A 53137-nucleotide genomic window follows, 5' to 3' on the forward strand; every position below is an offset into this window, starting at 1 on the left:
TACTTTGTCCGCCTCCAATTCCTTAGCCGTCAGAAAGATGATCGGACACGAAAGATGAGGACGAATGTAGGAACACAGCTCAAAACCATTAACAGGCTCCATCATCACATCCAACAGAATCAAGTCATATCCGACAAAATGCGTCAGCTCTAGCTCTTCTATCCGATCAAGCGTCGTCACATCATATGCATCGAGCTCTAGGATGTTTCTCACCAGCTTCAAAATGCTCTGGTCATCATCAATCACCAAAATACGATACTGTCTCATGATTTCCATTATAGCATACCTCTAGCGAACATCTCGTTTCAAGGTTAAGAATATAGCAGAGCTCCAAACTAAAGCTAACCAGAACAGCTGTATTCCCAACCCTGATAGATCTATTGACTGCTGAAGCCCTTCATACTCAAAAAGATTTAGCGTAGCCAGATCAGGCAGGTATTTTGCTTCCTTGATAAAAGTTGCCAATAAACGACTGAGACCAATCAAGAGAGGAAAGAGCACCGACACCGGCACAATCCAAGATTGAAATAGCAAAGCGAGACCGGCAGCTAAAAAAGCCAGAAAAATATTGCTGAGAAGACCAAAAGAGCTGTAATAGAGGAATTTCCCCAGTAAGGACCAGCTAAAGTCCAGGTCAAATCGAGCCAGCATAACAAAGAAACAGCTACTTATAATGACACTATAGAGAACCAAGAGCAGCAAGACTAGAAAAAGGATTTTCCCAGCCAACCAAGCCTTTCTATTTGATACGGTTAGAAAATTCGTTCGCATCCCTGACTTGACAAACTCCTGGGCAAAATAGAGCGAAGTAAAGATGACGATGACAGGCTGCGCCAGATAGAGGGCATGCAAAGCCTCGCTCAGAGCCTTCGTCTGGCCAACTGCTGTCTGACTGTAGTCAAGATTCATTAGAAAAAATGGAACAGCTACCAGAGCCACCAAGGCTGCACCAAGAGCGAGATAGTGAGAACGGAACTTAATCCATTCACTTTTAAGCAGAGCTATTATCATCAGTATCGCCCTCCTAAATCCGTCTTCAAAAAGCGCAGAGAAGTCATGCCGCCGATGACTAGTAACCATGCACCAAGTATCAACAGTCCTTGTGAGGGATTGTTGGCGTATTGGGAAGTCGGCGTTGCAGCAAACAACTCTCCTGCTGGCTGTGGCAGATAAGCTCCCCAACTCGTGTGAGCTGCCAGGTAGTTTCCCAGATTATAGATCTGTGGCACGAGAAAAAGCAGAGGAACTAGCATGGTCCGAGCCAACAAACCTAACAAAAACGAAAGGATTCCCAATAAGGTCAGAGATAAGATTTTCCACAAAATCAGACTCCAAGCTGCCTGATTGAGTAGAATCGGATCAAGTCCTTCCTTTCCTAAAGCCAGATGCATGACCATATAACTAAAGTAGATCGATAAGAAGCTAACGACAAGAGAAAAGCAAGCTAGGGTCATGAGTTTCCCCACAAGCAACTTCAGGCGGTTATTACAGGTCAAAAGGCTGGTTCTCAAGCTATGAGACTGAAATTCCATAGCCCCCAAAATTCCAGCTAAGATAACCAAAACCATGCCCGCCATAGAAGCCCCATTGAGGCCTAGATATTCCAACGGGTCAATGGCTTCTGCCAGACCGGGAACCGTCTCAGGGGTGGCATCCAAGCCAATAGATAAATACTGTCTGCCCTCCAGCCAAGATACGGCAGGCACCAATAGCAGCATGAAGGCCACACTCACTCTGAAAGCCTTGGTTGAGCAAATTTTCAACCATTCTGAATGCAATAAGGACATCGTTTCTTTCATTTTAAACCTCCTCTGTCAAATCAAAGAAGAGATCTTCTAGACTGTCTGAATCTTGCAGCACCTCTTCCAATCGTCCCTGCTCAATAATTCGCCCATGATGAATCAAGACTACATCATCTGTCACCATTTGCACCTCTGACAGGATGTGGGAGGATAGAAGTACCGTTTTCCCTAAATCAGCCTGCTGACGGATGAACTTTCTAAACCACTTGATCCCACTTGGATCCAGTCCATTGGTCGGCTCATCTAATATAAGAAACTGAGGATCACCCAGCAAAGCTGCGGCCAGACCCAGCCGCTGACCTTCCCCCAGAGACAGGCTTGACAAGAGGTCCTTCCTCTTATGAGCAATTCCTGTCATCTCCAAAACCTCATCAATCCGAGACTTGGGAATAGCATTACTCGCTGCAATAATCCTCAAGTGGTCATAAACCTTTCGATTTGGCAAACCGCCAATGCCGTCAAAGGCTGCACCTACCGTTCTGAGCGGATAAGTCATTGACTGATAGGTTTGCCCATCAAAAGTCGCCGTCCCTGCTGTCGCCCGATCTAACCCCAACAAAATCCTCAAGGTCGAACTTTTCCCTGCACCATTTGGACCCAGAAAAGCTGTAATCCGACCGCTTCTAGCTGTAAAAGAAATATCTTCCAAAATCTGCTTACTGCCATGCTTTTTGCAGACTCCTTCTATTTTCACCATATGTTCCATACTGAACTCCTTTATCTTTATTTTCTCCAGTATACCCAATCTAGTTCAGAATTAGTTCAGAGATCGAGCAAAAATTCTAAAAGTTGATCCCACCTTTCAAAAGTCGCTCTAGCTTCATTAGAAAGAACTCAGTTTTTCTTTTCCTTTACCCCATTCTTTCTTTATAATCCTGAGGGTTTTGTATGGAGACTTTGTTATAACGCTAGTCTCAAAAAGTCATTTATTAAACTCCATCAAGAGCAGGCTTTATGATATAATGAAAGAAGAAAACTGAAAGGAACGACTATGTCAAAAGAAGTTATTGTTGAAAGTTTTGAACTTGACCACACCATTGTCAAAGCACCCTATGTTCGCTTGATTGGGGAAGAAACTGGACCAAAGGGAGATGTCATCTCCAATTTTGATATTCGTTTGGTGCAACCAAATGAAGACTCTATCCCTACCGCTGGCCTTCACACTATCGAGCACCTCTTGGCCAAACTCATCCGTACCCGCATTGACGGCATGATTGACTGTTCACCATTTGGTTGCCGGACAGGCTTCCACATGATTATGTGGGGACGTCACACCAGCGCTGAGATTGCAGCTGTTATCAAGGATTCGCTCAAGGAAATTGCTGAAACCACTACTTGGGAAGATGTCCCTGGAACAACCATCGAATCTTGCGGAAACTACAAGGACCACAGCCTCTTTTCTGCTAAAGAATGGGCGAAACTCATCCTGGAACAAGGAATTTCAGATGATGCCTTTGAGCGTCATGTCATCTAAACAAATAAAGGAACCAGCTTATTAGCTAGTTCCTTATTTTTTTCTCAAAATCTTAAGTTAGGCTTTTTCACGAATGACCAAGACACCATCTTCCATATCTGCTTCCAGATGTTTAGCATCTAGATGATCCAAGTGGAAGTCCGTCACCTTATCACGAATTTGTTGTTCCACCACGCGACGGAGTGGACGAACACCCATGACTTCGTCATAGCCTTCTTCTGTGATAAAGTCCTTAGCTGCTTGGCTGACTTCCAAATCAATGTCTTTCTTAGCCAAGGTTTGGTTGACTTCAGCCAACATCAAGTCCACAATCTTAGAAAGATCTTCCTTATTCAAGTGTGAGAACTCGATAACTGCATTAAAGCGGTTCAGGAATTCTGGACGGAAGAATGGTTTCAAGCGATCCATCAATTCTGGTTTATCCGCATCTTCTGTCAAGTTGGCTTCATAACCAAATCCAGCATTTGATGTTGCGATAATGACAGTGTTTTTAAAGTTCACGGTATTTCCTTGGCCATCTGTCAAACGACCATCATCTAGGACTTGGAGGAGAAGAGTAATTACTTGAGGATCTGCCTTTTCAATTTCGTCCAAGAGAATGATAGAGTAAGGATTGCGACGAACTCGTTCTGTCAAGGTATTGCTGTTGTCATCATATCCTACATAACCGGCTGTTGTACCGATTAGCTTAGATACAGCTGTGCGGTCACTGTATTCAGACATATCCAAACGAATGATAGCATCCTTGGTTCCAAACATATCGAGCGCCAATTGCTTAGCAAGCTCCGTCTTCCCGACACCAGTAGGACCTACGAAGAGGAAGCTACCGATTGGGCGATTGCCTTCATCAAAACCAGCACGGTTACGACGAATAGCACGAGCCACTGCTTCTACTGCCTTATCTTGACCGATTACCTTGTGTTCCAAGCGATGAGCCATATCTTTCAAACGTTCGATGTCTGACGCTCCCATTTGTGACACTGGGATACCTGTCATTCGTTCCACAGATTCAGCCACATCATTGACAGTGGCAGTTACTTTCATGTCTTCTGTATGGTTTTCGACTTTTTTCTCTAATTCAGCAATACGTGTCTTGGCATTGAGAGCTGCTTCAAAATCTTCCGCCTCAACTGCTTTTTCTTGCTTGTCTTTTTCTGCCTCAATTTCACGTTCAACAGCATGCACATCTGTTACAGGATGTTGAGCTGCCAAGTGAGCTGCCGTTACATCGACAAGGTCGATAGCCTTATCTGGCAAGCTGCGTTGTGGAATGTATTGGATAGAATAATCCACTGCTGCTTTCAAGACTTCGTCTGGCAAGATAACATTGTGATGTTGTTGATAGAGGTCACGAATTCCTTGAAGGATTTTAAAGGTATCCTCTGCTGAAGGAGCATTGACCTTCACTTCGTTGAAACGACGAGCAAGAGCTGCATTTTTCAAGATGGTGTTACGGTATTCGTCTTGAGTCGTTGCCCCAATCACTGTCAACTCACCACGAGAGAGAGCTGGCTTGAGAATGTCCGCAAGCCCTTTAGATCCACTGTCTCCACCAGTGCTACCAGCGCCAAGGATTTGGTGAATTTCATCAAAGAAGAGGATAATATTGCCTGCTTCTTTCACTTCGTTGACTAGGTTTTGAACGTTTTCTTCAAAGCTACCACGGTATTGAGTACCAGCCTCAAGACCTGAAATATCAATGGAAATGATTTCCTTGTTTTTAATAGCAGCTGGAACGTCTCCATTCACAATTGCTTGTGCTAGACCTTCGACAACGGCTGTCTTACCAACACCTGCATCTCCAACCAGAACTGGATTGTTCTTGGTACGACGTGAGAGGATTTCAGATGTTTCTTGAATTTCCTTGTTTCGCCCGATAACAGGATCCAACTTGCCCTCGCGAGCTTCCGCTGTCAAGTTACGACCTAGTTCAGCAAGGACACCGTCTTGTTTCATACCTGAAGCATGTTGTTGCATTTGCGCATCAGATTCTGCACTTCCTGGCAATTGCCCAGTTGCACGATAATGAGCAAATTCCTCAGGTGTCACTTCGCGTCCATTAATCAAGTAGCGACGGTTTTCAGAACTATATCCTCGCATACCACCCATCAATTGGTTAAATAAATCATCCATGTTGTTAAAGTTATTAAAGTTGTTGTTCATATTCTTTACCTCATTTATTGTTAATTAATTGCGATCTCTGATATTGACTATCTTTGACCTTTGTTTTAAAAATTTTAGACTAGCTAACTAGCTACCCTACGTATAATTTCTGGTTTTTCTTTTTTAAATAAGCCTTCTATCATCTTCTTTTCAAAATCTGTTAGATTTAACATAGGCCTCACCCCTTTCTAGGGTATCTATCGTACATTTTCAAGAAATAGAATCATTGAAAATGAAGTTTTCTAAGGAATTCATTTTCCTTATGTTTCTACTATATCACATTAGTCAGTAAAAGTCAACACTTTTTGACCAAATTTGACTATTTTTTAAAAAATTTTTGAGGTCTTGAATAGATAATGTAAGTGCACAAAAAAGCCAGTCATATCGACTGGCTTTCTTTCTATTCTAATTGAATATTAGCTCAATGCATCATCCATTGAAAGAACTTCGTGGAAGACACGTTGTGTCAATTCAGTTTTTTGTTCTGGTGTGAGGTATTTAGTGTTTACACAGTATCCAGAGATACGAACGATAACATCTTCACCTGACATGATCTTTTCGTAAACATCGTTCAAGTCCATAACGTTCAAGTTAACGTGTTGTCCACCGTTTTCGAAGTAACCATCAAGGATTGTTACCAAGTTATCCACTTGTTCGTCACGAGTCTTACCAAGAGCACGAGGTGAAACTTGAGTTGTCAATGAAATACCGTCAGCTGCGTAACTAAAGTCAAGGCTAGCAAGTGAGTTCAAGTTTTGCAACCATCCACCTTTAGCTTTGTTAGATGGGTTAGCACCTGGTGAGAAGAATTCAAGTTTAGACAAGTTTACAGAACCATCTTCGTTGAGGTATACACCTTTGTGGACTGGTGAATTACCAGTTTGTTTAGAGTAAGCAACGTTAGATGTGATTGTCAAAAGTGATACTGTAGCTTCTGCGTCTTTGTATAGTTTGTGGCTACGTAGACGAGTTGTGTAAGCTTCGATCAACCATTCTGCCAATTCGTTTGAACGAGGGTCATCTTCACCCCAACGTGGGTATTCACCGATTGTTTCATAATCGTAGATGTAGCCATTTTCATCACGGATTGGTTTAACTGTAGCGTACTTGATAGCTGACAATGTATCAACAGTGTTAGCAAATCCACAGATACCGAATCCCATGTTAGCACGTTGTTTAGTTGGCAAGAAGGCCATTTGAACAGCTTCGTAGTTGTACTTGTCAGTCATGTAGTGGATGATATTCAAAGCATCTACGTAAGTGTCAGTCAACCAGTCAAGAGATTTTTCAAAGTTCGCTTTAACTGATTCGAATTCAAGAACCTCGTCACGAATAGGATCGATGTCAAATACTTTGTAGTCTTTGTGAACATCGTCATAACCACCATTCAAACCAGTGAGAAGAGCTTTAAGAACGTTTACACGAGCACCGAAGTACTGGATGTTGTGGCGTTGATCTTCGTTTTCTGGGTCAAGCGGTGACACACAGCATGAGATACAGCTCATTTCACCATATCCATCTTTAGCCATTGTTGTTACACCTTCGTATTGGATAGAAGAGTGTTTGTGGCTCATATGCATACAGTAGCGACGGAAGTTGTATGGCAATTTGTCAGTCCAAAGAACTGTCAAGTTTGGCTCTGGAGAGTTACCGATATTGTCAAGAGTGTTCAAGAAACGGTAGTCCATCTTAGTAACACGGTGACGACCGTCATTACCCATACCAGCCATAGAAGTTGTGATGAAGGTTGGGTCACCTGAGTACAATTGGTCATAAGCTTTTGTACGAGCAAATTTAACTGTACGAAGTTTCATAACGAAATCATCAACGAATTCTTGGATTTCTGATTCAGTAAATGTACCACGAGCAAGGTCACGTTCTGCAAAGATATCAAGTACGATTGGCACACGTCCTAGAGATGTTGCAGCACCGTTGATAACACGGCAGACAGCCATGAAAGCGATGTTAACCCATTGGATTGCTTCTTTCGTGTTCATCGCTGGTTTGCGGACATCAACTCCGTAAAGGTCTCCCAAGCGAACAACTTGTTGCAATGCTTGGTATTGAAGGTTTACTTCTTCACGAAGACGGATTGTTTCTTCATCAATTTCTTTAATTGCATTCCAATCGTTTACTTTTTCTTGCATCAAGTAGTCTGCACCGTAAAGAGCAAGACGTGCGTAAACACCAATGATACGCCCACGTGAGTAGGCATCTGGAAGACCAGTTACAGTGTGAGCATGACGAGCGCGACGGATGTTTGAAGTGTAGGCACGAAAGATACCATCGTTAACTGTTGTTACGTATTTAGTAAAGATTTCGTGAACAGCTGGATCTGGTTCGTATCCATTTTCTTTCAAAGTAGTTTCAGCCATACGGATACCACCTTTTGGCATGAAGTTCAATTTGAAGAGTTCATCGTTTTGGATACCAAAGATCAATTCGTTTTCTTTGTCGATAAATCCAGCAGGAATATCAGCAATAGATGTTGGACGAGTGTCCATTGGGAAACGAGTTTCTTCGTAGTGTGCTTTTGTTTCTTCTACGATTTTTTTGATGTGAAGTGAACGTTCTGTTGGTCCAGCAAGGAAACTTTCATCTCCATCGTAAGGTGTGTAGTTGGCTTGAACGAAGCGAGAGATACTTGCTTTTTCTTTCCAATCTACGCCTTTGAAGCCTTCCCAAGCTTTATCAAAAATATCTTGTGCTTCAACAACTGTCTTAACAACCATGTTAATGTCCTCATTTTTCTTTCTAGTAACAGTCATCTGTTACATTCATGAGACCAGTATACCATACAGTAACCGATTTCAACAAGCGAAAAAAGGCTTTTTTATCACTTTCTTTTCTAATACAGTCTGTTTATCGGCGCAATCTGTATTATATATTTGAAAGAATGAGTACTCTTTTCCATTTTTTCAGAAAAAAAGGTATAATGAATAAAAAATGACATTAGAAAGGAAGCAAAATGCTCATATTTCCATTGATTAATGATTTGTCCAGAAAAATCATCCATATCGACATGGATGCCTTTTTTGCTGCGGTGGAAATAAGAGACAATCCTAAGTTAAAAGGAAAACCTGTCATCATTGGGAGCGATCCCAGACAAACAGGCGGACGGGGAGTTGTGTCTACTTGTAGCTACGAGGCACGAGCCTTTGGCATTCACTCTGCCATGAGTTCTAAAGAAGCTTATGAGCGTTGTCCTCAAGCCGTCTTTATCTCGGGAAATTATGAAAAATACAAAACTGTGGGACTTGAGATCCGAGCTATTTTTAAACGTTACACCGACCTGATTGAACCTATGAGTATTGACGAAGCCTACTTGGATGTGACGGAAAATAAACTCGGTATCAAGTCAGCTGTCAAAATAGCTCGTCTCATTCAACAAGATATCTGGCAGGAGCTGCACCTTACCGCTTCAGCCGGTGTGTCTTATAACAAATTCTTAGCTAAAATGGCCAGCGATTATCAAAAGCCACATGGTTTGACAGTTATCCTCCCTGACCAAGCCCAAGAATTTCTCAAACAAATGGATATTGCTAAATTTCATGGAGTGGGCAAGAAAACAGTGGAAAGGCTTCATGAAATGGGTATTTATACTGGCGCAGACTTATTAGACGTTTCTGAAGTCACTTTAATCGATCGGTTTGGCAGACTCGGTTTTGACCTTTATCGAAAGGCTCGTGGAATTCACAATTCTCCAGTCAAGTCCAATCGCATTCGTAAGTCCATCGGCAAGGAGAAAACCTATGGTAAGATTCTCCAGGCTGAAGAGGACATCAAAAAAGAGCTGACTCTCCTATCTGAAAAAGTAGCTCACAATCTCAGCAAACAAGACAAAGCTGGAAAAATCATTATCCTAAAGATTCGTTACGCTGACTTCTCCACTCTAACTAGGCGGAAAAGCCTCTCACAAGCAACACAGGACGCTAGTCAGATTTCTCAAACCGCCCTTCAACTTTACGAAGAACTAGCTGAAAAAGAGAAAGGCGTTCGTTTACTAGGAATTACAGTGACAGGATTTTAAAAAGCTTGAAGGAAAATTCCCTCAAGCTTTTTCTTATACAAATAAACGCACAAAACTATAGAGCAACAAGACACTACCGAGTACGATACGGTATTTACCAAAGAGTGTAAAGTCGTGCTTCTTCACATAGCTAGTCAAGAAACGAATAGCAACCATGCTGACCGCGAAGGCAACACCCATAGCGACCAAAAGCAAGAATAGTTGACCAAAACTCAAGAGTTGACCTGCTTTAATAAATTTGAAAATCTTTAAAGCACTGGCTCCGAACATAACAGGAATTCCGAGATAGAAGGTAAACTCTGTTACGACAGAGCGGCTTGTACCATTCAACAAACCACCAACGATAGTGGCACCAGAACGGCTTGTACCTGGGAAAAGGGCGAGGACTTGGAAAAGTCCGATGTAAAGAGCTGTTTTATAAGGCAACTTGTCTAGCTCTGTTACTGTTGGTTTAATGGCTTGCGCCTTATTTCTTTTTTCAAGATAGATAAAGGCAACACCGTAGATAATCAACATGATCGCAACTGAAACCATGTTATGGAAGTTGGTATCAAACCAATCATCCAACTTAAAGACCAATAGCAAAGGCAAGGTTGCAACGAGAACTTTTGACCACAATTGCCAAGTTCGACGAACTTCGACCTTATCCTTTGTTGGTTTAAAAGGATTGAGCTTGTTAAAGTAAATCACCATAACGGCTAAAATAGCACCAAGCTGAATGACAACATTAAACATGGACATAAAGGCTTCATTTTGGTCCTTGTATTGGACAAATTCTTCCACCAAGATCAAGTGTCCTGTACTTGAAATGGGCAACCATTCTGTAATTCCTTCAACAATCCCAAAAAAGATTGACTTCAAAATTTCAATAAAATACATACATTACTCCTTTTTCTGTCCTCTATTATAGCATAATTTCGGATGTTGTGATAGATTTTTCTAGAAGGCGCCAATGCTACCACCGCCTCCACCTCCTGAGAATCCTCCACCTGAAGAACCACTTCCAGAAGAGACAGAGTAGGTACTTGCTGTATTTGCAATACTAGCATAGTGACTCATTTGAGCAGTTGAATGATAAAACATACTGTGCCAGCCATAAGCTACGTAAAGATTGATATCTGGGTTCTCAACTTGAATCTGATAAGATTTCATCAAATGACTCACCTTGTCCGCATAACCAAATAAAGTAGCATAGACAAGGAGGCGATTCCAAAGAACAATACTCTCTAATTCTACCTTGTCTAGGTGGGCGATATCGCGAAGCATGTTTTCAAAACTAGTCCAGAGATAGTATGCTTCTAGCCCTTCTTCGTTTAAAACACCATCACGAGTATCAAATCGGGTCGTCCAATAATAGACGGCAGCTAACAGCAAGCCTGCAAATCCAAGGATAAGAAGTGGCAGAGAAAGATACCCGTGAGCATCCAAACTGTACAAGAACCAGCCAAAACCAACGAAAGCAGGTAAAATCGTAAAGACACCTATCGTCAATCTCAGGATTTTTTCTCCATTACTCAGTGAACGATAATAAGCTGGAAGTTGCAAAGAGGATACCCGCTTTCTCACCCCATCCTGCATCTGCTTCAGAGCTTGCTCGAAAGAAGACTTAAGCTTACGTCCTGTTTTCTGAATCCTTTTTTCATCAGCTGCTTTTGCACCTTGGTAAAGACTAGTTGACACTTGGTAATCTGCAAACAAATCTGAAACAAGCACTTCTTCTCTTCCTGAAAAGGCCAAATTAAGGCAATCCTTTTCGAAACTTGCCAATCCTTTTTCTTTTACGACTTTTAAACGAACCTCATCTCCATTTGAGATGATCGAAACATTTCCACGGTCAATCACATCCAACAAGGTTGCCTGAACGAGTTGGTCAAAGGTGAACTTCCCTCCTCCCTTGGTCAAGGGGCTGACTTCCTCTAAAGAAGTGGAGTAAACAGCTTCCGATAAAACCATCGGTTCTAAGTCCATTGGCGGTTCATAGAGACGGTGATTTTTGGCATATTTCTTCGATGGAGAGGTTTTTCTTCTGTAAATGCAGTAGAAAATAACACTAAAGACTAAAGAAAGCGAGAGTAGCAAAGGGATGACCCACGTAACCAGAGCTTTGCTCTGAGCTTTTTCAGCAGTAATGGATTCCTCTATTTTTTCAAATTCTGCTAAACGATTGCCCTTCAATCCCTGATCCAAAGCAGTTTCAAAATCTTTTCTAGGCCAATGGGCATGCAATTCAACCCCACGCTGACGAGGTAGGTTCTGCAAATGAACACGATAATCACCACCTGTCTTCTCTACCTTGCCCTCTGTAAAGAGTTTCCCTGTATGAAAGAAAAGTTTTTCAGCTCTATTAAAGCCCGTTACCCGAAACTCAAAATTTTCGATAGGTTCTGAACTATCCGTCAGGGGCTGCCAATTAAGTTCCGCGATATCATCATATAGAAATAGGAGATTTTTTAGTTGCCATGTGATTACCACTTCAACGGTATCCCCCCTTTGGCCTGGATTATACACTTTTACAGTATAACCTTCCGATTCTTCTATCACTTCACTATTGACATTTTCAATGGCAGCAGCATTTTTCCATACCTGAATCTTCGGACTGGAATCTATTTCAAAGCCCTTTGGCATCTTACCAGCATGGCCAAGTCCTACTAGTTGTCCATTAAAGTCTTCATCAAAATAGTAGACTACTTTCTCCCTAAATTCTGCTGTATTATCTGCATGAATATACAAATCACCTTGATAAGAGCGAATCTTGAAATCAACCGCAAAAACAGAGAGTGGTAAAATACAAAACAAGCTAAATAAAAGCAAGAAAAAAGTCTTTTTCACAACACAATCCCCCTTTTTATCTTTGCTATCATTATATCATTTTTTATAAGTAAAGGCTTACTTGTATTGAAAATCTCACCATTTTTAGATACAATAGAGAGAAGTCATTTTTAGACTAGAAATAGGAGAAAACATGAAAAAATTATGCTTATCTATCCTTGCTAGCCTAGCCCTTACCTTAGGACTAGTTAGCCAAGTCCAAGCCGACGAATATTTACGCATCGGGATGGAGGCAGCTTACGCTCCCTTCAACTGGACCCAAGACGACGATAGTAACGGCGCCGTCAAAATCGACGGTACCAATCAATATGCCAACGGCTATGATGTTCAAATCGCTAAAAAAATTGCCAAAGATCTAGGTAAGGAACCTTTGGTCGTAAAAACAAAGTGGGAAGGACTTGTTCCAGCCCTTACTTCTGGCAAAATCGATATGATCATTGCTGGTATGAGCCCAACCGCTGAACGTAAACAAGAAATTGCCTTTTCAAACAGTTACTATACTAGCGAACCGGTTCTATTAGTAAAAAAGGACTCTGCCTACGCGAATGCCAAATCTTTGGAAGATTTTAGCGGAGCAAAAATCACTTCTCAACAAGGTGTTTACCTTTATGATTTGATTTCTCAAATTCCAGGTGCCAAAAAAGAAACAGCTATGGGCGACTTCGCTCAAATGCGCCAAGCACTTGAAGCAGGTGTCATCGACGCCTATGTTTCAGAACGCCCTGAAGCCCTGACCGCTGAATCTGCCAACTCCAAATTCAAGATGGTCCAGCTTGACAAAGGCTTTGAAACAGGAGAAGAAGACACTGCTATTGCAATTGGTCTTCGCAAGGACGATAGTCGTATCAGTCAAATCAATGCTAGCATCGAAACCATTTCCAAGGACGAACAAGTAGCTCTCATGGATCGGATGATTAAAGAGCAACCAGTGGAGGCGACAACAACGGAGGAAGAAAGCAGCTTCTTTAGTCAAGTCGCTAAGATTCTTTCTGAGAACTGGCAACAACTCTTGCGTGGTGCTGGTATCACACTCTTGATCTCCATTATCGGGACCATCGCAGGGCTCATTATCGGTCTTGCCATTGGTGTCTTCCGTACTGCTCCTCTCTCGGAAAACAAGGCCATCTATGGCTTGCAAAAACTACTTGGCTGGATCCTTAATGTCTATATTGAAATTTTCCGTGGTACGCCTATGATCGTTCAATCGATGGTTATCTACTACGGTACAGCACAAGCCTTTGGAATCAATCTCGATCGTACACTTGCAGCCATCTTCATCGTTTCAATCAACACTGGTGCCTATATGACAGAAATCGTCCGTGGCGGTATCCTAGCAGTTGATAAGGGACAGTTTGAAGCCGCAACTGCTCTTGGTATGACCCATAATCAAACCATGCGCAAGGTTGTCCTCCCTCAGGTCGTTCGCAATATCTTACCTGCTACTGGTAATGAGTTTGTCATCAATATCAAGGATACGTCTGTACTGAATGTTATCTCTGTTGTGGAACTCTACTTCTCTGGAAATACCGTGGCCACCCAAACTTATCAATACTTCCAGACATTTACAATCATCGCCGTGATTTACTTTGTCCTCACCTTCACAGTGACCCGTATTCTCCGCTTCATCGAAAGACGCATGGACATGGATACCTACACTACAGGTGCTAATCAAATGCAAACGGAGGACTTTAAATAATGAATCAACCCATTCTTGAAATTAAACACCTCAAAAAATCCTATGGACAAAACGAAGTCTTAAAAGACATTTCTCTGTCAGTTCACAAAGGAGAGGTTATCTCCATCATCGGGAGCTCAGGAAGCGGAAAATCAACCTTCCTACGTTCGATCAATCTGCTTGAAACACCTACTGAAGGGGAAATTCTCTACCGAGGAGAAAACGTCCTTGCAAAAGGCTATGACCTTACTCACTATCGTGAAAAACTCGGTATGGTTTTTCAATCCTTCAACCTCTTTGAAAACCTTGATGTTCTCGAAAACACTATTGTCGCCCAAACGACTGTCCTCAAAAGAGAACGCTCTGAAGCTGAAAAAATTGCCAAAGAAAATCTTGAAAAAGTTGGCATGGGAGAACGCTACTGGCAAGCCAAACCAAAACAACTCTCTGGTGGCCAGAAGCAACGTGTAGCCATCGCTCGCGCCCTCTCCATGAATCCTGATGCCATCCTCTTTGACGAACCAACATCTGCCCTTGACCCTGAAATGGTAGGTGAAGTCCTCAAAATCATGCAAGACCTAGCTCAAGAAGGCCTGACTATGATCGTCGTCACCCACGAAATGGAGTTCGCCCGCGATGTCTCTCACCGTGTCATCTTTATGGATAAGGGCGTCATCGCTGAAGAAGGCAATCCCGAAGACCTCTTCACCAATCCAAAAGAAGAGCGAACAAAAGAGTTTCTTCAGCGCTATCTCAAATAACAAACAAAGACTGCATAAAATATGTAGTCTTTTTACTAACTCTTTGCAAAACAAAAGGCAGATTCATCTTAAGAATCTGCCTTTAAGCCTAGTTTAATCTTCAAATTTTTCATGATTCTTGTCATAAAAATCAATCAAACCTAGGGCTGTTTCAAATGAAATATTTTTCACTTTTGCACGACCTTGTGCCAAAGCAATAATTGACATTTCACGTGCATTTGTTTCCTTAGAGATACGGTAACCTGTGATTTTCTTATCACGAACCCAGCCAACAACTGATTCTACTTTTTCAAAGTTTGACTTAGCCATGTTCTTCTCCTATTTTATTCTTTACGATAATGAAGTATATCCATTCTTTTAGGATTATCCAAAAAACATCTACTTATTGAAAACAAATAATGAATTGTTATTACTTAGCTTTTAAAGCTGATAATATGCTTGTTCGTATATCTTCAACTCCATCAGGATTTGCTGGTAGGAAGATGGTGTTATTGCCCTTATTGTCGGCGAAATTATTCAAAGTATCCAAATACTGATTTGTTAATAGAATGGACATAATCTGGGCTTCCGTGAGTTCAACATTGGCTCCTTTTAATTCTTGAATAGAATCAGCAAGTCCGTCAACAATAGCCTTACGCTGTTCTGCAATCCCTACACCGTGTAGGCGATCTTTTTCTGCCTCTGCTTCCGCCGCTGTCACGATTTTAATCTTATCTGCTTCTGCAAGTTCTTGCGCAGCGACTCTCTTACGTTGGGCAGCATTGATTTCATTCATTGATTGTTTCACTTCAGCGTCAGGCTCAACCTTCGTAATCAGTGTTTTTACAATGATGTAACCATATGTAGACATTTCTTCTGCTACTTGTTTTTGAACTTCTAATGCGATTTCATCTTTTTTCTCAAATAGTTCATCCAAGGTTAATTTCGGCACAGACGAACGCAAGGCATCTTCAATATAGGATTTGATTTGAGCTTCTGGTCTCATTAGTTTATAGTAAGCATCTGTGACATTGTTCTCATTCACTCGATACTGAGTCGCCACATTCATGGTCACAAATACATTATCTTGTGTTTTTGTTTCCACGACAATCTCACTTTGCAATAGGCGCAATTGCACTCTGGCCGCAATTCTATCAATTCCAAAAGGTGCTCGTACATGAATACCACTATTACTCAACTTTTGGTATTTACCAAAACGCTCGATAATAGCGACAGACTGTTGCCTTACAACATATACAGAGCTGATAATAATCATTGATGCAATCAGCACTAGAAAAAATAGAACAAGTAAAACATGTAAAACCATGGGAATCCCCCCCTTTCGTCACCATCATTATAGCATCATTATAGGAAATTGGCAAATAATATGATAGCAAATTTATTTTAGACTAGCATATTATACAAAGTCTCATTACCATTCAAATTAATATAAGATGGGTCAAACTTTTCCATCCGATGAATCAAGCCAGCATAATCATGCTTATCAGCAAGAGCAATCCCAATCAAGACCGGCCCTGTCCCCTTGCTAGCACGTTTGATATACTCAAAACGAGTGATGTCATCATATGGTCCCAAGATGTCATTTACAAACTCACGAAGAGCCCCTGGACGTTGTGGGAAGTTTACGACAAAATAATGCTTGATGCCATCGTAAATCAAGGCACGTTCTTCCATTTCTGGCATACGGTTAATATCGTTATTTCCCCCAGAAATGATGCAGCAAATTGTCTTGCCTTTGATATAATCTGATAAAACTTCCAAGGCTGCAATGCTGGCCGCTCCAGCAGGTTCGGCGACAATTCCTTGCTTAGAATAAAGATCAATCAAGGTCTCAGAAATCAAGCCTTCATCTACTCCAATAAGAGTTTCAACATTCTGACGAGTTGCTTCATAAGTCAACTGCCCAACTTTCTGCACTGCTATTCCATCAGCAAATTTGTCAATTTCTTTGAGTTTAACTGGTCCTCCAGCTTCAAAGGCTGCCTTCATCGAACGGGCACCATTGGCTTCTACACCAATTACTTCGATAGCGGGATTTGTTTCTTTGATGTAAGTTGAAACCCCTGCAATCAGTCCGCCACCACCTACCGGCACTAGTACTGTATCAAAATCAATAGACTCTTTACGGGCTTCTTCAAGAATTTCATAGGCTACAGTCCCTTGACCAGCTTGAACATGGACATCATCAAAAGGATCGATGAAGGTTCTATTTTCTGAAACGGTGAATTCTTGGGCCGCCTTAGCGGAAGCATCAAAGGTATCCCCAACCAACTTGATGGTAACGAAATCTCCACCAAAGAAACGAACCTGCCCAATCTTTTGTTGAGGCGTTGTGATTGGCATAAAAATTGTCGCAGGAATCTTCATCTCCTTACAAGTGTAAGCGACACCTTGAGCGTGATTTCCCGCAGAGGCACAGACTACACCACGCTCACGTTCATCTTTCGTTAACTGAGAAATGGCATAATAAGCTCCACGAATTTTAAAAGAACGAACTCGTTGCGCATTTTCCTTTTTCAGATAAATCTTAGCTCCATACTTTTCTGATAAATAATGATCATATTCCAGTGGTGTATTCACTACTACACCACTTAAAACTTTGTGGGCTTTCACCACATCTTTTGCACTTAGCATGTCTCCTCCTCAAATACTTTACAAGGTAAAAAGCGAGTTAGGTACCCCCCAACTCGCCTTCTGTTTTTATTCTAAGAATTAGTTATAGATTTTGAAAGCATCGTCGTCGTTTTTACCAACGAATGGCATTGCTTTACGTAGTTCTGCACCAACTTTTTCAATTTCAAGGTTAGCTGCTTGTTCACGGTAAGCAGTCAATTTTGGACGTCCCGCTTTATAGTCATTTACAAAGTCATTTGCAAATGTACCATTTTGGATGTCTGCAAGAACTGCTTTCATGTTTTCTTTAACTTGCTCAGTAATCACACGTGGGCCTGATACATAGTCACCGTACTCAGCAGTATTTGAAATAGATTGACGCATTTTCTTGAATCCACCTTCATAGATCAAGTCAACGATCAATTTCATTTCATGAAGAACTTCAAAGTAAGCCAATTCTGGGGCATAGCCTGCTTCTGTCAAGACTTCAAAACCTGCTTCGATAAGGGCAGTCAAACCACCACAAAGTACAGCTTGTTCACCAAACAAATCTTCTTCAGTTTCTTCTTTATAAGTTGTTTCAAGCAAACCTACACGAGCTGCTCCAACACCTTTACACCAGTCCATAGCAATATTTTTCGCATTTCCTGTAGCGTCTTGGTAGACTGCATAAAGAGCCGGAACACCAAATCCTTCTTCATAAGTACGACGTACCAAGTGTCCTGGCCCTTTAGGAGCACACATGAAGACATCGACATCTGCAGGAACTTTGATAAATTCAAAGTGAATGTTGAAACCATGAGCAAATCCAACTGCATTTCCAGCTTCCAAGTTTGGAGCGATTTCTGCTTCGTACAATTCTTGTTGAATTTCGTCTGGTGCCAAGATCATGATAACGTCAGCCAATTTAGTTGCTTCTGCTACTGTGTAAGTATCAAATCCGTCTTCTTTTGCTTTGTCAAAAGATTTACCTGGACGCACACCGATGATGACATCACGACCTGAATCGCGCAAGTTTTGCGCATGCGCATGTCCTTGTGAACCATAACCGATTACGGCGATTTTTTTACCGTCAAGCGCTGCTACTTTAACATCTTTTTCGTATTCCATTTGAACTGCCATAGTTTTTCTCTCTTTTCTATTATTTATTGCCTCTTAGGCGGTTTTAACAAATTTTAGTTGGATTTTTAGTCGCGGGTAAATCCAGTTGCACCCGTACGAGCGATATTTTTAATACCGTATGGTCGAATCACTCGCAATAAAGCTTCACTCTTTTCAGCATTTCCAGTCATCTGAATAGTGATGGAGCTTGGCGCCACATCAACTACCGTTGCACGGAAAGGTTGGATAATAGCCAAGATTTCTGCACGCTTCTCAGCAGGAGCAGATACCTTCACCAAGATAACTTCTCTTTCCAAGTGTGGCTTATCCGTGATATCTCGAATGCGAATCACATCAATCTGACGATTGAGTTGCTTGATAATTTGCTCTACTTCATCATGAGATGCCACATCAATAATGATGGTAATCCGTGATACATCAGGATTCTCTGTCGCACCAACTGAGATACTCTCAATGTTGACCTGACGACGAGAAAGGACACCTGTAAAGCGATTGAGGACTCCTGAACGATTTTGTAGTTTTGCTGTTAACATTCTACGCATGGAACTTCACCCCCAACATCTCATGATTGCTCTTACCGGCTGGTACCATTGGTAAAACTTGTTCCTTACGAGAAATATCCACCTCGATAAACATCGGCACATCTTCCAGAATGACTTCTAAATCCTTCTCTATCGTCTCTGGATTATCAAATTTATAATTTTTGATGCCGTAAGCCTGTGCCATCAGCTGGAAGTCTGGAAGTGTATCAAAGACTGATTCAGAAGTTCTACCCTCATAGAAGGATTCCTGCCACTGGCGAACCATTCCTAGTGAGTGGTTATTCAACATGACAACCTTAATCGGCACCTTGTAGATGTTTAGGATTGCTAGTTCTTGGTTGGTCATTTGGAAACCACCGTCACCGACAAAAAGGATGACTTCTTTTTCTGGATTGGCAATCTTGGCTCCGATAGCTGCAGGAACTCCAAATCCCATGGTACCCAAACCACCTGAAGTGACTAACTGACGCTCATTTTGGTAAGGATAATACTGAGCCGTCCACATTTGGTGTTGCCCTACGTCTGTGACAACAATGGCATCCCCATTCGTCAACTCACCGATGCGTTCAATAACAGCCTGCGGTTGAACCACACGTTCTTTCTTATCATAAGAACGAACGCGGTTCTTGTCTTTCGTGACTTTTTCAATCCATTTTTCAGTATTGTTATGAACTGTTGGTTCTGCCAATAGCATCTGCAAGGCTTTCTTAGCATCTCCAACTACAGGAATATCTGCACTGATAATCTTACCAATCTCAGCTGGGTCAATGTCAATATGCGCAACCTTGGCATTTTTAGCAAAGGTCTTAGGATTTCCTGTCAAACGGTCATCGAAACGGCAACCAATACTAATCATAAAGTCCGCTTCAGTCATTGCAATGTTAGCTGCGAAAGAACCGTGCATACCTCCCATACCAAGAAAGAGCGGATGGTTTGTCGCAATGGTGCCTTGCCCCAAAAGACTGGTCACCACTGGAATTTGGTAACGTTCAGCAAACTCATTGAGCTCGGCAGCTGCTTCTGCATAACTAACCCCACCACCTGCCAACAAAACAGGTTTCTTGGCTTTTGACAATTGCTTCAAGATTTTCTTGATTTGCATGTCATTCGGATCAAGCGTCGGTTGATAACTTGGTAAATTCACCTCTGGTGAATAGATGAAATCTGTCTCTAGAGCTGATACATCCTTTGGCAAGTCAATTACAACTGGACCTGGACGACCAGTCGTTGCGATATGCACAGCTTCCGTAATGATACGAGGAATGTCAGCCGTTTCACGGACTTGGTAATTGTACTTGGTAATGGGCATGGTAATACCGACAATATCCGCCTCCTGAAAGGCATCCTTCCCAATGCCTGCTCGAGCGACTTGTCCCGTAAAGACCAAGAGGGGAACGCTATCGCTCATGGCATCCGCGATTCCTGTAATGGCATTTGTTGCTCCCGGTCCACTCGTGACGACGGCAACGCCCAACTTTCCAGTTGATTTGGCATAACCTTCAGCTTCATGCAAACAGCCTTGTTCATGGCGACCCAAGATGTGGCGTATGCCTTTGAAATTATAAATCGCATCATATAAAGGCAAGACAGCCCCACCAGGATAACCAAATATGGTATCAATTCCTAAATCACGGAGGGTTTCCAAAACTAGATCCGATCCCGTCTTAGGAGCGTCTAAACTGATTTTTTCCATTGTTCCCCTTTCTCTTCTCTTAAAAATAGCTTGTTACTATCATACCATTTTTTCAAAAATTTTCAAGACAAAAGAAGCAATTTTCTGAATTTTCTATCTAAACGTGTTTTTATGAATGTTTTTCCTATTTTTATAAATATGAATAGGGAATTGAACGATTTTATTATTTCCAAATTTAATTTAGAGTATATTTTTCTAATCTTCTTTGATATAGAACATAAAAAGGAAGCCACCAAGTGACTTCCTTCTAGAGCGAGGACTGATTAGTCTTCACCTTTGTTTTTCTTAATGATTTCTTCTTGTACTGACTTAGGTACATCTTCGTAGTGGTCAAATACCATCATGAAAGTACCACGTCCTTGAGATGCTGAACGAAGAACAGTTGCGTAACCGAACATTTCAGCAAGTGGGACGTAAGCACGAACGATTTGGCTGTTACCATGAGCTTCCATACCGTCAACACGTCCACGACGAGCTGTTACGTGACCCATAACGTCACCAAGGTTTTCTTCAGGAACAGTGATAGTTACAAGCATCATCGGCTCAAGGATAGCTGGTTGTGCAGTCTTAGCAGCTTCTTTCAATGCAAGTGAAGCCGCGATCTTGAAGGCAGTTTCAGATGAGTCGACATCGTGGTATGAACCATCGTAAAGCTTAGCTTTAACGTCAACCATTGGGTAACCTGCAAGAACACCGTTAGCCATAGATTCTACCAAACCTTTTTCAACCGCTGGGATAAATTCACGAGGAACCACACCACCGACGATTGCGTTTTCGAATTCGAATCCTTTTCCTTCTTCGTTTGGAGTAAATTCAATCCAAACATCACCAAATTGACCTTTACCACCAGACTGGCGTTTGAAGAATCCACGTGCTTGAGTAGAAGCGCGGAATGTTTCACGGTAAGATACTTGAGGAGCACCTACGTTCGCTTCAACTTTGAATTCACGACGCATACGGTCAACAAGGACGTCAAGGTGAAGTTCACCCATACCAGAGATAACTGTTTCACCAGTTTCAACGTTTGTTTCAACGCGGAATGTTGGATCTTCTTCAGCCAATTTTTGAAGGGCGATACCCATCTTATCTTGGTCAGCTTTAGATTTTGGCTCAACCATCAATTGGATAACTGGTTCTGGAACGTTGATTGACTCAAGGATGATTTTAGCTTTTTCATCTGTCAATGAGTCACCAGTTGTAGTATCTTTCAAACCAACGGCAGCAGCGATATCACCTGAGTAAACAGTGTCGATTTCTTGACGGCTATTAGCGTGCATTTGAAGGATACGTCCGATACGTTCACGTTTACCTTTAGAAGTGTTCAATACGTATGAACCTGATTGAAGAACACCTGAGTAAACACGGAAGAATGTCAAACGACCTACGAATGGGTCAGTCATGATCTTGAAGGCAAGAGCTGCAAATGGCTCTTCGTCAGATGCAGGACGAGTTTCTTCTTCATCTGTATCTGGGTTGATACCTTTGATCGCTGGGATGTCAAGTGGGCTTGGAAGGTAGTCGATAACCGCATCAAGCATCAATTGAACACCTTTGTTCTTGAAGGCTGATCCACATAATACTGGGAAGAATTCAACATTGATAGTCGCTTTACGGATACCAGCTTTCAATTCTTCGTTAGTGATTTCTTCACCTTCAAGGTATTTCATCATCAATTCTTCGTCAGTTTCAGCAACTGCTTCGATCAGTTTTTCACGGTATTCTTGAGCTTGGTCAAGGTATTCAGCTGGAATATCTTCTTCAAGGATATCTGTACCAAGGTCGTTAGTATAGATTTCAGCTTTCATCTTGATCAAGTCGATGATACCACGGAAGTCATCTTCAGAACCGATTGGCAATTGGATTGGGTGTGCATTTGCTTGAAGACGATCGTGAAGTGTGCTTACAGAGTAAAGGAAATCAGCACCGATTTTGTCCATTTTGTTAGCAAATACGATACGTGGAACTCCGTACTCAGTTGCTTGACGCCAAACTGTTTCAGTTTGAGGCTCAACACCTGATTGTGAGTCAAGAACAGTAACCGCACCGTCCAATACACGAAGAGAACGTTGTACTTCGATTGTGAAGTCCACGTGTCCTGGTGTGTCGATGATGTTTACACGGTGGTTGTTCCATTGAGCTGTTGTCGCAGCAGATGTGATAGTGATACCACGTTCTTGCTCTTGCTCCATCCAGTCCATTTGTGACGCACCTTCGTGAGTTTCACCGATTTTGTGGATTTTACCAGTGTAGTAAAGAATACGCTCAGTAGTTGTTGTTTTACCAGCATCGACGTGAGCCATGATACCGATATTACGAGTTTTTTCAAGTGAAAATTCGCGTGCCATGAGGTTAGTTTCTCCTATTTTTTATTTTACAATCTATTATAACATTATTTAGAAAAAACGGATAGGCAGGACCTACCCGTTCTCAATGTTTATCTTGTTTTTGTTGGTTTCAACTCACGAGCTGGTAAGTTGAATTGAACTCGGGCTAAAAGCTCGGAAAATAGATAAGCTTTCCTAGAATCTTTGATTCTGCGTCAAGCTTCCTAATTTTCAGTCGCTTTTTTAACGCCCTTAGTATCTTATTCTTACCAACGGAAGTGTGCGAAGGCACGGTTAGCTTCAGCCATACGGTGAGTGTCTTCACGTTTCTTAACAGCTGCACCAGTGTTGTTAGCAGCGTCCAAGATTTCTTTTGCAAGACGGTCTTGCATTGTGTGTTCACCACGAAGGCGAGCGATTGTTACCAACCAACGAAGTCCAAGTGTTGTACGGCGTTCTGGACGAACTTCAACTGGGACTTGGTAGTTAGATCCACCAACACGACGTGCACGTACTTCAAGTACAGGCATGATGTTTTCCATAGCTGTTTCAAATACTTCAAGTGCATCGTTGCCAGTAGCTTCTTTGATTTGCTCAAAAGCACCGTAAACGATTGAAGCAGCTGTACCACGTTTACCATCAAGCATAACGCGGTTGATAAGACGAGTAACTAGTTGTGAATTGTAAAGCGGATCTGGCAATACGTCACGTTTTGGAGCTCTATTTTTACGACTCATTTCTCTTTATCCCCTTTCCTTATGCTTTTGGACGTTTAGTACCGTATTTAGAACGGCCTTGTTTACGATCGTTAACACCTGCAGTATCAAGTGCACCACGGACGATATGGTAACGTACCCCTGGAAGGTCTTTTACACGTCCACCACGAAGAAGCACCACGCTGTGCTCTTGCAAGTTGTGTCCGATACCTGGGATGTAGGCAGTAACTTCGATAAGGTTGCTCAAACGTACACGAGCGAATTTACGAAGGGCAGAGTTAGGTTTTTTAGGTGTCATTGTTCCAACACGAGTTGCAACACCACGTTTTTGTGGTGAAGAAACGTTTGTTTGAACTTTTTTATGACTGTTGTAACCAACGTTCAAAGCTGGTGATTTAGATTTTTCTACTTTTGATTTACGCGGTTTGCGAACCAATTGGTTAATTGTAGGCATCTACATTCTCCTGTGTTTTTTTATTTTTGGTGATGATACACTTGGTGACAGCTACCATCTGTGTGTACTTTTGCAACATTTGTCAGCACGTCCCTGTACACTTTTGAGAGACCAAAAGTAAAAAGTACCGTCTATTATTGTAACACATTTTTTCCTTCATTGTCAAGATATTTTTCATTTTTGTATGCGGTAGAATTTTTTAGAACGCCTAAATTCATACATTTTTTAGGAGAACATCACCGAGTTTCAAAAAAAGACTGAACAAATTTCTTGCTCAGTCTTGACATTGATACAGTTATCATGTATCATTAATTAAAGACTGAGTAAGAAGGACGAGTTCTTACTCGGTAAGGCGAGAAGTGTTAGCGCACTTTTCGTCTTTTTTTATTCGATTAATTTAAGTAAATTATAACACATTTTTACATACCGTGCAAGCATTTTATGTTTGATTGTAGCACAAAAAGACCTTTTTTTATAAAGGCTATTGTTATATAACTTTTTGTATACTTTATTATGTACCTCTATTGTTTTCGGAAGTAAGATAATCTTTTACTATCAGGGTAACATTGATATCTAGATGTATTTTCTTTTTCCGTTTTACCCATTCTTTTTTTAATGGTATAAGCAGAAACTTCCTCTAAAGAAATAAATTTTTCATAATCTTCTCTCCAGTTGCCAAAGAATAGTTCCCTCAAAGAATCCTCATAATTCAAAACAATTATTCTACTCATCGTTTCAGCTCCAGCAAGTGTCCAGTACATTCCTCTTTTTTTCATTCTATAAGTGACCTTACGATGCTGACTCTCCATTATCCCAATTCCTGCATGGCTGAATCCTCTTTGTTCTGCTGGTTTAGTGTATTGGAAATTTCTCAATATTTTACTCTTGAACTTCTCAAATAACTCTTGTTCTTCTTCTGTCTCGATATAACTTTCGGTCGTATCTAGGACCATTCTCATCAACTGCTTATCGTGTTGCTTAATCGCCTGGAAAGCTCTCTCTAATAGATCTTCAGAGTAAAATTTTAAATAATTCTTCAACTCCTTATTTACATGGTACTCATCCCAAAAATGTTCGTGTCGTTTAATTCGCAAAACCTTCGCAATTTCTTTGAAAACATAGGGTGTATATCCATGACCTCCATCAGAGTTCGTAATCAATAAAGTCTGATCCGTAACTTCATAATTATTAAATAGATAATCGATTACCTGCTCCCTCACTAAGCGATTGTCAAGACCAATAAATTCCTTTTTGTCCTGGAGTTCAAATCGATTGCTGCCAACTTTCTGGCTTCCCGTATGGACTACAAAATGGGATAAATCGTAATGTTTATTATCCTTCTGTGTGTCACGTGCTTTAACCATCACACCATCACCCTCAATATAAATAACCTGGGCTTTTCTTTTGCTAACTTCATTATTCTCTTCATAATATCGATAGCCATCTCTTTCCTCCAATAACTTCTCACAAATTTTTACAGCTTTTACTACAATTGGCTTTGTGATAGAGATGTGATAAGTCAATTGGATCACCTGAGTTACTTTATCATAGGGCATTAAAGTAGATAATTTAGCCACCTGATACATAAATTCCCAGGAGAAGCGGACGTTCTTCTGAAGTCCTAACTTTTCATCTACTGGAATGACCCAATGATCTCCCTTTTTCCAACGTCTTCTTCTAAAAGTAAACTCACCAAATGTAAAAGCAACGGTTCGCTCCATTGAATGAATACAGGTATAGCCTTTTGCTTTCATGACCGGAATCATCTCCTCATCATACCTAGAAACAAAGTTATAAAATTCTTTTGCATTTTGAAACAGCAATTGATTTTTTAGTTCTCTCTCATCAAAGAAAGCCATTCAGAATCCTCCCTTATTAAAATTACGCTTATTTTAATAAATTTTGACCTGAATGTTCAAATAATCCTTTGTTCTGACAAAAAAAAGAGCCTATCTTTTCAGATAAACTCTTACTTGTCATACCAAGGTTTCTCTTTCTTACTAAAATAGGATTTGCTCATTTCAATAGTAGCTATCCCCATAGGAATCAAAATAATACTCCATAAAACCGTCACAATTCCATCTGCAATAAAGGAAAAACCACCTGTAAAGTGAAGCCCTAAATACAGTAATAATACAACTGGAAAGAAAGCTGGGGCGAATTTTAAAACGGCCAATCCTAAAACGACTATAAACACCATACTAAGACCAAACGTCTTATAGAATACATAGACTGCTATAGCTCCGATAAAAATAAAGAATAGCTGAACAAGTCTTTTAATATCAATGAAAATCATTGTAAATTCCTCCTACTTCATCAGTAATATTTTAAAATCTCATCTAGATCTGATAAGTATTTCATTGCTATATTTCCTTTCTTATGGAACTCTATTTTTTCTTTCGCTCCATCTTTTCCCATTCTCTTATAATCAGATTCTCAAGATAAGATGAAGCTGATTTTTCACCGTGAAACTCTACTAAAGCATCTAACATATCATATCGAACATTATGATGCAGAGAGAAAGGGAAACGTTGCTTTTTATTGTAGCTTTCAGGAGACTTTCTAGCCTCCTGATTTTGTTTCCTAGACGAAGGAATCTTTTCTCTCTTTGGTGTACTTTGGAATGTTTGTTTTACTTGTGCGAATCGATTCTCTGTCATGCTACCTCTCCTTCTAACACACTCAAAATATTTTCATATACGTAGTTTATATTATCATAAAACTTTTGATGTGTCTCTTTTTGGTTAGCTGTCATCTCTTCATGCTGCTCAAAGACACTCTGACTGATCACAAGACTCTTGGCCATGAGCTCTTTCTCCTGGATAGATCCCAGATAAGCCTGATCTTCTTCAACAACTTCTAAAAATTGTTTACAGGTGTCTGTTACATTGTTTCCAAAGTACTTAATTTTATTCCCAATAAGATAAGGTTCTGCTTTAACATAGCTTTTCTTAGTAATGACTTCGATAGCTTCGCTCTTGATGAAGTCTACAAAATTTTTCAAAGATAACCAGGCACGAAAACCATTAAGAGAGGCATCAGAAACAGCTAAGACAATATCTGATACGGCTATAAAATTAGCAGTAACTAGGCTCTCGTCATTATGCGTATCAATTAGAATGACATCAAATTGTGCTTCTAACTCCTCGTAATGTTCGCTAAACCACATAAACAACTGGAGATATTTGTTGTTTCGACTAGCAAGATCTAACTGCTCATCTGTCAAACGCTCATCACCACAAATCAAACTGAGATTTTCTGATATTGGAACTATCTCATACTCTCCAGTCGTAAATATATCATAGACGGTTTTCTCACATTTTACATCAAATGTTCTTGTCAAATTGCATTCCCAAGCTCCATCAATGAGTAGTGTTCTAAGCCCCTTAACACGTGCCAACCAATCCCCTTCATTAAAGGTATCAGTAGTCTTACCACCGCCACCTTTTCCTAAGTTTGTAGTTTGAATCTTCATGATTCCCTCCTTGGATAATTGTATATTTTGTTATATAACTTTTTATATACTTAATTATACCTAAAACTACTTTTCTTGTCAATATAAAAGCACAAAAAGTTATATAACTTTTTGTGCAACTTGTTAGCCGTATGTACCACCTATATTTCCGCCAACATAGGCTTTTAGCTGGATTTGTTGAACCGTAGTATTGAAATTTCCAACGAAATAGCTGTTCTCTTCTCCATTTTTAGTTAGAACAACTAAAAATTGAATAACATCATCTGATTCAGTTGGCATCACTTCCAATTGTTCAGGTTGAAAATCATACTGATTCGTCAGAAGAGCCATCGCAAAGGTTTGAACCATCGCATTCTGTGTCATAGATAAATGATTCTCGATTGTTCCCTTGACATTTGGCAGAAACTTCGTCTTTTTTATATCTGCTACTGCTTCTTCAAAGGCTTTTAACACTTCCTTTTTATCTTCCAGTGTTGCCTCTGCATAGGGACGTTCTAGTTTTAGCTTAGCTGTCCGATAATGCTTCTCATCTGCTGTTTCCTCTTTGGAAGACGGTTCGTTTTGAGAGGTTCCCGAAGAACTCACCTGAGCTGGTTCCTCTATTTTGGTTTGTTGAGATGGTCTGAAACTCGACACAATCCCTATTCCTGCCAAAATCAATAGAACACCTGCTACAATCGATACAACCATATTCTCTTTTATCCAATCAATCATCTTATCTCCTCCTTTTAATTTGAACTTAATTTAGCTTCTCTGTCATCTGGATAAGCAAAAGAGATTACCTGTTCTTGCTGTTGAGATTTAGTCCAAATACGATAATTCCATGTATATGGAGTTTTGAACTGATCCCAACCACTCAGAGGTGTATTTTGCTCTACAAACAAGATGGAGCCATTCTCGAAAACATGACATACAATACCAGTATGACCATATCCTCCGCCTCCTACCTGTGTAGAAAAAATGGCGCCTTTTTTAGGTGTAGTCTTAACTGAGTTTCCAAATATTGCAGCCCACGCTGCCGCCTGATCTTTCCCATCGCCCTGTACGGATCCAGAATGGCCCCATAAGTGATTTCCCATGCTAATTGTAAGATTCACACATTGACCAGCATACTCGTCACTTCCAGGATTATACCATCCTGTAGACTTAGCATAGTCCATGCCTAAGCTCTTAGGATCAATAATGAATGATTTCAAACTATCTGGTAAGTCTTCTGGTTTATACCCCCATGCAGTCGCATCTGAAGGCACAGTTCCCGTTCCATCGGCACTGCTACCTGATTCTCCACATCCACTTTTTTCAGCTGAAGAAGATGCCGCACTATCTGAAGAACCGATATCTTGTGTACTGGAGCCTTCATAAGGTTTCTCACCATGAGCGGCAATAGCTTCCTTATCAAGCCACTGATACTTCGTACCTAGCTTTTGATACATATCAGTTAGTTTGCTCTTATAAGTGCCATCTGTGGCCCATCCACCATCTGCTATAGCAGATAGGCTAGCAATACCATTTGTATTGTTTATAGCCCCTTTATAGAGTGTCTGGTGAGCCATAAACTCAGCTTTCCCTACGATCCCTGCATCGTAGCTAGAGAACCAAGTATAAGCTCCTCCTGTACCGTCTCCGACATTCGCTCCAGGCTTTGTCCCACTTAAATCAACACTATCTTCACCATACGTCGCAAGAGTAACTGGAAAATTACTTTTACTAGAGGTTTTAACACCTCCCATATTGTGAGCTTTCCAGAAGGAAGTACCATTAGGATTCGTAAAATTGAAGCCATTCTCTATCATTGTTTGAGTGATAGAGGCTGAAGGTAGGAAACCTCCTGCCTTCCAAGACAGGATATAGGCTTCCTTATGCTTTTTTACAAAGTCATCGATGGAACCATCAGCTGAAGAAACTGTGGAGTCACCAGTTGAAGATGTTGTTTCTACAGCACCACAATCATTTCTTCCATTATTGGTTACAGCTCCCATTATCCCAACTAACATGGTTATCCCAACATTGATAATTAATAGGAGAGCCACAAAAGGAATGAGGATCTTCAGTTTAAATATTTTTTTCATGGATACCTCGCTTATTTACCACAATCCTAATATTGTTCGCAAAATTCCATAAAAAACTAAAAATACAATAAATCCTATTCCAATCTTCTTGAGACCGTTCAAAAACTCCTTATCTCGTTCTTTTTGTGCTTCCAGGCGTTTTGGATCAGATTCTCCCTCTGAAGCGAAATAATCTCTTTCTTGTTGCATGCGATATTTACGAATCAATACGTATTGATCAAATCTCTGCTTAGTCCTGGCAATCATTCCTAGTTTATTTTTGGCCATTCTGGTTTACCTTCCTTTCTTACTCAATACCGCCATAGCGCTCAACTTCAGGGGCTAACAGCTGTTGGTTAAAGACCAGATTTCCTACCCCTGCAATATTCATGAATAACTGTCCTTTCGCCAGACGAGGCAAAGTCTCTAGTTCAGACTGGTTCATTGATCCAGATAAGGCGTTAGCTAGTAGAGGAACACTGGTTTCGTCCGTCTGAGCAAAAACTCTATATTGCATCAGACCAAAAATCCTCTGGACTGCCGTTACGTACGGATCCTTATGAGTGCCAATCCCCGTCTCAAACAAAATCCCTCGCAGTGAATTAACAGACAATACAACACCAGCAAAGTTTTCGCCCATTGTATCAATCATATCGGCCAGAAGGTTGACACTACTTTCATGCTTAGGATCAATGAGTGTCTGTGCCCCACTAATATTGACAATATAGTGCTGCATATCCATCTCCGTTAAGTCAGGCCGCCTCTTCAGTAGCTGCTTACAACGTTTTCCGTTATTAACAATATCAGCTGAGACAAGTGAAAGAACCGAGAATATTTGAACATTTAACAAATGAGGGGCGTTCTTCAACCCTGAGAAGTCAAATGTTACAACTTGCTCTGAAGAGATATCTTGAAATTCGGTTGTTCCCTCGAAGATTTCTGCGTTTGTTGTCAATAGTTCGTTAAACGTATTGTAAATACGCTTAACAGCCTTGTGTTCGGCTTTATCCGCACTAGTTTGTTCCAGTCGACGTTTGTAGGCATCAACAAACAAAATAAAATCAGACAGAATAGGATACTCCTCCTTCACAATATCCGTCGCTTTCAGTTTTTCTGGATTCAACGAAGGATTTCGAGCCCACAACTCTTCTTCAATATAGAACTCATTCAAGAGAGTTCCAAATGTGATTAAATCGTCTCCTGTCACTTCATTATTCAGGAGTTTATAGATACTCTTCAGTTTCTCGATATGAAGATTGTAAGATTTTTTCTTATCAATTTCAGTTCCTGCTTCATTGGTTACTGTTGGAAATACCTGGAAAATATTGATACGGTTAGACTCACCTGATAAATCAAGAATCAATCCATGTTGTTTTCGTGTCTGATCAAGAAACTGGCCAGTAGCATCAAAGTTACGAATATAATGCCCCTTCGCATAGAGACCGTCTGTGTGTTTCATAAGAAAAGATCGCTGTCCCATCTTTGGATTTCCAGATAGGATCATAAAGGATCGTGTTCTTTTCTCGTCACGTTCTAGAAAATTGAAATTTACCGCTCCATTTGTTGGAGTCCATCCAAGATAGAAGCCTTTCTCATCCTCTAGTTTCGTATGATTAAAGAAATATCCCCCAGCTATTGAGTGAGCTGGAGTCGGTATTCCTCTTCGATGATTGGGCAAATCAATCTGATATTCAGCTGGAATAAATGGGGCATGGTATTCAAAATCTAATTCTCCAGACAGAATAGTGGATTTGAATTTCGACGTTTTGTCTTTGACCTCTTCAACCTTCTTGAATAATTCTTCTTTGGTTGATGCAAACACAAAGACACGAATATACATCCCGTACATAGCTATATTTTGCTTATCAATTTCACGGCTTAGTTTATTCAGATTGTCAATTTCATCTAGTTCTTTCCGATTATTGGTTAGTTTGCTATTGTTTGTAATCCGTGTTGACTTCTCTTCAATAGAGTCCTCAATCTCTTTTTGAAGCTGTCTATTATCCTCCTTGTACAGTGACAGGAAGGAACGTGTCTCAGGAATCAATAACAATTCAGAAAGCCAAAAACGATCCATCCCTTCAGTTGGATACTCATAATAGTGTACGACCGTATGGTGCCCATCTCCACTTATCCAGGAGCGGTCATCCTTTTGAAAATCAATATTTCCTTGCGGTTGAATCTGGCTAATAAAAGCAAGGTCATATCCTTCATTTTTTAGTTGTCTTTGTCTACGTTTTGATAAATCAGGCATCCTATCTCTCCTATACTTTCTCATTCATATTGTTGTATTGCTTTATTATCTGAATTTTCTTCCTGTAGCTGATATCTTGTGGAACAAAATCATTATTTCCATAGGTTTTAGCCTTCCGAACCAATTCGTCCAATTCGGTTGTTGTAGGTGCAAATAGCCACAGTATAAACTCTGTATTATAGACTTCTTGTCGGATGCTTTCTTCAACTTTAATTTGGCTTTGAAGCCAAATTTCACGATCCTTGAGTTGTAAATAACGTCTATCATTTACTGATAACTTAGACATTTCTTGTCGCACTAAATTCAAATGATGGCGCAAGTCAGAAATTTGTGTATCTGTATTTGTTGGTAAAGTTGTCGTCTCCACTTGGATATTCGGTCCAAATCGAGTCAACCAGGTTTCAAAATTTTCAATGGTTCTCATAACCTCGTTATAAGACATCGATCCTAAATCTTTACCTGGTATCTCCATCAGCTGCAAGTAGCCATAATCAACTAACTGGATATAAGCCTGGCTGTTTGGAATGATTGATTTTACATCCAACAACTCAACGCAAGAATGCAAATCAAAATATTCCTGCGTTTGTTTCTTCGTTTCTTGAATACGTCCCAGCGGACGTTTCTCATTTTTTGGGGGTTGAGTTTGTTTAATCGCCATTATGGTTTTCTCCTTCTGATGTAATTTAAGCTGATATAACGTTTTCTTCTTCGTCTGAAGAAAAGAAACATGCTGTGCCAATTCTTTTTGCCACCGTTAGCTGGTAACACCAGATACAAACTCAGAACTGGTGTTAAAAAAATGAATGCGAACATCTGTATCCACTGGCTTTTAGGAAAGATTTTTAAGCCAACGCTCAAAGCGATTACTCCAGTAATTCCTACAAAAGCAATATCTAGGATAAGAAGGCCTATAATCTTAATTTTGGCATAGATATCTCTAGGTACACCGTATTTTTCACCGTACATGAATTTCTCCTTTATATTTGTTTTGATACTCACATTATAATGAATAATCGAAAATATCTTTTAAAGGGACAATAGCATTTTTGCCATTGTCTTTCAGGAAAGAATTATACAAAAAGTTATATACTTTTTTGCACAATAAAAGAAGCCTCAATCTTGAGACTTCTTGACTAAATCAAAGAATGATTCCTCTGAAAGGAAAGTGATGGATTGACCGTCTGATATTCGTCTAAGCGCTGCATCATGCTTTTTAGACCTTTTATCTGGATCAAAAAGATTCAACTGCTTGTGTCCTAAAACCAATATATCTGTCCTAGAAGATATATAATTTTGAACGACAGCTCCTTTACTTTCTAAAAATCGTATGGCTTCTTCTCGAGTTAGAGGACGTAGGCTTCCTGTGATAACAATGTTCTTCCCTGTTAGATCCATAGTTCCGCCTATTCTTCTTCGTCGTCACTCTCAGCGCCAGTGATATGACGTCCTCCCTGCATACGCTGTCCTGCTTGTTGCATTTGTTGGTTCATGTAATTCATTTGATTCATGCTCTGTTGAAATTTTTGTTGAGAAGAATCAGGCTGTGCTGGTGGTGTAGATTCTGAAACTGGTGCATCTGCAGGTGGATTTGGATCTTGAATTGGGGACTCCATTCCTTCAGCTGAAGGAGTTGGATCGACAATAGGTGCATCCGTTGTTCCTGGATCAATTGGAGGCTCAGGAATATCAATTGGTCCAGGTTGCTGATCAATTCCAGGAACAGCATCATTTTTCAGAGCGTTATAGGTCGCATTTTGAGCAGAGGCAGCCTTATCATCCAGCTTATCTAATGCGCTACCAACTGCCCCTTTCGTATTTTGCATGGCTTCAAATGCTTTCCATTCTGCCAAATCAACCATATTGCTTACACCACCTTTGGCCGCATTCATAAAGCCTTGGTCTTTTACAGAGTTCAAAGCACCTTGAATACCACCTCCAGTTCTGGCAAGGCTATTTCCTAGAATCTGGCTTCCTTTTGACAAGGCATCTGGAGCTTTTTTAGCCATATCCATACCAAATTGACCAAGTGCCATACCACCATTAAAGAGACCGCCTGCTCCAGCCGCAAAGGCATTCCCCATCATCATAGCTCCGAGCAGTTGTTGAGCTGTTTCACTATGACCTGTTGAAACTCCAAGCCAGCGCTCGATCATGGCTACTCCTTGCATTGCTGCAAAGAATACTCCAACATAAACAAAGGCAGCTGCGAGACACTGCTCCCACATGTTGAGTCCATCAAAGAATCCGCCAGATAGCTTCGTCACTGCTGAGACAGAAAGGATTGGCAAATCTCTGAAGATCTCAAGGGTTACACGCATAATGATAACTTCAAAGAAGATTCCTGCTAAGGCACCGCCAATCGTTCTTAATAGCTCCTTATATTTCTTTGAGTTTGATAGGGAGCTATAACCAAGAATCGGAGAGATCATTGCCTCAATCAAAATATCAAAAACTGATTTGACGAGCTTGATGATCATGCTAACCAAAAGAACAACAAGGATAATATACTGGAGGAACATCCCTATCCAGTTGACTTTATAGCGCATATAAACTGATTCAAAAGCACTCAATTGATTGATGACTCGGTGTTCTGTAATGCTTTCAACTCCAGTATTATTGGAATTTAACTTATGTAGGAACAAGCCTTTAATCCCTGCTATTTTGTCGTTTTTCTGTATATCATCTAACATTTTTGGATTTGTCGTACCATAGTTTGCCCCAAAATCAATCTTAGTCGCAAAATCTGCCGTATCCCGTTGGTCAGAATTATCCGTGATATTATTGACAGGGGTAGAACCTTCCTGAACGGGCTTGATATAGCCATAATCATCCATTGGAAACAACTCTGTAGAAAAATCCTTGTAGATCAAAACTTTTAAGTCTACCACATTATTTTTCATGGGTTGCAGAGCCAAGGAGGAAGTTGGCTGACTACCAGATGGCGCTTCACTGGAGACTGTCTGGATAGACATGGCATCCTGTGCCACTGCTGTTGAGATGGTGGTCAAAGCTAGTGGTAATACTGCGGTTACAGCTGTTACCAAAAGGAAATTCGTAATGACCCCTTTGTATTTGACTGGTTTTGTAAAAACTCCTGCGACAGCCGACACAACCAAAATCAGAGTAAACAAGGACGTTCCTAATATCTGAAACCAGTAAAAGAACTGGCCTATAATCGTCTTCTGGTCTCCCAGATAACCGAAGAGACCAAAGAGCTTGAACATATTATTAAAAACATGTTCTAAGCTGGAAGTGATTTGATAAAGGGCCTTGGCAATCCCTCCTGGCAAATAGGCTAGAAATGCCATAAATGCAGGAGTCGGTTCTAAATAGTTTCCCCAGTAGGAATAGAACTCCGCTAGCTTTTTTGCATTCTCGCCTGTGATTTCACCATTGAGATCCTTGACCTCGTTCATCAAATCTGAAAAGGTTTGATAGTCCACTAAAGGTACCTTCTTTCTTTTTAAGATACCCCTATCATATTCGATAATGACAAAATCGTTTTTAAAGGGACAATGAAATTCTGACAATAAAAAAAGCCTCAAGTAATTGAGACTTTCTGTAAGTTAATCTGCTGTTCCATTAAAATCATAGAAAGCATTGTCTTCTTTATAGCCACGACGTAGCTCAATGATTCGGATTTTTTTACCCCCCTCGGTCAAGACGACTTGATAATATGCCTCTGCTTCTTCGGGCTTACCTATATCCCTATAATCAACAGCGATTGTAAAGTTGTCCTCTCCTTTCAGTTGACTTTCTAAACTAACAATAGCTCCCCTGAAAGAGGCTGGAATTGATTTTACTTGTTCTTCTGAAAGCACACTGTAGTTAATACTTTCACCGTCGTTATTTGAAATGGTTCGCTTTTCTTTGTCAAATTTTAAGGTAGTTCCTACTCCACCTTTAAAATCAAGACTCTCATAACCATCTTCTTTTGAAAAGCCTGTATAGCTATCTTTCAGCACATTTTTAGCGAGACTTTCAGGTGATTTTTGACCACATGCCCCTAGTAAAATCAAGGCAAATCCTAGTAAAACAATTCTTAAAAAGTGCTTTGCTTTCATCATTTTTTCTCCTAATCATTATTTACCTCATTATAACAAACATCATTTTTTCTTGCAAGTGTTTATATAACTTATTATACATCTTTTTAGATAACTTCATCCGCAAAGAAGTCGTCTCCATCATCATAATAATCATAGTCACCTTGAATAACACTAGCTACAGCTGCCTGAAATAGTTCATCTGTGGAAGTAAATGATTGGGATTGTACCTTTTGTCCTTTACTATGACGGCCTGATAGTTTGGGAGTCTCTCCATTGTTGCTGAGGAGTGGCATGGTCAAACGTTGCCTCCAGTCTATGATGTTGTTGAAGGCTGTACCTGCATCAACTGCGATCTCCTGAAGTTCTAGCTCACGGTGCGCACTTTCGACTGGAATATCCGCAAGAGTCATCGATGTATCAAACTCCTCTTGTAAGAACATGTATTTGTAAGGGAAGCTGTTCTTATCATGTGCGAAGATTGGATCTGTTGTGACCTTACGTCCAACATTATCCCGTCCCTTGACTCCACGTAAGATAACCGCTTCTCCTTCCTGGAGCTTGGCCAATTGTGTTGGTGTCAACAACTCTTGTTTTGGATTCTCGACAGATACATTTGGATTAGCTTCGTCCAAGATATTGCTTGAGCGCCTTCTTCTTGTGATGGTACGTGTACCCAGGTCAGCACTAAATTTCTTATTGGTATCTGAAGATGTTGTTTTAACATAAACCTTCAATGAACAGTTGTCCATAATGGTTCGAGCAACATTTTGGCCGTATTTATCATCCAATTGCTCCAGATTTTGAATCCAAAGATAATAGAGAATGTTTTGTCCCAATCCAATAGATATTTTTGTATCCATGTGAGGAATCGCAGGGATATTTGTAAACTCATCTAAGATATGAAGAATCCGATTAATACATTTACGACCACTTGAGAGAGCAAGCTCATAGTTAGCATTGAATAGCTGATCTAAGAATAACGAAACAATACCATTATACTCTGTTCGGTTTGGCGGTGTTACCAGGTAAATGACTTTCGGTTTATCTGAATAGACCAGTTCAATATCCGACTCCTGAAGAAGATTTTGGGTATCTTCTTTATTCTTAAGGACGGTTATATCGATATGATCTAAAATCGGCTTCTTGCTATACTCATCTAGTTCTAGACTATCTCCGTTTCTTCGATAGACTTTTTCAGCTGAAAATTGAAAGATTTGATCTCGAACAGGGGAATGCCCATTGTTCTTATGATTGAAATCAATCGTTACCGTAAACTGATCTGGAAGTTTAGGCTCAATGGCATAAGTAAGATAGCCTTCCCCGTCAACTAAAGCCGTCGCTTGCTTTATATAATCGACATTCTTTTCGACTTTACCCCACTTCTTCAATCCTGTAATCGTTACTTTAGCAGTTTTGTGCTTGAACTCATTTTTAAGTTGACTATTGGTGCTTGATCTCAACTTGACAGACAATCGACGTGGGAAGCCAACAGACTCTAAATCAATAGAGTTTTTAGAAGTCAGTTTGGCCACGTTGTCTTGCAAGAACAGGTTGATGCCTGTCATCATGCTAGAGTAGACATTCCCTTTAGTCTCATCACCACCAAAGTCTGAAGCACGAAATTCGATATCCGCCATTTGTCTAAATTTCGAGAATTGTTTTTGATTGACTTGTCTCAAATTATCAAAATAGACTGTGATTTTTGACTTCTTCGATACTTGTTGTTCTCTGCTTGGATTCTCAACGATTTCACCAGCACCATCTACAAAGACTTCTTCAGACCCCATTGTCGCCAAGAATTTCGCAACGTTAGGAATCGTAATGGTATCCCAGGCATCGTCTTCACCATTTTGATAAGTTTCATTAGCTCGATCCATCAAAGCCATTGTCAGAGCATTAAATAGGGATATAGAAGACTTACGAAAGTATTCCGCATTCCCCTTCTCTCCACCTTTTTGTTTGGGATAAATGGATTCTGCAACTGCGTTGACATAAGTTTGAGTTTTCTCATAGTAGCCCTTCTTTGCGGCAGCGATGGCTAGAGCTAGCGGATTGAAGGACATAGACCAATCCATATTTTGGAAAGAAAGAACATTGACATCATAGTCACGTTGCCTCATGAGTTTGTAGGAGGCTTGATAATGTTCCCCTTTCGGGTCTGCTAGTACCATCGATGGCTGAAATTCCGCACGACTGTTGATTTCAATTGCTGGAGTAATATGACCTTCACCCTTACCTGAACGAGTCATCCCAATTCCTAACAGATTCGTCGGCTTATCTTCAATATAGTAGTAACCTGAAGGAAAAGCTAACGTGCCTAAAATCCGCTCCGCATTAGTCACGTATCGGCTCATTTTTCTATTTTGCCATAACATTTGAGTTCTCAGTGTTTGTCCTGCTAAATCATGAGTCAGTTCATGAAGTACAGGAGCTCCACCTTCACCTGGATAAGTTAAATCTTTATTGGGGATCTTTTTGTATTGACGACGAATTTCATCAATCGTCACAAATCGGTCATCTCCCTCTTCATTATTGTTATAGTCTCGAAACTGCTCGAAGTTCACCCAGGCAGATTTCCAGGCAAGGACTAGACCCATCAGAAAGAGAGGAAAAGCTAAAATTGGGGCAATCCAAAAGACTTTTACATTCAGTAGACTCTGAAACAAGAGACTATTCAAGTCAAAATTTACGGCCTTACTGGCATCTTTAAACGCCCAAACACTAAAATAGAGAAAGCGGATGGTAGCTCTTAACACAGTGACCAGATAATTGGTCAAGATAAAGGCAATCAAGCTAAAACCTAATCCCATATAAACGAAGCTGCGATAACTTTTAAAATAAAGAATGGGTTTCATTTCTTTATCAAACCGTTTTCGTTCTCGTTTAACAAAAGGAAGGGTGTAGAACATCCTGAAGAAAACATTCCAAAGGATGAGAGAGGCAAGCGCAAATATTTTAGGTATGAATGACTTCATCCCATTGAACAGCCCTCTGGCTGATTGCTTCCATACCTGTCCCCAATCAATCGCTTTGCGACCTTTCCAACCTCTTTTAAAAATCTGCTTCAACCAACTCTTGCTTTTTAGTAACCGCTGATACTGCCTTAAAAAGTAAGGTTGAAAGAGTCTGAAGAGGTAATAACCTGCTACCCCTAGAAAAAGGAAGGTATTGAGCCAACTGGCTCGAATCAGTTGGATAAGGGTATAAAATACTACTTCAAATAACTCAAACAAACGACTACCCCCTTACACCTTCCAAGAACCATTCCATTTTTCGAGTATAGAAGCTCGAAAAGAGAAATATGTGAAACTGTAGCCTTGGAGAGGCTTTCTCATAACGGTTAAAGTAATTTTCTAACCATTTCTCCCCATCCAACTGAAGAACATTCAATCGACTAGATCGACTTTGTTCTAAGTAATTGGTCACCTGAAGAGATTCTGCAATCAATTCATCAGACAGATAATTGTATTTTTGTCTTGCCATTGTTGCACTCCTTTCTTACTATTTCTTAATTCCCCTCTATTCTAAGGGATAATATCAAATTCTTTGTTAAAGGGATAAAAGATATTGTTACACAAAAAGTTATATAACTTTTTGTGTAACAAATGAGCGACAAAAAAAGCACACAAGTGTTCTTGTATGCTTTCAATCCCTTTAGAATGGGGAATCCGCATCCATTGGTTCAGGATAGGGTGTAGGAATAGAACTTGGTATCGGCTGAGAAAATCCCTGTTGTTCCTGCTTACGTCGATTAGATGCCTCCCTATTTTCAAGGAAAGTGATTCCTCCTTGCTGGTTTGGGGAAATAAACTGATACGTCCGACGTTGACCCTGTTCATCGTTATATGGTCGTTGGATAATTTCTCCTTTTAAGAGAATTGGAGAGCCTTTTGATAGACTCTGAGCCATCAATTCTGCTTGTTTTCCATATACTTGCACATGGAAGAAACTAGAAATTGGTTTATTTGTATCATCATTCATACTCGAATCACAAACAAACTCAAATTTGAAACTAGCATGACCATTTTGAGTTTGACCTACTGCATCATTTGGAATGAATGCAACACGTCCAGAAGCGATAAATACTTGCATTTTTTCTCCTTTCAATAAAGACCACAAGAGATTCTTTATTCAACTTGTGGTCATCATTTCATTTTAGTTCGTCGAATTAGTTTTCTTTCGACTTACGAAGCCCAGCTCCTGCAAGACTCAACAATCCCAAAATCATTCCCCAAGTTGGAAGCATGCTTGCTGCTGTTCCTGTGTTTGGTAGTGACGGCTGAGGTTGTGGCTTGCCTGGTTCTTTAGGCTCTGGTTTTGGAGGTTCCGGCGTTGTTGTTGTAACTTTAGCCGTCATCTCTTGTAAATTGACTGTATTGATAAAGGTATTTTCAACCTTACCAGCCTTGATGCGTTCGACTTCTAGATAGAAGTCTGCATCGAACGTGCCTTTTACACCTAAAGAATTTAGGAAATCCTGGTTAATAACATACGACCATTTGCCTTCCTTTTCGTTCCATTTAACGGTCACAATTTTCTTGAGGAAGTTAGGATCCGTATCTTGGTTCACTTCAAACAAGAAGGCATAAGGTGTACCTTTGACGACCTTCTCACCAGCTTTGACTACTTTTCCATCCTTCAGGATGACGTCATAAGGAAGAACCAAGTCTTTCTCAGCTGTGTATTCCGTTCCCTTGAAAATCCCTGACCACTTACCTGTGAATCGATCATGAACCACATCCAACTGGTCACTGCCGTCATATTGGAAGAGGCTATCGTGTTTAATAGGCACGGTTACGCCATCTAGTAGATAACGAATGTATTGGCCAATCTGTACTTCTTGGCCGTCCAAGACTTTTTTATTATCCTTTTGATCCAAGGCGTGTTTCTCTGGATTCACATCAGGAACCGAGATAGTGACAAGGTTTGATTGATAGCCATTGCCAAAGTCGATTTGTTTAAGATCGTTTTCGACTTTCTCCCCTGCTTTAACCAGGAGCTTAGCTGGAAGATCAATCGTCACGTTTTTATTTTGCTTCACGTAATTGTGATAAAAACTCTTAGAATCCTTCGCTACCCAAAGGTAAAACTCACCTTTGGGATTCAAGTTCAATTCTTTCAGAATCTTATTGATTGCATCTGTACGCCCTTTGTCTGAAAGGACGTGATACATGTCAAACAAGTCTTTTACATCTTTGCCTGCAGCAGTCATCTTGATCTTGCTGTGGTCAACTGTGAAGGCTTTGTCTTGAACATCATCCAGGATTCCAAACTTCTTACCAAGTGCTTGCGCTGAAGCAAGTGTTTTGGTATATGGGCTGTAATCTGTCATCAAGCGGAAGGTCACGTTGCGATCAAATGTTGTCGCTGCGTTTATATTCTTACCAGAACGATCCAGAACAGCTTTGACTGGTTTTGGTGGTTTCGGTGTGTAGTTGGTAACAGTATTTGAGTACACCTCGTAGTTATTCACTAACACTTTATAGGTGTTATCATAGAAACCTTTATCATAGACTGGCTTCCAAGTAATCACTGGAGCTTCTAGGCGTTTTCCTTGATAGGTAGCAGTAAAGGTATATGTGTTCTTTCCTGCATTATATGAAACAGTCCATCCTGCTTTCTCTGCCGCTGCTTTTGTGACAGCTACATCAGGAACTGCTCCAGCTTCGAGTGGATCAATGATGGTAATCTTGTCCCCTTTTTTCAGGTTCGCATAGATATTGTCATGGGTCAATGTATAAAGCTGAGTAGCATTTTTAGCTACCGTTTTACCATCTGTGTTGGTCTTATCTGTATCTGCTACAGATTTTCTGACAACTGGCTTATACTGCAACTTGTAGCCGTGATAGCTTGCTGATAATTTCTGATTTTTCGTCTCAGAGAGAGTTTTAAGCGCCAAAGTTGGTTTTGCTGGATTCTTTGCATTGACCAGGTTAGCTGATACAGGTTCCGTTTTGACAGGCTTCACAGTTGTTTTTGTGATAGTTGCCGTAGCTGGAACTTCAACAACTGGAGCTACAACCTTCGTATTCAAAGCGAACCAATAGGTTTGGCCATTTGGACTTTCTGGTCCATCCCATTGAATAAATTCGGTTGTGAAGGCTGTCCCTTCCTTAAAGACTCCAAGAGCAGCACCCTTGTACTGATATGCTGAAGAGGAAGTATCCCAAAGATGACCTACCTCTTCCTCACGGTTATAGTCTTCTGCATAAACATAGCCATAATCCTTGTTTTGAGTAACAGTTGATCCATTAATTTCAACATGTGTCCCATTGATGGCTTTTGCGCCTTCCCACCCGATAGGGTTGTGGTTTAGAGAAGAGTAGGTCAAGGCTGCAGGTGTCTTTTCAGATGCCTTGAAAGCTACTTCTTGGCCGTCCTCATTGTAGTAGTAGGTATCTGTAACCAGGAAGTTCATGTAGTCCGCAGCTCCACCTGTTCCATCATTTCGAGCTACTACAAAGCCTTCTGTTGGATCATTCAAGACATAGACATCGTTTAGGCCCGTTTTACCTTGGTTTACAATTTGAAATTTTCGATGGATACGAGAAATATTGTGTTGTTTCCCATCCTCGGTTGTGACTGTTAAGCCGTTTAACCCAGTATAATCAATTTCTGTTGTCCAACCATTGCCCACATCTTTGTATTTCAAGACTTTGGTTGAGTCTAGAACGCGAGAGTACCCAGATCTGCCACTTGATGAGGCGATATAATCCGTAGTCAGTTCTTCTGCTCCTGAAGCTGTAGACTTCACAGTTGCTTCAGGATTAGCGGTCGAAAGACTTAGAGCTTGTAGTACAACTTCTTTTGTGTAGCCTTCAGTGCTTGTTTTAGACTGAAGATCGTTGTATTTCTTCTGCCATTCAGCCTGGGTCTGCTTAGCTTTATCAAAGGCCGTTTGGTTTTGTTTGGCAATTTTGTTGGCTTCATCTACTGAAGAAACTTCCTGTGTTTTAGAAGTTAAAAGTACACCAGAATTTTTCAAATCTGCTGACTTACGATCAGCATCTTGATTGACTTGATCACTAGCATTCTTCTTCTCTGTGTAGGCAGCCATCAGGGCTTTGTTAAGCTCCACTTTGCCTTTTGCAGTTGTAATAGCTTGATCATTTTGTTTCTTCAATGCTTCTACTTCTGCGACTGAAGAGACCGTACGTGTAACGACTTTAACGTCAACCTTTTCTTTCTTCAGCTGTTCAGATGCGCTTTCTACCGCTTTGTTTAGAGCAGTAGCTTGTTCAACGGTAGCATCATACTTAGCTTTTTCACCCAGGTATTTTGTTACTGCTTGTTGGTTATCTGACAAGACTTGTTTAGCTGTTTGAGTAGCTTTCTTGTTTTTGTCGGCAGTTCCATCTGTGGCAGTCGAACCGTCATTCGTCACTGTGACAGTCGTTTCCCCTTCATGTTTGGCTTTTTTATCAGCTACAAATTGATTATTAGCGTGAATAGCTTCCTGCGCTTCCTGGAAGGCTTCATTGTTTTTGACTTGTTTTGTAGTCGTTTCTTCCAGTTCCTTGACTTGCTTGTCCTGATCTTGTTTAATCTCAGACTTAGACTGTTCAAGTTTTGGAGCAGTGGTATCTGTTCCCTTATCAACACTTGATGTTTCAGATACAACTACTCCAGCTTTTTTGGCATTGTCAGCAGCCTTTGTGACTGCTCCATTATCAATCGCTACAGACTGGCTTCCTGTTGTTTTGCCAGCTTGTTTAGCGTATGCGTTGTTGTCGTTTTTAGTTTCAGGCTGTACTGCTTCATCCGCCAATACAGAACCTGCAGAGAAGGCTACAATACTTGCAACTGCAATTCCTGATACTAAGCCTTTAGCCCATTTTTTCTTACGGAAATATCCGTGTCCTTGTGTTTTTTCTGTCATTTAATTGTTTCCCTTTCCATTTCACCTTAAAACATTTTCTTCTTGTAGACGTAGCTGACTGCCGTCAACAACATAGCCCCAATAGCACCCAGAATGCTTTCTGCAGTCCCAGTGTTTGGAAGTGTTTTGAGTTTGCCTTCTGAATCAGTAACAGAGATAGTCTTATCTTCGTTAACTGTTCCACCAACTTCTTCTGGAGCCACTACAGAACCATCTGAAAGGACTACATTTCCGTTTTGGGTGCTAACAATAGACGCACCTGTATTTGTTTCAACGGGCTCTTTGGTCACATCATGGACAACCTGTCCAGTTGATGTAGATGTTGTTCCAATTTGAGATTTCCCTTGCTGATTCGCTTGATCAGTAGTTTTTGGCTGTTCATTCGGAACACCATCTAAGCTACCCGCGTTATCTTTATCTTGCGCCTTATCTGAAGGCGCTGGTTTATCAGCTGGCACTCCGTCAAGACTTCCTGCGTTGTCTTTGTCTTGTGGTTTATCTGATGGTGTTGGAACACCATCGAGACTACCTGCATTATCCTTGTCTTGCGCCTTATCTGAAGGTGCTGGTTTATCAGCTGGCACTCCGTCAAGGCTACCTGCGTTATCCTTGCCTTGCACACTTGGCGTTGTTGGGTCAACAGGAGTAACTGAAGGCTCTGTTGGCTGAACTGCTGGAGCCTCTGTTTCTGTTGAAGCGCTTGGTGCTGTTGGCGTAACGACTTCTGTTGTTGGAGCAGAAGAATCAATTGGTGCAAGTTCATCAGCTGATACAAATCCAGCTTGTGCTAGTGCGATTGTTGATAGTGCGAGTGTAGCTAATACTTGTTTCTTGTTCATTGTGATTTTTCCTTTTCTAATTTTTAAGATAATTTGATTCTTTTGGTTCTGTTTCTACAACAAATCCATATTTTGAAGAATCAGAAGTTTTTACATCAAAAGTTAATCTAACGCTAGATGATTTATCCCCTCTTTTGACAGACAGGATATAGGAAACCGTATATCTTTGAGTTTCTGAATCATAATTCAATTTCTCTAAAATAACGGACTGTAAAATTCCTTCTTTCGGTTTGGTAAATTTTGCATCACCTTCAGAAAGAAAATCTACTAGGTTTTCTTTTTTGCCCGAGTAATAAGAAGGTAAGAAATAACGGCTAAAGACATCAACTTCATTTTTCGTTGAAATGATAAGTTGAGTATTTTTTTGTTCCTGGTATAAGAAATTTACTTTTTCGGACTGGCTTGATAGTTGAGCGAAAGCAAAAAATACGCAAATGATATTTATTACTGACAACACTCCCAAACCACCTAAAAATAGATAAATTTTCTTCAGGGAAACTGACTGCTTTTGAGCAATAGGAGGGGCAACAGTTATTTGACCTCCTGCTTTTAGATCATGTGATGGACGATTTGGTTGTGAAAGAACCGCCGTCTCACCTTCAGCTGGGAAAAGAGGAAGAGAAGAATCAGACAACCCCATACTTTGTTTATATACAGGATAAATCTGGTTCTCAAAATACTCCCTTTTTTCTTGATAGCTGTAATTTGCAAATTCAGAGCGAGTAAGTATCGCTTGAATGAGGGGAAGCAGGAGATTTTCATAGTCTTCAGTAATCAGAAATGGACTAGCATAAACCTCCCCTTCTGTCACCACGCTTTTCCCTTCCAGATGGGCGATTGCCACTTTTTTCAGCTGAAACTGACCATACATCTGTTTCAACTCTCTAAATAACAACTCGGCCTGTTGAAATGTTAGGTAGGGTAAACTTTTTGAAATCGGCTGAGAAAAATCAGAAAGATGATCCAATCCCTCAATGATATCAAGTAATTCACTATCATCTTCTGGACCTCTTCCATCTTCCCAGGAGATTTCTAAAAATAGATCATCTGTAATCGTACAGCAACCTTTATTAAAGAGTGAAAAAGCCATAAATCACCACCCCTTAACTTTTCACGAAATCAAAAATCCATTCAATAATACTTGGTCCCGCTGAAACACCAATAATTGCAATTGCAATAGACACCCAATTTTTTTTCATTGAGGCTTTTAACTCCCGTCCACCAAACGCATAAATGAGCGAAGTGACAACGGCAGCTAGACCAAATAGCGCAACACTGACTAGCTGAACTTTTGTAATTCCTTGTCTTGCCAAGTTATCCGACTTAGCAAATGGATCGTCCGCATAGACTGTAGATCCTGTTAGGAATAGGGAAAGGCTCAATAAAAACATCTGTGATTTTGTTTTTATTTGCTGAAGTTGTCTTGTCAAATAATTTTTCATAGAAATCCTCCTTTGTTTTTTTGACAACGTTAGTATAATAGATAATTGAAAAAAATTTTTTAAAGGGACAATCATTTTTTTAAGGTGAGTTTTAAGAAAATAAAGCTTCACCAAATGACGTTTTTTCAGCTTCGACATCGAATAATATTTTTCTTTTGTCTTCACGGTGATACTCATCTGGTGCATCACCTTCTACCCAAAGATGAAAATGATACTCTTGGTTGGAATCAGATAAGTTCAGAAACTCTTTAGAAATTAAAGGAAGTACTTTATGCTTAATCACTCTTTCAAGTGGCCGTGCACCATCTTTTATATTTGTTCCTACATCCAATAAATAAGTAACCAAACTTTCTTCATAAGAAAGAGTCAACCTTTGATTCTTCATTCTTTCTTCGATTTCTGATAGATGTTTGACAATAATTTCCTTATTCACTTCCTCGTCTAACATGTTGAAAATCAATTTATATTCAATTCGATTGAGAAATTCTGGTCTGAACCTAGTTTCTAACTCCAACGTCATGCTCTTTTCAAATTGAACTTTGTCCCTGTCGGTTAGCTTTTTAAAATTCCCTTTCAATTCGTACTGTTTAATAATTTTTTGAGAACCAATATTCGTAGTAATAATAACGATTGTATTCTTAAAACTCACTTGCCTTCCAGTTGAATCAGTCAAGCGCCCTGCATCAAGCACCTGCAAAAATAAATCTACAACTTCTGAGTGTGCTTTCTCCACCTCGTCGATCAGAATAACGCTATAAGGTTTTTGTTTAACCTTCTCAGTCAATTGACCTTTCGTTCTAGTTTGTCGATCGCCAATCAGCTTTGTAATATCTCCTTTTTGCTTATACTCAGACATATCAAAACGAATGATTGCCTCCTCATCATCAAACATCCCCTCTGCCAATGCCAGGGCAAGCTCTGTTTTCCCAACTCCTGAAGTGCCTAGAAACATGAAGGAAGATAGGGGCTTTCTTTGATCCTGTAAACCAGCTTGTGCAACAGTTATAGCGTTCACAACAGCCTCTACAGCCTCATCTTGGCCTTTAACACGTCGTGATAGCTTTTCTTTTAAACCATCTAGCCTTTCCTTATCACCTTTCAAAATCGTCGTGACAGGAATACCTGTTTTATTTTTCAGCACCTCTGCAATTTCTTGTTTCCCGACATGGGCTAATCCATTTGTAGAACAAATTGTCGCTGCTTCATCTATTAAGTCAAAGGCTTTATCAGGTAAAAATTGATCAGGTATGTAGCGGACGGATAGAAGTACAGCTTGTTTTACAGCATCAGAACTAATAGATACCCGGTGAAAGTTTTCATAAATGGTTTTTGCTTGTTCAAGAATTTCAATCGCTTGAATAGTTGTTGGTTCATCAACCATAATCGGTTGCATTCTTCGCTCTAGCGCTCGATCCGTTTCTACATATTCATGAAATTCATCTAAAGTAGTTGCGCCAATCAATTGTATCTCACCACGTGACAAAACTGGTTTAATAATATTTCCAGCATCCAAAGCGCCCTTATCTGAACCACCAGCACCAACAATCGTATGAATTTCATCAATAAAGAGAAGATTTTCTCCTTTGGTTTTTACCATCTCCTCAATAATTTTTTTAAACTTAACAATAAATCCTCCATCCTCATCTGACATTAAACTAGATAGTTCTAGAGAGCGCACGGTCAAGTTTTTTAATTTTGGAGACACCTGGTTTCTTAAAATGGCCAAAGCAAATCCTTCAACAATGGCTGTTTTTCCAACTCCAGCTTCTCCCACCAAAATAGGATTATTCTTAGTTCGCCTGAGAAGAGTGGTCTGAACAGCTTCTACTTCTTTATCACGGCCGTACACCTGATAATCTTCTGCTTTTTTTGAAACTTTTTCTGTCAAGTTATCTGTATAACGATCTAAATAGGGTGTTTTTTTCTTTTCTTCAGTAGTCACACTTAATCACCTCTTTCTTTTACTTCTTTGATTTGAAGAGTGAGCTTATCTTTTATCGCATCCACAAATTCTCGTGGATTAATTGTCCCTTCTCCTATCTGAGATAGAAACATTTCCCAGCCTCCTGTTGTCTCTGGATCAGAAAACTCATTGTCATAGAGATAATTGATCAGTAGATAGGCTTTGTTGGTAGGCGTTAGTTGACCTGTTTTTTTATCTTTAACAACATAACCCTTACTTTGAATTTTTTTAATGATTTCTCCTCTAGTGGCTTGTGTTCCCAAGCCATATTTAGGAAATATTTGGCCAATCAATTGGCTTTCAGTTAGTCTTTTAGGTGGTTTTGTTTCACCCCCTAAAATATGAACCTGCGTATCAATTTTATCTCCCACTTGATAATCAGGAACTTCAACAGGACCTCGTACCTTTCGTGAACTCCATTCAGCCCATCCCAACTTATGAAGCGTTCTACCCTTTGTTTTAAAAACAAAACCATTATTTTCTACTTCAATTGTTTTGGTTGAATAATAACAATCATCCGCAAACATTAATATTGCCTGCTTCACAACTGCTTCATAAATTAGTCGTTGGTCAGTTTTTAAATTTGAAAGGTTTGGAATTCTTTCAGTCGGAATCAAGGCTGAGTGGCTCGTGCCAGAAACTTTTTCATCATTAACATAATTTTCTCTAGGCTCCAAAAACGCTGGCTGAAAATGACAATTAATAGCCCTTTGATAGGCAGATAGATTTTCTTTTAAATCATCAAATTCAAAACGACTGATGTATTCTGAGTCTGGTCGTGGATAGGAGAGAAAACCTTTCAAATACAGTCCCTCAACAATGCTCTCTGTTTTACTTGAGTCAAATTTCCAGGCGCTTGCTGCAAAACTTTGTAATGCAGACAAGGTAAATAATTGTGGAGCTGATTTCTGATGATTTTCTACCTCAACTGAAGAAATAACAGAGGTGGTTGATAATCCCCTTGAAGAGGCTAAAATAGCCTCGCTATCTTTAGTTTTATCTTTGGTCGTAAAGAACACCCCATTTTTCTTATCCTCCAGCTGAAGCTTCCAATATTTTTCTGGAGTAAAGTTGCGGATCTCTAAATCATTCTCACAAACTAGTCTGACCGCTGGTGTTTGAACTCGGCCAACCGATAGATGGCTACCTTTTGTTCGAGGGAGTTGTCCTCTTGCTTGAAGATCAATCGTAGCAAGAGGTGATAAGTTCATACCTACCAACCAATCACTTTGTGCACGTGCTTCAGCTTCCAAATAGTAATTATAGGTTTCTGAAGGTTCCTTCAATTCCTGAAAAGCTTTTTGAAGAGCTTTCTTTGTCATGGAGCTTGCCCAAAGCCGTTTCCAAATTTTATCCTTGCCTCCTGGTATGTGCGATAAAATAGAGTACGCAATCCGCTCCCCTTCTCTATCAGCATCCGTCCCAATAATCACTTGATCCGCTGCTACCACTTCATCATAGATTCTCTTAAATTTTTCTCTCGAATCCTTGTCCTCTTTCAGATGTTGCTTAAATGAAACATTTGTAAGAGGTAATTTATCAAGCGACCAATTGTCTGGTTCACTATATTCAAATAGGTGCCCTTCAGCAGCCACCACATGTACTTCAGCTGGAAAATAGGGTGAATGCCTAATGACATAGACACCTTTCTTTTTACTAAATTGTCCCAAAGCTGTAGCGTAAGCTTCTGCCTGTTTCTCTTTTTCAGCCAGAATAACTATAACCATATCATTCTCCTTCTACTTCATTTTCTGTCATTGTAAGCTATAATTAAAAAATCTTTTGTAAAGGGACATCAACAAAGAATAGAGTGAGTTGGTATCAAAAAACAGCCCATAAAGTTATATAACTTTATGCACAAAAAAGAGGCTCTTAAAGAGCGCTCTTTCTAGACTTTAAGCCCCTTCTTTGGGCTTTGGATAAAATTTTGGTTTTGTACCACCTGTCTGTTTAACTGGTAAGGCTTTGTATGTTGTTCAACACTTTTTACAATCTTAGATACTGTTCCATGAATACGTTTCATAGATTGCGCTAGTTGTTGATCATCAAGAGAGGTCAAATTATCAGTCCAAATTGCCATATAGCGAATAGCTTTTTCAGAGGTATCTAACCCAAAATGATTAGAAACGAGATAACTTGTCATCTCAGCTTCAAGTTCTCTACGATCTTTTGAGACATCTTCTTTATAAGAGTTAGCAAATTTAGGGTTATGTAGACTAGCATGCGCCAACTCATGAATTGTGGTTGCAATGACTTCTCCAGGAGTATTATCTGGATTCAAAAGTATCTTTTGTTCATCTGGATAAAAAGATCCTTTCGCACTTCTCAACTCTTTTGCATCATCTTGATAGATTGTTACTCCAATATTCTTAGCATAGTCTGAAAGTCCTTCAAGCACCTCTTTTGTACGAATATGATCCATATTAAAGTTATAGTGACGATTCGGCATCGCTTTTGGATAAAATTCAGGCTTCAAGGTTGTTTGGGACAACTCAAATACTTTATACGTAGCGAATTTAGCTAAGCCTGTGTTTGAATCTCTTTCTTGGAAGAAGCGAGATTTCAATTTTCCTTCTTTCTTTAGAGCCTTTTCTTCAGGTGTCGCTTCAGAAAGTCTTTTATATTTTGGATTGCCTTTTCCATTTTTTACCTGGTTCCCATTTTCATCCAATACAGGAATCATTTCAACCATCATAGGTCTAAACAAGGTAATATGTGATTTTTCTCCTGTCTTAACCGAAAGATTGTTATGAACAACTTCTCTTGTTCGACCTGTTTTTTTATTGGTATAGGTATTTCTAGTTTCAAATACCTGATCTGAAGTAATCCCAAGAACTTCCCCCATCGATTGCCATTGATTATAGGTTGCGACTGCATTCGCTCCTGGCCACTGTTCCTGAATCAACGCTACATTTCTAGGTGACAGCTCTGGAAACTTACTCATAAAATTCAGATACTCTTCTAACCGTTCTGGTGTTTCTGTGTACTCTCTCACTTTTTGAAAAGCAACCTCACTCAATTCATGAGGTGTTAAACTAGCATAATCAATACTACTTGAGTTTACTTCAGGGATCTCCAAATCCGAGATAGGTTCCTCATTCAGGATCTCCTCTACACGCTGAAGCAAATTAGTTTTAGTTTCTTGCTTAGAAGATTGAAAAGCTACCTTTTTTCTAGTGTCAGGAGTTTGACCTTCTCCTTCTTCTATCAATCGAGACGATTCATTTGCTTCCTGGGAAATTTCCTTATTCACCACTCTATTTTCCAGCTGAGAAAGAATTTCTTCATCCATCGATGCTAGTTCAGATTGACCATTGAGTCGACGATATCCTAATCCTAGCATTTGTGAAATTGGTGTAGTCTCATCTCCAATATCATATCGAATTCCCTCTTTGATCATTTTACCCCCTGGAGCATAAACATCAAACTTAATTTTGGTAGGAGGGATGTAACCTTCAGTATTGCCTGCTGTTACTTGTTTCATTCCTTCTTGATGAATTGGATAAAAGTCCTGATTGGCCTTGTATAGCTCTTTAGCAAAGTCTTGATAAGATATAAGCTCTGTCTCTTTAAACGGCAATTTCGGGCCATCTGGGCGATCCTCGGACCATTGAAGACGAATATGATAGTCATCTTTATAAATATGATCTTGATGCCAGTCTCTATAAAAGTCGGAATTTTTATCCAGAAGATTATCTTCTCCAGCTGCAGCAACAATCTGATCAAATTTATCATTGTGCTGTTTCGCATAGTCAAGATACTGATTCCAGGCTTGATGAAATTCTTCTGGAGTTTTTGAGATGTCACCTGGCACACCTAAATTATAGACAGTATCTAAGACTTGAGTAAACGTAGCCGAATCAAGTAGGGGGCTATTCAGTGTGTTCTCTAGCATTGTTTGTTCAATTTCTTTAGAAACTTCTTCAAACTGCTTATTTTTCAAAACTGATAGCATTTCTGCACCATTGTCTTTAACATATTCCTCATTAATTGACAGTTGCTCGATGTGACCATCTCTTTCTCTATAAACACCGAGAATGATCTTTTCATCCAACAATTTAACACTAGTTGCAAGCTCTCCCTTGAGTTTCATAAGAGAGGCTGGAATTTTTTCATCTCCGATATCTTTAAACAGTAGTAAGAAATCTTCATCTTTTGCTTTAATAGCTTCACTCATATTGAGATTGTGAAGCTTTTCAACACTGCTCAAATCATCTAAAACAAAAGAATGTGGATCTAAAATATCACGCAACATAGGAAGAACCTGTAATTTATCCTTAATTGCATTACTAATCAACATACCGTCATAATGCCCCTGACCATTTGCAATATCATCTAGGAAATTTGCTGCTCCCTTTCCCTCTTCAAAAGGTCTAATCCCTGAAAGATGGATAAAGTTATCCTTTTGAAAAGTCACCTGAAGCACATTCTCCTCTCCATGATCCGCATAAACAAAGCTGATCTTACTGTCAGCCATTTCACTTAAATACCAGGACGCTGTACTTTGAATGGAGGGCGCATATTGGTTCAAACGTCTTAAATCGGCAGGTGTAATTGGGTGATAATTCCCCACTCGCCGTTGCACTTTATCATAATTTGTGCTAAAATGAAGGTACGGATAGGATGATGTCGGGTGACTGGTAACAGTTTGCTCAAAGGTGCTTGTTTCAAGTACAGGTGTGGGACTGCCTTCAGCTTCGAGCTGTAAAGACCCCGTGCCACCACTGGTCCTATCAATCAAGCGCTCCTGACTTTGTTCAGGGGCTTTTTCTATGTACTCCAGTATTTGTGCATCTAAACGATCAATTTCTTTTCTGATAGACGTCGTACTATCCGCAAAATAAGCATCCCTTTCCAATCTAGTACGTTTTGCGAATAACTTGTCTAAATCAGTCGTTATAAATCGTGACATTTCTTTTTCAAATTGCCATGCCTGTAGTTCATAGTTAATGCCTAAATCTTCCCGAATTTTTTCTGCTAATTCATCTTTCCA

44 protein-coding genes (1 of these 44 only partly in view) are annotated in these 53137 nt (G+C 40.1%); 4 read left to right on the plus strand and 40 right to left on the minus strand.

What is annotated here, in order from left to right; genetic code table 11:
• The 4 genes in view from D8801_RS07550 to D8801_RS07565 are tightly spaced (at most 12 nt apart) and all read right to left on the minus strand, a layout consistent with a single transcriptional unit that may run on beyond the window.
• Positions 1-276, minus strand: partial view of a response regulator transcription factor gene (locus D8801_RS07550; RefSeq protein ID WP_038806419.1) — the beginning only. It extends 423 nt beyond the left edge of the window; the window shows 276 of its 699 coding nt (coding positions 1-276); the start codon lies at positions 274-276; its stop codon lies beyond the left edge, outside the window.
• A gap of 12 nt (positions 277-288) precedes the next feature.
• On the minus strand, positions 289-1011 hold the full coding sequence (locus D8801_RS07555; protein ID WP_038806420.1) for a lantibiotic ABC transporter permease: 723 nt from the start codon (positions 1009-1011) through the stop codon (positions 289-291).
• Positions 1011-1799: a lantibiotic ABC transporter permease gene (locus D8801_RS07560; RefSeq protein WP_125848969.1), complete on the minus strand. Its 789-nt coding sequence runs from the start codon at positions 1797-1799 to the stop codon at positions 1011-1013. Before D8801_RS07560 ends, D8801_RS07555 begins: the two co-directional genes overlap by 1 nt.
• A 1-nt stretch (position 1800) precedes the next feature.
• Positions 1801-2508 (minus strand): ABC transporter ATP-binding protein, encoded by a 708-nt coding sequence (locus D8801_RS07565; RefSeq protein ID WP_084945598.1) that lies wholly within the window; start codon positions 2506-2508, stop codon positions 1801-1803.
• Positions 2509-2793: 285 nt separating this feature from the next.
• Here D8801_RS07565 and D8801_RS07570 point away from each other — a divergent pair, with 285 nt between their 5' ends.
• Positions 2794-3276, plus strand: a complete 483-nt coding sequence (locus D8801_RS07570; RefSeq protein ID WP_000032557.1) for an S-ribosylhomocysteine lyase — start codon at positions 2794-2796, stop codon at positions 3274-3276.
• A 57-nt stretch (positions 3277-3333) separates the two neighbouring features.
• Here D8801_RS07570 and D8801_RS07575 read toward each other — a convergent pair whose 3' ends face one another.
• Positions 3334-5439 carry an ATP-dependent Clp protease ATP-binding subunit gene (locus D8801_RS07575; protein WP_125848971.1) on the minus strand — a complete coding sequence of 702 codons (2106 nt, stop codon included), beginning with the start codon at positions 5437-5439 and terminating at the stop codon, positions 3334-3336.
• Between the two features lie 416 nt (positions 5440-5855).
• Positions 5856-8171, minus strand: coding sequence for a formate C-acetyltransferase (gene pflB, locus D8801_RS07580; protein WP_125849019.1), 2316 nt, complete (start codon positions 8169-8171; stop codon positions 5856-5858).
• 236 nt (positions 8172-8407) lie between these two features.
• Here pflB and dinB point away from each other — a divergent pair, with 236 nt between their 5' ends.
• Positions 8408-9469, plus strand: a complete 1062-nt coding sequence (dinB, locus tag D8801_RS07585) for a DNA polymerase IV (protein WP_125848973.1) — start codon at positions 8408-8410, stop codon at positions 9467-9469.
• Positions 9470-9502: 33 nt separating this feature from the next.
• Here dinB and D8801_RS07590 read toward each other — a convergent pair whose 3' ends face one another.
• Both D8801_RS07590 and D8801_RS07595 read right to left on the minus strand, forming a co-directional pair.
• Positions 9503-10348, minus strand: a complete 846-nt coding sequence (locus tag D8801_RS07590) for an undecaprenyl-diphosphate phosphatase (protein WP_125848975.1) — start codon at positions 10346-10348, stop codon at positions 9503-9505.
• A 60-nt stretch (positions 10349-10408) separates the two neighbouring features.
• Positions 10409-12298 carry a DUF2207 domain-containing protein gene (locus D8801_RS07595; protein WP_125848977.1) on the minus strand — a complete coding sequence of 630 codons (1890 nt, stop codon included), beginning with the start codon at positions 12296-12298 and terminating at the stop codon, positions 10409-10411.
• Between the two features lie 133 nt (positions 12299-12431).
• On the opposite strand from D8801_RS07595, the gene D8801_RS07600 reads away from it, so the two are divergent.
• On the plus strand, positions 12432-13994 hold the full coding sequence (locus D8801_RS07600) for an ABC transporter substrate-binding protein/permease (RefSeq protein ID WP_125848979.1): 1563 nt from the start codon (positions 12432-12434) through the stop codon (positions 13992-13994).
• Complete coding sequence (locus tag D8801_RS07605; protein ID WP_084971849.1) at positions 13994-14734, plus strand: amino acid ABC transporter ATP-binding protein; 741 nt, start codon at positions 13994-13996, stop codon at positions 14732-14734. Before D8801_RS07600 ends, D8801_RS07605 begins: the two co-directional genes overlap by 1 nt.
• A gap of 93 nt (positions 14735-14827) precedes the next feature.
• Here D8801_RS07605 and D8801_RS07610 read toward each other — a convergent pair whose 3' ends face one another.
• The 32 genes from D8801_RS07610 to D8801_RS07770 all read right to left on the minus strand — a co-directional run.
• On the minus strand, positions 14828-15043 hold the full coding sequence (locus D8801_RS07610) for a capsule biosynthesis transcriptional regulator (protein WP_001130035.1): 216 nt from the start codon (positions 15041-15043) through the stop codon (positions 14828-14830).
• 100 nt (positions 15044-15143) lie between these two features.
• Positions 15144-16040 (minus strand): SPFH domain-containing protein, encoded by an 897-nt coding sequence (locus D8801_RS07615; protein ID WP_061454016.1) that lies wholly within the window; start codon positions 16038-16040, stop codon positions 15144-15146.
• Between the two features lie 77 nt (positions 16041-16117).
• A complete protein-coding gene (gene ilvA, locus D8801_RS07620) occupies positions 16118-17368 on the minus strand; it encodes a threonine ammonia-lyase IlvA (protein ID WP_125848981.1) in 1251 nt (416 codons plus the stop codon).
• 78 nt (positions 17369-17446) lie between these two features.
• Entirely contained in the window at positions 17447-18469 is a 1023-nt protein-coding gene (ilvC, locus tag D8801_RS07625) for a ketol-acid reductoisomerase (protein WP_000290685.1), read from the minus strand.
• Positions 18470-18534: 65 nt separating this feature from the next.
• Positions 18535-19011, minus strand: a complete 477-nt coding sequence (ilvN, locus tag D8801_RS07630) for an acetolactate synthase small subunit (RefSeq protein ID WP_001253806.1) — start codon at positions 19009-19011, stop codon at positions 18535-18537.
• Positions 19004-20704 carry an acetolactate synthase large subunit gene (locus D8801_RS07635; RefSeq protein ID WP_125848983.1) on the minus strand — a complete coding sequence of 567 codons (1701 nt, stop codon included), beginning with the start codon at positions 20702-20704 and terminating at the stop codon, positions 19004-19006. The genes ilvN and D8801_RS07635 overlap by 8 nt, the downstream gene beginning before the upstream one ends.
• Before the next feature lie 263 nt (positions 20705-20967).
• Entirely contained in the window at positions 20968-23049 is a 2082-nt protein-coding gene (gene fusA / locus D8801_RS07640; RefSeq protein ID WP_000090349.1) for an elongation factor G, read from the minus strand.
• Between the two features lie 245 nt (positions 23050-23294).
• Complete coding sequence (gene rpsG, locus D8801_RS07645; RefSeq protein ID WP_000087873.1) at positions 23295-23765, minus strand: 30S ribosomal protein S7; 471 nt, start codon at positions 23763-23765, stop codon at positions 23295-23297.
• A 19-nt stretch (positions 23766-23784) separates the two neighbouring features.
• A complete protein-coding gene (gene rpsL, locus D8801_RS07650; protein WP_001142332.1) occupies positions 23785-24198 on the minus strand; it encodes a 30S ribosomal protein S12 in 414 nt (137 codons plus the stop codon).
• A gap of 521 nt (positions 24199-24719) precedes the next feature.
• On the minus strand, positions 24720-26057 hold the full coding sequence (locus tag D8801_RS07660; protein WP_125848985.1) for an ISLre2 family transposase: 1338 nt from the start codon (positions 26055-26057) through the stop codon (positions 24720-24722).
• Between the two features lie 110 nt (positions 26058-26167).
• The gene (locus D8801_RS07665; protein ID WP_125848987.1) at positions 26168-26494 is read right to left on the minus strand and encodes a hypothetical protein; all 327 of its coding nucleotides are present in this window, start codon (positions 26492-26494) and stop codon (positions 26168-26170) included.
• Positions 26495-26585: 91 nt separating this feature from the next.
• Positions 26586-26858, minus strand: coding sequence for a hypothetical protein (locus D8801_RS07670; protein WP_049510582.1), 273 nt, complete (start codon positions 26856-26858; stop codon positions 26586-26588).
• Positions 26855-27673 (minus strand): ParA family protein, encoded by an 819-nt coding sequence (locus tag D8801_RS07675; protein ID WP_125848989.1) that lies wholly within the window; start codon positions 27671-27673, stop codon positions 26855-26857. The genes D8801_RS07670 and D8801_RS07675 overlap by 4 nt, the downstream gene beginning before the upstream one ends.
• Positions 27674-27796: 123 nt before the next feature.
• A complete protein-coding gene (locus tag D8801_RS07680) occupies positions 27797-28387 on the minus strand; it encodes a hypothetical protein (RefSeq protein ID WP_125848991.1) in 591 nt (196 codons plus the stop codon).
• Between the two features lie 14 nt (positions 28388-28401).
• Positions 28402-29742: a CHAP domain-containing protein gene (locus D8801_RS07685; RefSeq protein ID WP_125848993.1), complete on the minus strand. Its 1341-nt coding sequence runs from the start codon at positions 29740-29742 to the stop codon at positions 28402-28404.
• A gap of 15 nt (positions 29743-29757) precedes the next feature.
• A complete protein-coding gene (locus D8801_RS07690) occupies positions 29758-30009 on the minus strand; it encodes a hypothetical protein (RefSeq protein WP_001107251.1) in 252 nt (83 codons plus the stop codon).
• Positions 30010-30028: 19 nt separating this feature from the next.
• Positions 30029-31975, minus strand: coding sequence for a virulence factor (locus D8801_RS07695; protein WP_125848995.1), 1947 nt, complete (start codon positions 31973-31975; stop codon positions 30029-30031).
• Between the two features lie 10 nt (positions 31976-31985).
• Entirely contained in the window at positions 31986-32633 is a 648-nt protein-coding gene (locus tag D8801_RS07700; protein ID WP_125848997.1) for a hypothetical protein, read from the minus strand.
• Positions 32633-32941, minus strand: a complete 309-nt coding sequence (locus tag D8801_RS07705) for a DUF5592 family protein (protein ID WP_000274176.1) — start codon at positions 32939-32941, stop codon at positions 32633-32635. The genes D8801_RS07700 and D8801_RS07705 overlap by 1 nt, the downstream gene beginning before the upstream one ends.
• 147 nt (positions 32942-33088) lie before the next feature.
• Positions 33089-33370 (minus strand): BRCT domain-containing protein, encoded by a 282-nt coding sequence (locus D8801_RS07710; protein WP_049505120.1) that lies wholly within the window; start codon positions 33368-33370, stop codon positions 33089-33091.
• 8 nt (positions 33371-33378) lie between these two features.
• Complete coding sequence (locus D8801_RS07715) at positions 33379-35418, minus strand: pLS20_p028 family conjugation system transmembrane protein (protein ID WP_125848999.1); 2040 nt, start codon at positions 35416-35418, stop codon at positions 33379-33381.
• 123 nt (positions 35419-35541) lie between these two features.
• Positions 35542-36042: a lipoprotein gene (locus D8801_RS07720; RefSeq protein WP_125849001.1), complete on the minus strand. Its 501-nt coding sequence runs from the start codon at positions 36040-36042 to the stop codon at positions 35542-35544.
• 83 nt (positions 36043-36125) lie between these two features.
• Positions 36126-39254, minus strand: a complete 3129-nt coding sequence (locus D8801_RS07725; RefSeq protein ID WP_125849003.1) for a VirD4-like conjugal transfer protein, CD1115 family — start codon at positions 39252-39254, stop codon at positions 36126-36128.
• A 4-nt stretch (positions 39255-39258) separates the two neighbouring features.
• Positions 39259-39504, minus strand: coding sequence for a hypothetical protein (locus tag D8801_RS07730; RefSeq protein WP_000113750.1), 246 nt, complete (start codon positions 39502-39504; stop codon positions 39259-39261).
• A gap of 171 nt (positions 39505-39675) precedes the next feature.
• Positions 39676-40113, minus strand: a complete 438-nt coding sequence (locus tag D8801_RS07735) for a single-stranded DNA-binding protein (protein ID WP_125849005.1) — start codon at positions 40111-40113, stop codon at positions 39676-39678.
• Positions 40114-40189: 76 nt separating this feature from the next.
• Positions 40190-43900: an SspB-related isopeptide-forming adhesin gene (locus D8801_RS07740; RefSeq protein ID WP_125849007.1), complete on the minus strand. Its 3711-nt coding sequence runs from the start codon at positions 43898-43900 to the stop codon at positions 40190-40192.
• Between the two features lie 26 nt (positions 43901-43926).
• Positions 43927-44739 carry an LPXTG cell wall anchor domain-containing protein gene (locus tag D8801_RS07745; protein WP_125849009.1) on the minus strand — a complete coding sequence of 271 codons (813 nt, stop codon included), beginning with the start codon at positions 44737-44739 and terminating at the stop codon, positions 43927-43929.
• A 16-nt stretch (positions 44740-44755) separates the two neighbouring features.
• Positions 44756-45829 (minus strand): hypothetical protein, encoded by a 1074-nt coding sequence (locus D8801_RS07750; protein WP_125849011.1) that lies wholly within the window; start codon positions 45827-45829, stop codon positions 44756-44758.
• A 13-nt stretch (positions 45830-45842) separates the two neighbouring features.
• Positions 45843-46181 carry a hypothetical protein gene (locus D8801_RS07755; protein WP_049510595.1) on the minus strand — a complete coding sequence of 113 codons (339 nt, stop codon included), beginning with the start codon at positions 46179-46181 and terminating at the stop codon, positions 45843-45845.
• 91 nt (positions 46182-46272) lie between these two features.
• Entirely contained in the window at positions 46273-48123 is a 1851-nt protein-coding gene (locus D8801_RS07760; RefSeq protein ID WP_125849013.1) for an AAA family ATPase, read from the minus strand.
• A 2-nt stretch (positions 48124-48125) separates the two neighbouring features.
• A complete protein-coding gene (locus D8801_RS07765; RefSeq protein ID WP_125849015.1) occupies positions 48126-49871 on the minus strand; it encodes a type IA DNA topoisomerase in 1746 nt (581 codons plus the stop codon).
• Between the two features lie 161 nt (positions 49872-50032).
• Positions 50033-53137 (minus strand): PBECR4 domain-containing protein (locus D8801_RS07770; RefSeq protein ID WP_260468148.1); only part of this gene is annotated, 3105 nt, incomplete at its 5' end.

It is taken from the genome of Streptococcus oralis (genome assembly GCF_003943415.1).
GTDB lineage: Bacteria > Bacillota > Bacilli > Lactobacillales > Streptococcaceae > Streptococcus > Streptococcus oralis_BJ.

Coding starts and splice junctions, on each gene's coding strand:
- D8801_RS07690 (WP_001107251.1), bottom strand. CDS start 30,009: ATGGCCAAAAATAAACTAGGAATGATTGCCAGGACTAAGCAGAGATTT.
- D8801_RS07560 (WP_125848969.1), bottom strand. CDS start 1,799: ATGAAAGAAACGATGTCCTTATTGCATTCAGAATGGTTGAAAATTTGC.
- D8801_RS07660 (WP_125848985.1), bottom strand. CDS start 26,057: ATGGCTTTCTTTGATGAGAGAGAACTAAAAAATCAATTGCTGTTTCAA.
- D8801_RS07675 (WP_125848989.1), bottom strand. CDS start 27,673: ATGAAGATTCAAACTACAAACTTAGGAAAAGGTGGCGGTGGTAAGACT.
- ilvC (WP_000290685.1), bottom strand. CDS start 18,469: ATGGCAGTTCAAATGGAATACGAAAAAGATGTTAAAGTAGCAGCGCTT.
- dinB (WP_125848973.1), top strand. CDS start 8,408: ATGCTCATATTTCCATTGATTAATGATTTGTCCAGAAAAATCATCCAT.
- D8801_RS07700 (WP_125848997.1), bottom strand. CDS start 32,633: ATGGCGATTAAACAAACTCAACCCCCAAAAAATGAGAAACGTCCGCTG.
- D8801_RS07685 (WP_125848993.1), bottom strand. CDS start 29,742: ATGAAAAAAATATTTAAACTGAAGATCCTCATTCCTTTTGTGGCTCTC.
- D8801_RS07740 (WP_125849007.1), bottom strand. CDS start 43,900: ATGACAGAAAAAACACAAGGACACGGATATTTCCGTAAGAAAAAATGG.
- D8801_RS07590 (WP_125848975.1), bottom strand. CDS start 10,348: ATGTATTTTATTGAAATTTTGAAGTCAATCTTTTTTGGGATTGTTGAA.
- pflB (WP_125849019.1), bottom strand. CDS start 8,171: ATGGTTGTTAAGACAGTTGTTGAAGCACAAGATATTTTTGATAAAGCT.
- D8801_RS07720 (WP_125849001.1), bottom strand. CDS start 36,042: ATGATGAAAGCAAAGCACTTTTTAAGAATTGTTTTACTAGGATTTGCC.
- D8801_RS07745 (WP_125849009.1), bottom strand. CDS start 44,739: ATGAACAAGAAACAAGTATTAGCTACACTCGCACTATCAACAATCGCA.
- D8801_RS07565 (WP_084945598.1), bottom strand. CDS start 2,508: ATGGAACATATGGTGAAAATAGAAGGAGTCTGCAAAAAGCATGGCAGT.
- D8801_RS07705 (WP_000274176.1), bottom strand. CDS start 32,941: ATGTACGGTGAAAAATACGGTGTACCTAGAGATATCTATGCCAAAATT.
- D8801_RS07600 (WP_125848979.1), top strand. CDS start 12,432: ATGAAAAAATTATGCTTATCTATCCTTGCTAGCCTAGCCCTTACCTTA.
- rpsL (WP_001142332.1), bottom strand. CDS start 24,198: ATGCCTACAATTAACCAATTGGTTCGCAAACCGCGTAAATCAAAAGTA.
- D8801_RS07555 (WP_038806420.1), bottom strand. CDS start 1,011: ATGATAATAGCTCTGCTTAAAAGTGAATGGATTAAGTTCCGTTCTCAC.
- D8801_RS07710 (WP_049505120.1), bottom strand. CDS start 33,370: ATGGATCTAACAGGGAAGAACATTGTTATCACAGGAAGCCTACGTCCT.
- D8801_RS07765 (WP_125849015.1), bottom strand. CDS start 49,871: ATGGTTATAGTTATTCTGGCTGAAAAAGAGAAACAGGCAGAAGCTTAC.
- D8801_RS07730 (WP_000113750.1), bottom strand. CDS start 39,504: ATGGCAAGACAAAAATACAATTATCTGTCTGATGAATTGATTGCAGAA.
- D8801_RS07735 (WP_125849005.1), bottom strand. CDS start 40,113: ATGCAAGTATTTATCGCTTCTGGACGTGTTGCATTCATTCCAAATGAT.
- D8801_RS07610 (WP_001130035.1), bottom strand. CDS start 15,043: ATGGCTAAGTCAAACTTTGAAAAAGTAGAATCAGTTGTTGGCTGGGTT.
- D8801_RS07755 (WP_049510595.1), bottom strand. CDS start 46,181: ATGAAAAATTATTTGACAAGACAACTTCAGCAAATAAAAACAAAATCA.
- ilvN (WP_001253806.1), bottom strand. CDS start 19,011: ATGCGTAGAATGTTAACAGCAAAACTACAAAATCGTTCAGGAGTCCTC.
- D8801_RS07670 (WP_049510582.1), bottom strand. CDS start 26,858: ATGACAGAGAATCGATTCGCACAAGTAAAACAAACATTCCAAAGTACA.
- D8801_RS07570 (WP_000032557.1), top strand. CDS start 2,794: ATGTCAAAAGAAGTTATTGTTGAAAGTTTTGAACTTGACCACACCATT.
- D8801_RS07605 (WP_084971849.1), top strand. CDS start 13,994: ATGAATCAACCCATTCTTGAAATTAAACACCTCAAAAAATCCTATGGA.
- D8801_RS07635 (WP_125848983.1), bottom strand. CDS start 20,704: ATGGAAAAAATCAGTTTAGACGCTCCTAAGACGGGATCGGATCTAGTT.
- fusA (WP_000090349.1), bottom strand. CDS start 23,049: ATGGCACGCGAATTTTCACTTGAAAAAACTCGTAATATCGGTATCATG.
- D8801_RS07750 (WP_125849011.1), bottom strand. CDS start 45,829: ATGGCTTTTTCACTCTTTAATAAAGGTTGCTGTACGATTACAGATGAT.
- D8801_RS07695 (WP_125848995.1), bottom strand. CDS start 31,975: ATGCCTGATTTATCAAAACGTAGACAAAGACAACTAAAAAATGAAGGA.
- D8801_RS07665 (WP_125848987.1), bottom strand. CDS start 26,494: ATGATTTTCATTGATATTAAAAGACTTGTTCAGCTATTCTTTATTTTT.
- D8801_RS07615 (WP_061454016.1), bottom strand. CDS start 16,040: ATGGTTTTACATGTTTTACTTGTTCTATTTTTTCTAGTGCTGATTGCA.
- ilvA (WP_125848981.1), bottom strand. CDS start 17,368: ATGCTAAGTGCAAAAGATGTGGTGAAAGCCCACAAAGTTTTAAGTGGT.
- rpsG (WP_000087873.1), bottom strand. CDS start 23,765: ATGAGTCGTAAAAATAGAGCTCCAAAACGTGACGTATTGCCAGATCCG.
- D8801_RS07575 (WP_125848971.1), bottom strand. CDS start 5,439: ATGAACAACAACTTTAATAACTTTAACAACATGGATGATTTATTTAAC.
- D8801_RS07680 (WP_125848991.1), bottom strand. CDS start 28,387: ATGATTGATTGGATAAAAGAGAATATGGTTGTATCGATTGTAGCAGGT.